This window comes from Acinetobacter tjernbergiae DSM 14971 = CIP 107465 (assembly GCF_000374425.1).
In the GTDB taxonomy this organism is placed as follows: domain Bacteria; phylum Pseudomonadota; class Gammaproteobacteria; order Pseudomonadales; family Moraxellaceae; genus Acinetobacter; species Acinetobacter tjernbergiae.
In genome coordinates this window covers 1-57,671 of record NZ_KB894360.1, presented here as the reverse complement: position 1 = coordinate 57,671, position 57,671 = coordinate 1, and the positions used below count along the sequence as shown (strand labels likewise).

Annotated in this window: 54 protein-coding genes (1 of these 54 running past the window's edge); 42 read left to right on the top strand and 12 right to left on the bottom strand. The window is 38.8% G+C overall.

Features of this window, described 5'->3' with window-relative positions; all coding sequences use genetic code 11:
• The 18 genes from dnaX to C502_RS0107415 all read left to right on the top strand — a co-directional run.
• A protein-coding gene (gene dnaX, locus C502_RS0107500) for a DNA polymerase III subunit gamma/tau (protein WP_018678218.1) crosses the window boundary here: on the top strand, positions 1-537 show its 3' end. It extends 1,476 nt beyond the left edge of the window; the window shows 537 of its 2,013 coding nt (coding positions 1,477-2,013); the start codon falls outside the window, past its left edge; it ends in the stop codon at positions 535-537.
• Between the two features lie 248 nt (positions 538-785).
• Complete coding sequence (locus C502_RS0107495; protein ID WP_018678217.1) at positions 786-1,424, top strand: TerD family protein; 639 nt, start codon at positions 786-788, stop codon at positions 1,422-1,424.
• 82 nt (positions 1,425-1,506) lie between these two features.
• Complete coding sequence (locus C502_RS0107490) at positions 1,507-2,142, top strand: vWA domain-containing protein (protein WP_018678216.1); 636 nt, start codon at positions 1,507-1,509, stop codon at positions 2,140-2,142.
• A 28-nt stretch (positions 2,143-2,170) separates the two neighbouring features.
• Entirely contained in the window at positions 2,171-3,229 is a 1,059-nt protein-coding gene (locus C502_RS0107485) for a TerY-C metal binding domain-containing protein (RefSeq protein WP_018678215.1), read from the top strand.
• A gap of 20 nt (positions 3,230-3,249) precedes the next feature.
• On the top strand, positions 3,250-4,992 hold the full coding sequence (locus C502_RS0107480; RefSeq protein WP_018678214.1) for a PP2C family serine/threonine-protein phosphatase: 1,743 nt from the start codon (positions 3,250-3,252) through the stop codon (positions 4,990-4,992).
• A gap of 2 nt (positions 4,993-4,994) precedes the next feature.
• Positions 4,995-6,524, top strand: coding sequence for a helix-hairpin-helix domain-containing protein (locus tag C502_RS0107475; RefSeq protein ID WP_018678213.1), 1,530 nt, complete (start codon positions 4,995-4,997; stop codon positions 6,522-6,524).
• The gene (locus C502_RS0107470) at positions 6,524-7,585 is read left to right on the top strand and encodes an ATP-grasp domain-containing protein (RefSeq protein ID WP_018678212.1); all 1,062 of its coding nucleotides are present in this window, start codon (positions 6,524-6,526) and stop codon (positions 7,583-7,585) included. Before C502_RS0107475 ends, C502_RS0107470 begins: the two co-directional genes overlap by 1 nt.
• 54 nt (positions 7,586-7,639) lie before the next feature.
• Positions 7,640-8,758, top strand: coding sequence for a phosphoribosyltransferase domain-containing protein (locus C502_RS0107465; RefSeq protein WP_018678211.1), 1,119 nt, complete (start codon positions 7,640-7,642; stop codon positions 8,756-8,758).
• A gap of 12 nt (positions 8,759-8,770) precedes the next feature.
• Complete coding sequence (locus tag C502_RS0107460) at positions 8,771-9,589, top strand: HAD hydrolase family protein (protein ID WP_018678210.1); 819 nt, start codon at positions 8,771-8,773, stop codon at positions 9,587-9,589.
• The gene (gene stiP / locus C502_RS0107455; protein WP_018678209.1) at positions 9,573-10,724 is read left to right on the top strand and encodes a cysteine protease StiP; all 1,152 of its coding nucleotides are present in this window, start codon (positions 9,573-9,575) and stop codon (positions 10,722-10,724) included. Before C502_RS0107460 ends, stiP begins: the two co-directional genes overlap by 17 nt.
• A gap of 1 nt (position 10,725) precedes the next feature.
• Positions 10,726-11,610: an HpcH/HpaI aldolase/citrate lyase family protein gene (locus C502_RS0107450; RefSeq protein WP_018678208.1), complete on the top strand. Its 885-nt coding sequence runs from the start codon at positions 10,726-10,728 to the stop codon at positions 11,608-11,610.
• A 72-nt stretch (positions 11,611-11,682) separates the two neighbouring features.
• A complete protein-coding gene (locus C502_RS0107445; RefSeq protein WP_018678207.1) occupies positions 11,683-12,867 on the top strand; it encodes a TerD family protein in 1,185 nt (394 codons plus the stop codon).
• Between the two features lie 114 nt (positions 12,868-12,981).
• A complete protein-coding gene (locus tag C502_RS0107440; RefSeq protein ID WP_018678206.1) occupies positions 12,982-13,560 on the top strand; it encodes a TerD family protein in 579 nt (192 codons plus the stop codon).
• Positions 13,561-13,608: 48 nt separating this feature from the next.
• Positions 13,609-14,691 (top strand): DUF475 domain-containing protein, encoded by a 1,083-nt coding sequence (locus C502_RS0107435; RefSeq protein ID WP_018678205.1) that lies wholly within the window; start codon positions 13,609-13,611, stop codon positions 14,689-14,691.
• A gap of 84 nt (positions 14,692-14,775) precedes the next feature.
• Entirely contained in the window at positions 14,776-15,351 is a 576-nt protein-coding gene (locus C502_RS0107430) for a TerD family protein (RefSeq protein ID WP_018678204.1), read from the top strand.
• Between the two features lie 87 nt (positions 15,352-15,438).
• Positions 15,439-16,731, top strand: coding sequence for a VWA domain-containing protein (locus tag C502_RS0107425; RefSeq protein ID WP_018678203.1), 1,293 nt, complete (start codon positions 15,439-15,441; stop codon positions 16,729-16,731).
• Positions 16,732-16,743: 12 nt separating this feature from the next.
• Positions 16,744-17,457, top strand: coding sequence for a TIGR00266 family protein (locus C502_RS0107420; RefSeq protein WP_018678202.1), 714 nt, complete (start codon positions 16,744-16,746; stop codon positions 17,455-17,457).
• A gap of 53 nt (positions 17,458-17,510) precedes the next feature.
• Positions 17,511-18,092 carry a TerD family protein gene (locus C502_RS0107415; RefSeq protein ID WP_026315763.1) on the top strand — a complete coding sequence of 194 codons (582 nt, stop codon included), beginning with the start codon at positions 17,511-17,513 and terminating at the stop codon, positions 18,090-18,092.
• Between the two features lie 55 nt (positions 18,093-18,147).
• On the opposite strand, the gene C502_RS0107410 is transcribed toward C502_RS0107415, so the two are convergent.
• On the bottom strand, positions 18,148-18,591 hold the full coding sequence (locus C502_RS0107410) for an acyl-CoA thioesterase (protein WP_018678200.1): 444 nt from the start codon (positions 18,589-18,591) through the stop codon (positions 18,148-18,150).
• Entirely contained in the window at positions 18,588-19,748 is a 1,161-nt protein-coding gene (locus tag C502_RS0107405) for an iron-containing alcohol dehydrogenase (RefSeq protein ID WP_018678199.1), read from the bottom strand. Before C502_RS0107405 ends, C502_RS0107410 begins: the two co-directional genes overlap by 4 nt.
• Before the next feature lie 117 nt (positions 19,749-19,865).
• Here C502_RS0107405 and C502_RS0107400 point away from each other — a divergent pair, with 117 nt between their 5' ends.
• From C502_RS0107400 to C502_RS0107370, 7 genes are all read left to right on the top strand, one after another.
• On the top strand, positions 19,866-20,378 hold the full coding sequence (locus C502_RS0107400) for a low molecular weight protein-tyrosine-phosphatase (RefSeq protein WP_018678198.1): 513 nt from the start codon (positions 19,866-19,868) through the stop codon (positions 20,376-20,378).
• Positions 20,379-20,394: 16 nt separating this feature from the next.
• Positions 20,395-21,429 (top strand): UDP-N-acetylmuramate dehydrogenase, encoded by a 1,035-nt coding sequence (gene murB, locus C502_RS0107395; protein ID WP_018678197.1) that lies wholly within the window; start codon positions 20,395-20,397, stop codon positions 21,427-21,429.
• An 8-nt stretch (positions 21,430-21,437) separates the two neighbouring features.
• Positions 21,438-22,571 (top strand): YdcF family protein, encoded by a 1,134-nt coding sequence (locus C502_RS0107390; RefSeq protein ID WP_018678196.1) that lies wholly within the window; start codon positions 21,438-21,440, stop codon positions 22,569-22,571.
• Between the two features lies 1 nt (position 22,572).
• Positions 22,573-23,601: an alpha/beta hydrolase gene (locus C502_RS0107385; protein ID WP_018678195.1), complete on the top strand. Its 1,029-nt coding sequence runs from the start codon at positions 22,573-22,575 to the stop codon at positions 23,599-23,601.
• A 74-nt stretch (positions 23,602-23,675) separates the two neighbouring features.
• A complete protein-coding gene (locus tag C502_RS0107380; RefSeq protein ID WP_018678194.1) occupies positions 23,676-24,194 on the top strand; it encodes a DUF4124 domain-containing protein in 519 nt (172 codons plus the stop codon).
• 54 nt (positions 24,195-24,248) lie between these two features.
• Entirely contained in the window at positions 24,249-24,977 is a 729-nt protein-coding gene (locus tag C502_RS0107375) for a hypothetical protein (protein WP_018678193.1), read from the top strand.
• A gap of 14 nt (positions 24,978-24,991) precedes the next feature.
• Complete coding sequence (locus tag C502_RS0107370; protein WP_018678192.1) at positions 24,992-25,630, top strand: hypothetical protein; 639 nt, start codon at positions 24,992-24,994, stop codon at positions 25,628-25,630.
• Positions 25,631-25,692: 62 nt separating this feature from the next.
• On the opposite strand, the gene C502_RS0107365 is transcribed toward C502_RS0107370, so the two are convergent.
• On the bottom strand, positions 25,693-27,363 hold the full coding sequence (locus C502_RS0107365; protein ID WP_018678191.1) for an FMN-binding glutamate synthase family protein: 1,671 nt from the start codon (positions 27,361-27,363) through the stop codon (positions 25,693-25,695).
• A gap of 180 nt (positions 27,364-27,543) precedes the next feature.
• Between C502_RS0107365 and C502_RS0107360 the strand changes: the two genes are divergently transcribed.
• Positions 27,544-28,716 carry an MFS transporter gene (locus C502_RS0107360; RefSeq protein ID WP_174428844.1) on the top strand — a complete coding sequence of 391 codons (1,173 nt, stop codon included), beginning with the start codon at positions 27,544-27,546 and terminating at the stop codon, positions 28,714-28,716.
• A 1-nt stretch (position 28,717) separates the two neighbouring features.
• Here the strand turns inward: C502_RS0107360 and C502_RS0107355 are convergent, their stop codons facing one another.
• Positions 28,718-30,208: an amidase gene (locus tag C502_RS0107355; RefSeq protein WP_018678189.1), complete on the bottom strand. Its 1,491-nt coding sequence runs from the start codon at positions 30,206-30,208 to the stop codon at positions 28,718-28,720.
• Between the two features lie 200 nt (positions 30,209-30,408).
• Here C502_RS0107355 and C502_RS0107350 point away from each other — a divergent pair, with 200 nt between their 5' ends.
• Positions 30,409-30,888 (top strand): hypothetical protein, encoded by a 480-nt coding sequence (locus C502_RS0107350; RefSeq protein WP_023274734.1) that lies wholly within the window; start codon positions 30,409-30,411, stop codon positions 30,886-30,888.
• 53 nt (positions 30,889-30,941) lie between these two features.
• Here C502_RS0107350 and accC read toward each other — a convergent pair whose 3' ends face one another.
• From accC to C502_RS0107320, 5 genes are all read right to left on the bottom strand, one after another.
• Positions 30,942-32,306, bottom strand: coding sequence for an acetyl-CoA carboxylase biotin carboxylase subunit (gene accC, locus C502_RS0107345; RefSeq protein WP_018678187.1), 1,365 nt, complete (start codon positions 32,304-32,306; stop codon positions 30,942-30,944).
• Between the two features lie 17 nt (positions 32,307-32,323).
• Positions 32,324-32,743: an acetyl-CoA carboxylase biotin carboxyl carrier protein gene (gene accB, locus C502_RS0107340; RefSeq protein ID WP_018678186.1), complete on the bottom strand. Its 420-nt coding sequence runs from the start codon at positions 32,741-32,743 to the stop codon at positions 32,324-32,326.
• A 26-nt stretch (positions 32,744-32,769) separates the two neighbouring features.
• The gene (gene aroQ, locus C502_RS0107335; protein ID WP_018678185.1) at positions 32,770-33,219 is read right to left on the bottom strand and encodes a type II 3-dehydroquinate dehydratase; all 450 of its coding nucleotides are present in this window, start codon (positions 33,217-33,219) and stop codon (positions 32,770-32,772) included.
• A 743-nt stretch (positions 33,220-33,962) separates the two neighbouring features.
• Positions 33,963-34,985 carry an ABC transporter substrate-binding protein gene (locus C502_RS0107325; RefSeq protein WP_018678183.1) on the bottom strand — a complete coding sequence of 341 codons (1,023 nt, stop codon included), beginning with the start codon at positions 34,983-34,985 and terminating at the stop codon, positions 33,963-33,965.
• On the bottom strand, positions 34,986-35,576 hold the full coding sequence (locus C502_RS0107320; protein WP_018678182.1) for an ANTAR domain-containing response regulator: 591 nt from the start codon (positions 35,574-35,576) through the stop codon (positions 34,986-34,988).
• A 525-nt stretch (positions 35,577-36,101) separates the two neighbouring features.
• Here C502_RS0107320 and C502_RS0107315 point away from each other — a divergent pair.
• The 5 genes from C502_RS0107315 (at position 36,102) to C502_RS0107295 (ending at position 45,287) form a co-directional block, all read left to right on the top strand.
• Positions 36,102-37,454 (top strand): MFS transporter, encoded by a 1,353-nt coding sequence (locus C502_RS0107315; RefSeq protein ID WP_018678181.1) that lies wholly within the window; start codon positions 36,102-36,104, stop codon positions 37,452-37,454.
• 28 nt (positions 37,455-37,482) lie between these two features.
• Positions 37,483-40,029 carry a nitrite reductase large subunit NirB gene (gene nirB, locus C502_RS0107310; protein WP_018678180.1) on the top strand — a complete coding sequence of 849 codons (2,547 nt, stop codon included), beginning with the start codon at positions 37,483-37,485 and terminating at the stop codon, positions 40,027-40,029.
• Between the two features lie 10 nt (positions 40,030-40,039).
• Positions 40,040-41,659 carry a nitrite reductase small subunit NirD gene (gene nirD / locus C502_RS0107305; protein WP_018678179.1) on the top strand — a complete coding sequence of 540 codons (1,620 nt, stop codon included), beginning with the start codon at positions 40,040-40,042 and terminating at the stop codon, positions 41,657-41,659.
• 221 nt (positions 41,660-41,880) lie between these two features.
• On the top strand, positions 41,881-44,661 hold the full coding sequence (locus tag C502_RS0107300; RefSeq protein ID WP_018678178.1) for a nitrate reductase: 2,781 nt from the start codon (positions 41,881-41,883) through the stop codon (positions 44,659-44,661).
• On the top strand, positions 44,658-45,287 hold the full coding sequence (locus C502_RS0107295) for an NTP transferase domain-containing protein (protein WP_018678177.1): 630 nt from the start codon (positions 44,658-44,660) through the stop codon (positions 45,285-45,287). The genes C502_RS0107300 and C502_RS0107295 overlap by 4 nt, the downstream gene beginning before the upstream one ends.
• Before the next feature lie 42 nt (positions 45,288-45,329).
• Here the strand turns inward: C502_RS0107295 and C502_RS0107290 are convergent, their stop codons facing one another.
• Positions 45,330-45,809 carry a winged helix-turn-helix transcriptional regulator gene (locus C502_RS0107290; protein ID WP_018678176.1) on the bottom strand — a complete coding sequence of 160 codons (480 nt, stop codon included), beginning with the start codon at positions 45,807-45,809 and terminating at the stop codon, positions 45,330-45,332.
• 552 nt (positions 45,810-46,361) lie between these two features.
• Between C502_RS0107290 and fdxA the strand changes: the two genes are divergently transcribed.
• The 9 genes from fdxA to C502_RS0107245 all read left to right on the top strand — a co-directional run bounded on the left by fdxA (position 46,362) and on the right by C502_RS0107245 (position 54,816).
• Complete coding sequence (gene fdxA / locus C502_RS0107285) at positions 46,362-46,700, top strand: ferredoxin FdxA (RefSeq protein ID WP_018678175.1); 339 nt, start codon at positions 46,362-46,364, stop codon at positions 46,698-46,700.
• A gap of 31 nt (positions 46,701-46,731) precedes the next feature.
• The gene (locus tag C502_RS0107280; RefSeq protein ID WP_018678174.1) at positions 46,732-47,505 is read left to right on the top strand and encodes a ferredoxin--NADP reductase; all 774 of its coding nucleotides are present in this window, start codon (positions 46,732-46,734) and stop codon (positions 47,503-47,505) included.
• An 85-nt stretch (positions 47,506-47,590) separates the two neighbouring features.
• On the top strand, positions 47,591-49,879 hold the full coding sequence (locus C502_RS0107275) for a molybdopterin-dependent oxidoreductase (RefSeq protein ID WP_018678173.1): 2,289 nt from the start codon (positions 47,591-47,593) through the stop codon (positions 49,877-49,879).
• A 273-nt stretch (positions 49,880-50,152) separates the two neighbouring features.
• Complete coding sequence (gene moaA / locus C502_RS0107270) at positions 50,153-51,187, top strand: GTP 3',8-cyclase MoaA (RefSeq protein WP_409360631.1); 1,035 nt, start codon at positions 50,153-50,155, stop codon at positions 51,185-51,187.
• Between the two features lie 26 nt (positions 51,188-51,213).
• On the top strand, positions 51,214-51,465 hold the full coding sequence (locus C502_RS0107265) for a MoaD/ThiS family protein (RefSeq protein ID WP_018678171.1): 252 nt from the start codon (positions 51,214-51,216) through the stop codon (positions 51,463-51,465).
• A gap of 2 nt (positions 51,466-51,467) precedes the next feature.
• Positions 51,468-51,980: a molybdenum cofactor biosynthesis protein MoaE gene (locus C502_RS0107260; protein ID WP_018678170.1), complete on the top strand. Its 513-nt coding sequence runs from the start codon at positions 51,468-51,470 to the stop codon at positions 51,978-51,980.
• Between the two features lie 17 nt (positions 51,981-51,997).
• Positions 51,998-52,921 (top strand): bifunctional molybdenum cofactor biosynthesis protein MoaC/MoaB, encoded by a 924-nt coding sequence (gene moaCB, locus C502_RS0107255; RefSeq protein WP_018678169.1) that lies wholly within the window; start codon positions 51,998-52,000, stop codon positions 52,919-52,921.
• The gene (locus tag C502_RS0107250) at positions 52,921-54,153 is read left to right on the top strand and encodes a molybdopterin molybdotransferase MoeA (RefSeq protein WP_018678168.1); all 1,233 of its coding nucleotides are present in this window, start codon (positions 52,921-52,923) and stop codon (positions 54,151-54,153) included. The genes moaCB and C502_RS0107250 overlap by 1 nt, the downstream gene beginning before the upstream one ends.
• A gap of 180 nt (positions 54,154-54,333) precedes the next feature.
• Complete coding sequence (locus tag C502_RS0107245; protein ID WP_018678167.1) at positions 54,334-54,816, top strand: winged helix-turn-helix transcriptional regulator; 483 nt, start codon at positions 54,334-54,336, stop codon at positions 54,814-54,816.
• A gap of 5 nt (positions 54,817-54,821) precedes the next feature.
• On the opposite strand, the gene C502_RS0107240 is transcribed toward C502_RS0107245, so the two are convergent.
• The gene (locus C502_RS0107240) at positions 54,822-56,216 is read right to left on the bottom strand and encodes an aminotransferase-like domain-containing protein (RefSeq protein WP_018678166.1); all 1,395 of its coding nucleotides are present in this window, start codon (positions 56,214-56,216) and stop codon (positions 54,822-54,824) included.
• Between the two features lie 121 nt (positions 56,217-56,337).
• Between C502_RS0107240 and C502_RS0107235 the strand changes: the two genes are divergently transcribed.
• Entirely contained in the window at positions 56,338-57,201 is an 864-nt protein-coding gene (locus C502_RS0107235; protein ID WP_018678165.1) for a DMT family transporter, read from the top strand.
• 207 nt (positions 57,202-57,408) lie between these two features.
• On the opposite strand, the gene C502_RS18125 is transcribed toward C502_RS0107235, so the two are convergent.
• Positions 57,409-57,671, bottom strand: a 263-nt coding sequence (locus C502_RS18125; RefSeq protein ID WP_018678164.1) for a transposase, incomplete at its 5' end; no start/stop codon positions are given.

The following is a 57,671-nucleotide window of genomic DNA, read 5'->3' as shown; positions in this document are numbered from 1 at the left end:
GCGGTTGAGGTGGAACAACATGTTCAAGTGAGGGATGAGCAGGTTGTAGAGCGTGATGTTGATATTTTCATTGAAACAACAATCGTTGCAACGCTTGAAGCAGAACAAAGCAATTTAATGCCACAAGATATTTTAAAACTGCGTGAACAAGTTTTAGAAGGTGAATGGAGTCTAGAAAAATGGGAATATTGGTTTAGAACCAGTCAGTTGTCACCTGCTGTTCAGGAGTTAGCACAACACGGTGTGATGCAAGGGCAGATTGATGGTGTATCTATCTTTCATATCCCACAAGAGTATGAAGGGATGCTAACGCAATTACGACAAGGTATTGAAGATGAATTGAAACTACAATGGGCAAATACACAATTTAATGTCCAGTATGGCGCAGTGAGTTCAGATACGCCTTTAATCATGCAAAATGCACGTAAAGAAAAAGCGTTTCATCGGGCAGTCGAGTTATTGCAACAAGAGCCAACTATTAAGAGTTTGATAGAGACTTTTGATGCAGAATTACAAAACATTCAGCTCAGTTCATAAGGGGTAGACAGCTCCGTATTTATTTCTTACTTCTTAATGATTTTTATAGATAAAAATTATCGTTTGTGTTAGAAAATGTAAGTCAGATAAACAGTTAGAATCTAAAACATTCTGCTGTTTTATTTGGCTATTTGTTAGGTAAACCTAATCAATAAAACTAGATGATATAAAAGCGACCAAATCAAAAAATATCACTAGAAATAACAGAGCTTCATAAATTTTTAAATTAAAAAAAAGGGTACATAAAAATGGCTGTTAGTTTAGGTAAGGGTCAGGGTATTAGTTTAAAGAAAACCGAAAATAATTTATCCCAAGTCACCATTGGCTTGGGTTGGGATATTCAAGCGCAGAAAAAAAGTTTTCTTGGATTATTTGGGGGTGGTACTGCGGATTATGACTTGGATGTAATCGCATTTTTAGTCGGTGAAAATGGTAAAGTGAATAATCTAGGGCGTGATGCGCAAGGGAATGTGACTTTACAGAATGGCGATGTGGTGTTTTTCAATAATCAATATCATGGTTCGGGGCATATTTGGTTAACAGGTGATAATCGTACGGGTGCGGGCGATGGAGATGATGAGCAGATTATTGTTAAGTTAAATGACTTATCTCAACAATATCATAAAGTTGTATTTGTTGTTCAAATCTATAAAGCGGTTGAAAATAAGCAGCATTTTGGTCAAGTGAACAATGCTTTTATTCGTGCTGTTGATGCCACAGGTAAAGAAATGGTGCGTTTTGATTTGTCTGGAACAGGACAATATGAGCAGCAACGTTCTTTATTGTTTGCTGAATTGGTACGAGAAACATCGGGTTGGTCATTTAATGCTGTAGGGCAAGCATCATCCTCTGATTCTTTTGTTGAATGGTTAAAACACTATGCTTAAACCATTCTGATCAACATTTTAATAAATACTAGGGCTATTTATATTTGAAAGCCCTAGTATTCTGTAGCTGAGAGATCTTTCTATGCGTCGTTTGCCTGTTTATATTTTGTTGGATACGTCTGGGTCTATGCGAGGTGAGCCGATTCACTCAGTGAATGTCGGATTGCAGTCCATGCTGAGCGCATTGCGTCAAGATCCTTATGCATTAGAAAGTGTTTATTTAAGTATTATTACTTTTGATTTAGAAGCAAAAATTTATTTGCCTTTAACCCCTTTGGAGCAAGTGCAACTTGCCGAAATTCAGGCGCCAAGTGCAGGGGCAACCTTTATGGGAGCTGCTTTGGAGCTTCTTGCTGAATGTGTTAATCAACAAGTACAAACGAATACAACGGATGAGAAAGGCGATTGGCGACCTTTACTCTTCATCATGACAGATGGTTCACCCTCAGATATTTATGCCTATCAACAGGTCATTCCTGTGATTCAACAATTCAATTTTGCCAGTATTGTGGCATGTGCGGCTGGCCCGAAAGCAAAGCAAGAGTACTTATTGCAACTCACGGATAAGGTTGTGGTATTGGACACTATGGACGCAGCTTCATTTTCTGGATTTTTTAAATGGGTCTCAGCCAGTGTGGTCGCAGGAAGTAGTAGTGCAGGTATTTCAGGTTCGATTTCATTGCCGCCACCTCCGCCAGAAGTACAGTTAGTTTTGTAATTCGATCATCAATCATTAAGGATAAAAGATGCGCCGTTTACCTGTTTTTTTTGTATTGGATTGTTCTGAGTCGATGGCTGGACAGAATATCCAACAGATGCAGCAAGGCATCCAGTTAATCATGCAGCAATTGCGCAAAGATCCTTATGCTTTAGAAACGGTTTATGTTTCTGTGATTGCATTTGCTGGGTTGGTTCGAACACTGGTTCCGTTGGTTGAAGTATTTGCCTATTATCCTGTGAAATTACCTTTAGGTGGTGGTACACATTTAGGCAAGGCTTTAGAGCATTTAATGAATGAATTTGATCGCCATTTAATAAAAACCACTGAGGACACCAAAGGTGATTGGAAACCTGTGGTGTATTTATTTACAGATGGTCGTCCAACAGATGAATGTAAAGATGCAATTTATCGTTGGCAGAAAAAATATGCTCGACGCTGCACTTTAATTGCCTTAGGCATGGGCAAAAATGTGGATTATCAAACTTTAAAACAATTAACAGAGCATTGTATTGCCTTTGATGAGCTGAATGAGCATGATTTTAAAAAGTTTTTCCAATGGATTAGTGCTTCGGTATTAGCACAAAGTAAGAGTATTGGTGATGGGCAGGAACATAATCACTTACCAAGTTTAGATGAAAGCTATATGCGATTGGTGAAAGACCTTCCTGCTAAAAATACGTTGGTGGATGAAAAATGTGTCACTTTTGTCGGGCGTTGTGCGAAGCTCAATCGTCCTTATCTGATGAAATATGAGCGAGAAATTCAGTACAAAGCCCCACAAGATTTAAATATCGAACTTAATTTGTATCATTTTCAATTAACTGAATGTTGCAAAATAGATGAAGATTATTTTACGTGGTCTGATCAGAGCCAACATCAGCAACAAGTCAATACAACCTTATTAAAAGGCGCACCTGAATGTCCACATTGTTTGGCTGATACCGCATTTGCAATGTGTGGTTGTGGTCAATTGATGTGTTATGACGGGTTCAGTGAAGAAGCAACCTGTCCGTGGTGTCGTCGCCAAATTCGCTTTGGTTATGGTGGAATTGATGGTTTTGATGTACAACGAGGGCGTGGTTAAAATAGCCATAAGGAATAAGCATGTCTCAAGTTTTACATCCAGAGATACAAAGCGCTTTCACTGGTTTATTAACGCAATTATTACAAGATAAAACTAAATCAACTGACTTGAGCGAAAATGCAGAATGGATCAGTCAGTTGCTCAAAAACAAACGTATTTATAATGCTTATTATGATTTGGCTGAAGAGATTTATGATGCGAGTGCTTTTCAATGTGAGCAACTCCCATATTTTCACCAAACTCAGCTATACCATATTTTGCAACAAGGACGACGTGCCATTTATTTACCTTGTCAAAATAGTTTAAGCAGCTTCGATCAACAGTGTGATCGTGAAATAGTACCTGAAAATGGGGGAATTCATGCACATGCTGAAAGCTTGCGATCAGAGCGATATACGAAGAATCGTAATGAATTTAATTCAACAATTGATACCCAATTCGAGATGATTCCCCCTTATCGATTGAGTGCAGATGCCACTTCAGTCGATATTGTAAAAACGGTGAAAAAAATGCCTTATTTTCAGATTCCAAATGCACGTGTTGGGCAAATTTATCAAGCCAAGATTCAAATGCAACATCCGATACAACAACTGGTTTATATCTGTGCCGATCGTATTGAAATCTCAGATGAGTTAGGTCTCTTTTTTAATCAGGATATGCAGCAGTTGCAAGGAACGCCATTGCAGGCGGGCGAGTTTAAGTTAAATTTTCAATATAAAATCAATCCAGAACAAGCCGATTGGCAGCAAGGTGAAGTTACCTTTATTGTCACGCCTGATCCACGCAGTTTATGGCAAATCAATGAACCCGACTTAAATGAACCTTATCAGAAAAGTCATAGCGATTCTGATTACATTCAAGCAGAGACTTTTAAGATTGCTGCTTGTAGTCAAAGAGGGCGTTCACATGAGCATGCAGGAACTTTTCGTGATGATGATTTTCTGATAAGGCAAATAGACAACAGTGATTGGGCTATTTTAATCGTGGCGGATGGTGCGGGGAGTGCTGATTTTTCTCGGCGTGGTTCGCAACTGGCAGTGCAGTCTATGGGACAGGTATTGCATGATCATTTAAAGCAACAACGAGAGCAGTTAGATCAACTGATAGCAGGTTGGCAGGTTGGAGAAGTGGATCAGCAGTTACAAGCTTTAGGTCAGCAGTTGCAGGATTTATTTTATCAAGCAGCCTTGAGCGCAGTTGAAGCGATTGAACACGAAGCACATCAGCAGCAAGTGGATGTAAAAAAATTCTCTACGACATTACTGGCTGCAATCGTAAAACAACAACCAGAACGTACACTGATCAGTAGTTTTTGGATTGGGGATGGTGCAATCGCCGTTTATAGCCCTGATAAAATACGATTGATGGGCAAACCTGATGGTGGAGAGTTTGCAGGTCAAACTCGATTTTTATCTCGGCAAGTGGTCAATCAATTTAGTGCACAGGTGAATATTGGTTATTTCCAAGACTGCCAAGCGGTATTTCTGATGACCGATGGTATTTCAGACCCATGTTTTGAAACAGATGCAGGCTTGAATAATCTGCAAAAATGGCAACAGTTGTGGCAAGAGATTCAGCCAAAATTGCAGCATGAAAAACCAGATCAAGCCTTATTGGAATGGTCAAAATTCTTTAGTGCAGGGCATCATGATGATCGTACTTTGGCGGTTTTATGGCAAGATTTATTGCAAAAAAGGGCTGATGAGAACGATGATCAAAAAAACTCAGAACTGAATGCACACGATAAGCCGCTTAGAGGTTAAAGATGAATAAAATCATTCAATGTCAAACTCTAGATGGTCGGTCGATTGCATTTGTGGATGAAGTGATTGGCTCAGGTGCGATGAAAGATGTGTATTTTTCACCTGATAAATCTTATGTCGTCTGTTTTTTTACGAAAGAGAAAAACAGTTTTTATCAATCACAAGCAGAATTAGAGCGTCAAAAAGATCGTTTAAAAGAAATTGTCGGCAATAAATGGCAAGGAATTTTTAATAGTGCTGGTGGTGACTATTGGAAGAATGTGTTTTGTTGGCCTGATGGTTTGGTGGAATATAATGGTTTACTTGGAATCACAGCTCCGACCTATCAACAGGCATTTTTCTTTGAATTTGGTTCAAAGAATGATGATTTTTTGGGAATTAAAGGCAAAGAAAAAGAAGGCAAGTGGTTTGCAAGTGCCAATAACCAAACTCGTTTCCTTGACGAACGAGAAAAAGGCACATGGCTGAATTATTTAAAAATTTGCATCCTGATTGCGCGTGCAGTACGGCGTATGCATGCAGCAGGCTTAGCACATTCTGATTTATCGTATAAGAATATTCTCATTGATCCTGTGACGGGTCGTGCTTGTGTAATTGATGTGGATGGTTTGGTTGTCCCAGGTAAATATCCGCCTGATGTTGTGGGAACGCCTGATTTTATTGCGCCTGAAGTGATACAGACCAATCATTTGAAAAAAGATGACCCAAAACGCCATTTACCGAATATCATGACCGATCGGCATGCCTTAGCTGTATTAATTTATATGTATTTGTTATATCGGCATCCATTACGTGGTGGGTTAGTGCATGATCTCAATGATCCTCAACGAGATGAAAATCTTGCAATGGGTGAACAAGCTTTATTTATTGAACATCCAACGGATCATCGTAATCGAGTCAAAGTAAGTCAAGTTCGTCCGAGTGCTTTACCTTGGGCTGATCCAGAAAAAATTCCTTTTGATGTGACAGGCCCTTATCTTAAAGATTTATTTTTAAAAAGTTTTGTGACAGGTTTACATCAACCGCAACAGCGTCCCTCAGCAAATGACTGGGAAACTGCTTTGGTGAAAACAGTTGATTTAATTCAACCTTGTCTAAATACGAATTGCAGTCAAAAATGGTATATTTTTGATAATACGACACAACCTATATGTCCTTTCTGTGGTACTCAATTTAAAGGGCAATTACCTGTTTTAAATTTATATTCAGCGCGTCAAGAAGGGAGTTTTAGACCTGATAACCATCGGTTAATGGTCTGGACAGGGCAGTCAATTTATCAGTGGCATGCGAATAGTTTAATTGCACCCAATGAGCGTTTGACTGCTGAGCAAACTAAACGTGTGGGTTATTTTATTTTTCATCAAGGGCAATGGTGGTTGGTCAATGAAAATTTACCTGATTTGATGGATGTAGCAACGAAGACAGTCGTGCCGATTGGTACAAAAATTGAATTAACAGATGGCAAGCAAATTTTATTATCCCGTCAGGATGGCGGGCGTTTAGTGGTGGTTCAGATGGTAGTGTGTCCTTAATGATAAAGTTAAATTTAAATGCTCCACAAATTGATGAAACAAAGGTGATTTCTCCGCATTCAATTGGAATTTGGTTTACTCAAGCACATTCTTGTCAAAGAGATTTGGTCTTAGCTGCAAAGCAAATGCGCTCAGATTTTCCGATTCATATCATCGCATCTCATCAGGATTTGCGCCCTGAAATTACATCTGCTGCGGATATTGCTTTACAAGAGCCTATTTTGTCAGAACGAGTAGAATGGGTGTTGGAGCAAGCACAGCGCTTACAGGTTAAATTGATTGTTGCTGGACGATTTGGACGTATTTATTTAGAGCAAAAGCATCGTTTTGATGCGCTTGGTATTCGTCTAATGGCAGGCTGTGATACCGCAGAAAATGTAGGGCAGCTACATGATAAATCAGCATTTACACAAATTTGTACAGAGCATGATATTCCTGTTGTGCCTGCAACGACTGTTGAAACAGCGGATCAATTACAAACTGCTTATGATGAATGGTCAGCGCAAGGTGATGTCTGTGTGAAGCCTGTGACAGGAGTATTTGCTTCTGGATTTTGGCGTTTAGACCCAAATGCTACACCGTTCGATATGTTTCATAACAGCCAAAATTTTAAAGCTCATCCACAGACCTTTATTGAAAGTTATCGTCAGCTCACACAAACCCCTGCCTATTTGGTGATGCCATTTTTATCTGGGCATGAATGTTCTGTCGATATGTTGTGTGTTCATGGTGAAGTGCGTTATGCCGTGGCTCGTTATAAACATCGTGGTGATTATCAAACCTTAACCTTGGATGATCCTGCAATTGATCTTGGGCGACGCGTAGCACGTTTATTTCATTGTGATGGTTTAGTGAATATGCAAGCGCGTTATAACCATGTCGGTGAACTCTATATTTTAGAAGTCAATCCACGACCTTCAGGTGGAATTAGTCATACCTTCCATAGTGGTGTTAATTTAGTGGTTGCTCTTATTTCAGAGTTTCTTGAGCATGAGTACCAAGCGGAAGTTATGCCTAGCAATATAACAGTTCGAAATATTAGTCAAAGTCTGCAAGTTTAACTTCCAGATTTGATCGCTAAATATACCTTTTACTGATTTGAATGATAAAGCTTTATGATTAAGATTGAATTGCAGCGCGGCACATTAACCTTACAACCTAGCAAAGATAATGTATGGCAATGGCAAGATTTATTAGGCTTTGCCGAACGTATTAACCCAAAACGTGCTTTTTTATTTGTATCAAAAGTATTGGGTCGGCATATTCCAGTGAGTCCTGTGATTATTCGCCAAGCTTTTACTGATTTAGCACAACAAGTTCCTGCAAATTTACCTGAACCTGTTCTGGTGATTGGGATGGCAGAAACCGCCGTTGGTTTGGGGGCAGGTGTCCATCAGGTGTTACAACGACAATATCCTGATGCTTTGTATGTCACAACGACTCGACATCCTGTGGCAGACGCGCCATTACTCGTTCGTTTTTTAGAAGAACACAGTCATGCGCAAGATCAACTGTTATATAGCTCAGCTGATCCAGAAATTCATGCTCAGATCTTAGCGAGTAAAAGTATTGTTCTGGTTGATGATGAAGCTTCGACAGGGAAAACCTTTATTAATCTGATCTCAGCTTTGCGGAATGCAAGTTTAAATGAGATTTCGCATGTGGTGACTGCAACTTTAGCGGATTGGTCATCAGGGATTCATATTTCAGGTCTAGAGTGTCAATCTGTGGCGTTGATGACAGGCACATGGCAATGGCAAGATGCTGAAAATCCTAAAAAAATTGAGATGCCAAAAGTCGATACGATTGCATTTGGTGAATTTGAAGCTTTAGCGCAACCGACATGGGGACGCTTACCCGTAAAGGATACAACTGCACATATTCGACTCTCTGCTCAAGCACAAGAACGAATCTTGGTTTTAGGCAGTGGTGAATATGTTTGGTCTTCTTTTTTATTGGCGGAACATTTACAGCAACAAGGTGCGGATGTGAAATTCAGTGCGATTACACGTTCTCCGATCGCAGAGGGACATGCGATTCAGTCGGGATTGGCATTTTCGGATAACTATGGTCTAGGTATTCAAAACTTTGTCTACAATATCAATCCAGTAGATTATGATCGGATCCTTATTACGGTTGAAACGACGAAAGATTCAGTGGCGACCGAATTATTAGCTGCGTTACCAAATGCCGAAGTAATTAGTGCTGTAGATTACCCTCACCATATTTCTTAATTGTATGTTTTTATGACTGATTTTTTATTAAGTTCAACTCCCGTTTTAGCTCCAATTATGTTAGTTGATTTGGATGATACTTTATTTCAAACACATCGACGAATTACGCCTCAACCCGACTTTAAAATGGCAACGACCGATAAACAGGGACAGGCTTTGGCGTATATGAACCCTGTACAACAACATTTTGTGCAATGGTTATTACAAAGTACGCATGTGATTCCTGTGACTGCTCGTAGTGCGGAAGCACTGTCTCGTGTCCATTTGCCATTTCAGTATGGCGCGGTATGTTCTCATGGTGGAACTGTTTTAAATGCTGATCTGTCAATTAACCAAGATTGGCATTCACAGATGCAACAGGTTTTACTGCCTTATAAAGCGCGGTTGCAGGCTTTAATGCAAGTTATACAACAAGCAGTTGACTTCGGCTCAATTCGGACATGGATCGTTGAAGAACAAGGTTTGGGTTTATATCTTGTTGCCAAGCAAAATACTGAAAATGACAATCCATATGCGCCGAATTTTTTACCTGAATTATTGAATAGTTTGAGTGATGAATTATTAGATGGATTTTATTTCCATTTGAATGGTAATAATTTGGCGTTTATCCCCAAACCTGTCAGTAAAGCCAATGCTGCAAAATTCTTATTACAGCAACTTGATGTGCCACAACGTAGCGTTTTAGGTTTTGGTGATAGTTTGTCTGATGTTGAATTTTTAAATTTATGCGATTGGTGGGGCATGCCAAATCATAGCCAATTGAATCGTTGGGTCAAACATAACTTGGCGCAACAATATGTACAAGAAGGGTATTATGGCGATTATCAATAAGCAACAAGCCGATGCACTGATTTCAAAACAAGGGTTTAGTGGCAGTTATTTACCTGAACAAGTGATCTTTTTATTGCGCCGCACTCATATTCAGGCGACGGATACCGTAGAGAAAGAACATTTAATTCAGTCTGGGCAAAAGCACTATTCTCAGATGATTAGTCAGGAACATGCACCCTCTGAACGTCATTTAGCGCTGTATGAAAATGCTTTGCAACAAGGGCAGCAACGTTTGGCGGAGAATGTACAACAGTTAGCGCAAAGCTTAGCAATGCAATTTGTTGAGCCAATCGTGTTGGTGAGTTTTGTGCGTGCAGGTGTACCCTTAGGTGTGTTGCTTTACCATGCTTTACAAGATTTAGATCGTCCTTGTATCCATTATGGGGTGAGTATTCTTCGTGATCGCGGGATTGATTTTGCAGCCTTAGAAACCATTATTGCCAAACATGGACATCAATCGATTGTTTTTGTGGATGGTTGGACAGGCAAAGGCGCAATTCGACAAGAATTACAGCGGAGTTTGGGAGATGACCCTCGTTTTGCCAATCGACCACTGCCTTTGGTTGTATTGTCTGATATTGGGGGCTGTGCATGGTTGGCTGCAAGTGGTGATGATTGGTTGATTCCGTCAGGAGTGTTGGGTTCAACAATTTCAGGTTTAATTTCGCGAACGATTTGTGAAGGTGAACCACTTAAAGCCGAAGAGATTAATGCGCAAAATATTGACCAATGGCATAGTTGTATTGAATATACTCAGCTAGAAAAATTTGATCAATCACAACAGTTTATTGAGAAAATTAATCAAATCCGCCGTCAATGTTCGGTTCAGCCAAATGCAGTTTGGACAGAGACACAACGGCAACAACAGCACCAACAAAGCCAGCAAGTGATTCAAGATTTGGCACAGCAATATCAGATCACCAATTTAAATCGAATTAAGCCGAGTATTGCAGAAGCAACACGTGCAATTTTGCGCCGTGTGCCTGATTTGGTGTTATTACGAGATGCCGATGATGCTGATACTGCTTTATTACGTCATCTTACGGATATTACCCAGACACCGACCAAAGTCGTTGGTGATCAAATTGCACCCTATCGTGCCATTACATTAATTCAAAAATTAGGGAAAAACTAATATGTTATCTGCATTGTCATTGGGGGCAACATTATATATGCCCGCCACGCGACCAGATTTATGGCAAGTGGTGAAAGGTGAAAAATATCCTGAATTACGTTCAGTGGTATTATGTTTAGAAGATGCCGTGGTCGAGCATGATGTTGAGTTTGCGAAAGAGAATTTAAAAAAATTATTGCAACATCTACAACAGAATCAAAGAAACTCACAGCATCCACAGTTATTTATTCGTCCTCGCCATTTAGAAATGGCAGAAGAACTGATGCAATGGGCAGAGATTCAGTTATTAGATGGTATGGTTTTACCTAAATTTGGCTTATCTAATTTGAATCAATGGCATGCGATTTTATCATCTGATTTAAAACTGATGCCGACCCTAGAAACACCTGACACATTTGATATGGGGGAAATGAAGGAATTAAGACAAGCTTTACAACAACAATTCCATCCTGTATTGGTATTGAGAATAGGTGGTAATGATTTATTAAACTGTTTGGCATTACGTCGTCCAAATGATATGACGTTATATCAAACGCCAATCGGGGCTTTAATCTCGAATTTAGCTGGGCAGTTTTTGCCGTATGGTTTTTCTTTAAGTGCGCCAGTCTGTGAACACTTTAGCCAAGTTAAATTATTACAAGATGAATTGTACTTAGATATTCAACATGGTTTATCTGGCAAAACCATTATTCATCCAGCACAAATTCCAATTGTGCATCAAGCATTTCAAGTTAATGAAATTGAATTGAAACAAGCACAAGATATTTTAAATCACGATGCACAGGCAGTTTTTGCATGTCATGGTTCAATGCTTGAACCTGCCACACATAAACATTGGGCAGAGCGAATTTTAGAGCGAGCTAAAGTTTTTGGTTTAAAAATCTAATTGTCGCTATGATGTAAAAATAATTAAATTTCATTTAAAACAAATCCAAATAATATAAACGAGGGTATCGCAATGCAACAACTCATTACTGGGGCGAATTTAGCTTTAACACAGTCCCAGTTTCAAATAAAAATAAAGACGGCGATGCCCGAACAAATAAGTTTGGATATGAGTGCATATATTCTTAATGCCCAAGCTAAAGTGCGCGGCGATGCGGACATGATTTTTTATGGACAAAAGCAAACGCCAAATCGTAGTGTGGAATTGCTAGAATCCACGCATAAGACGCCTTACTTAGCCCAATTTAATGTCAATACCCAATTGTTGGGAGCTGAAATCAGCAAAGTTTCATTTTGCGCTGCAATTGATGGTAACCTGACGATCAATGCAGTTCAGGATATACAGATTGAGTTGTGGGAAAATGGTCAGTTGTCTGCCACAGCAATGATTAAAAGTGCAGAGAAAACGGAGAAAGCCTTAATCTTGGCAGAAGTTTATCGTTACAAAGAATTATGGAAATTCCGTTTTGTGAATCAAGGTTTTAATGGTGGATTAAAGCCATTGTCAGAATACTTTGGTGTAGAGATTAGTGATACACCGCCTGCTGTTCAAACTGCTCCAGTACCGCCAAAACCTGAGAAATTAAGTTTAAGTAAGATTAGTCTAGATAAACAAAACAATAAAATTAATCTAACAAAAAAAGATCAGGCTTTTGGTGAAATTAAAATTAATCTGAATTGGAATCAAAAAACAGCGACAAAACAAAACAGTTTTTTTGACAAAATGCGCAATCATGGCAAAAGTGTTGATCTTGATTTGGGGTGTCTGTTTGAGATGCAAGATGGAACGAGGTCTGTGATACAGGCTTTAGGAGACTGTTTTGGAAACTTCCATACCTTTCCATTCATTGAATTGTCTGGTGATGATCGTACAGGAGCATTGCAAGGTGGGGAATGGTTGAGAATCAATGGGAAAAACTGGGATCAGATTCATCGGGTTGTGATTTTCGCATTTATTTATCAAGGTGTTCCAAATTGGGCTGAAACAGATGCGGTTGTGACCATTTATGTACCTGAACAGCCACCGATTGAGATTCGTTTGATTGAAGGGCAACCATTAGGTATGTGTGGAATTGTTGAATTAGTGAATCAAAAAGGTAATATTGAAGTGCGGCGACATGTTGAGTATGTTAAAGGGCATAAAGAACTTGATCGGGCATTTAATTTTGGATTGCGCTGGGTTGCTGGCAGTAAATAAAAGTAAGATCTAACTTGAATATTGGGTAAAAATGCTTTTATAGAAATTAATCTTATATTTATGTTTAAGTAATGAAGACATTAATTATAAATTTTATCGAGGAGAACATACAAAATGGCAATTAGTTTAAATAAAGGGGGAAATCTTTCCCTTAGTAAAACAGATCCTAACTTAGTCCGTATTTTAATTGGCTTGGGCTGGGACGAACGCGCAACGGATGGAGCAGCATTCGATTTGGATGCAAGTGCATTCTTATTAACTGCGACAGGTAAAGTTCGTGGTGATCATGACTTTATTTTTTATAATCAACTTAAATCACAAGATCATTCGGTTGAACACACAGGTGATAACCGTTCTGGTCAAGGGGATGGTGATGATGAAACATTATTGGTTGATTTATCGAAAGTGTCACCTGAGATTGAAAAAGTCGCAATTACCGTAACGATTCATGATGCACAAGCACGTGGACAAAACTTTGGTCAAATTGCGAATGCTTTTATTCGTGTCGTAAACCAAGATACCAATGTTGAAGTGGTTCGTTTTGATTTAGCAGAAGATTATTCAACTGAAACGGCAATGGTTTTTGGCGAAGTTTATCGCCATAACGGTGAGTGGAAGTTCAAGGCTGTGGGTCAAGGCTATACTGGCGGATTGGCTGCAATGTGCCAACAATATGGTATTCAAGTCGGTTAAGTTTAATTTTTAAATCATGACGATAAGATTTTTATCAAAAGGGACACAATGAAACATTTTCGTTTCTCAATTATTTTCACGATAATCTGCTTAGCGTTATCCGCTTGGTGGGGATTCAGCCATGGACCAGAGGCAGGTATTCAAACCATGCTTCGCGTTTTATTAATTACTGCCATTTTAGCAGTGATGGAGATTTCTCTATCTTTTGATAATGCAGTGGTGAATGCTTCGATCTTACGTCATTGGGATGAGTTCTGGAAAAAGATATTTTTAACGGTCGGTATTCTGATTGCTGTATTTGGGATGCGTTTGATTTTCCCAATTGTGATTGTTGCAATCACAGCAGATATGGGAATGATTGATGTTGTTAAAATGGCGCTCAATGACCCAGTCCATTATTCAGAAAAACTGCTTGCGCACCATGCTGAAATTGCAGCTTTTGGCGGAATGTTCTTATTGCTTGTCTTCTTGAATTTCTTATTTGATGATGGAAAAGATACGCACTGGTTTCACTGGTTGGAATCACGATTAGCGAATCTTGCCAATGTTCCTGCAATGTCTGTATTTGTTGCCATGATTGCATTGCTGATTATGGTGAGTTTAGTAGATATGGAAACTAAACTTGTGGTGACTTTAGCTGGTATTTGGGGGATTGTGGTATATGTCGGTGTTCAGGCATTAGGACATTTACTTGAAAGTAGTCAGACAGAAGAAAGTGATGAAAGTCAGGATGAATCAAAAGCATCAGGCGCATCTAGTACGATTGTAAAAGCAGGTATTGGCGGATTCCTTTACTTAGAAGTACTGGATGCATCATTTAGTTTTGATGGTGTTATTGGTGCATTCGCAATTACCACAGATGTTGTGGTGATTATGCTTGGTTTGGCAATCGGAGCAATGTTTGTCCGTTCGATGACGATTTATTTGGTTGAGAAAGGTACATTAGAAGCATTTGTATTCTTAGAGCATGGCGCAATGTATGCGATTGGTATTCTTGCTGCAATCATGCTTTATACGGGTACAGGCGGTCATGTTCCTGAAGTTGTGACTGGATTGATTGGTGTCGCTTTCATTATCTGGGCAATTTTTTCATCGATTGCTTATGAGAAGCGACAAGCAAAATCTTCATAAAATATATAGATATAGTAGAGAAAATCTGTTATATCAAATGAGAATCAATATTTATTTGAACAGTAGAATAAGGAGTACACTTCAATGGCAATTAGTCTAACCAAAGGCGGAAATGTTAGTTTAACAAAAGAAGCCCCTGGAATTACCAAAACGACAGTAGGTTTGGGTTGGAATCCTCGTGTAACTGATGGTCAAGCATTTGACTTAGATGCGATTGCATTTCTTGTCACTGAAAGCGGTAAAGTACGTGCTGATAATGATTTTATTTTCTTTAATAACTTAAAATCATCTGATGGTTCAGTCGTACACAATGGTGACAACCGTACTGGCGAAGGCGCAGGCGATGATGAGACACTGAGCGTTGATTTAAGTAAAGTCCCAGCGGATGTTGCTAAAGTGATTTTTGCAGTGACTATTTATGATGGTCAAGGGCGTAACCAAAACTTTGGTCAAGTTGCAAATGCTTATATCCGTGTCTGTAATGATGCAGGTGGTAGTGAAATCGCACGTTATGACTTATCTGAAGATAGCAGCACAGAAACAGCAATGATTTTTGGTGAACTATATAAAAATGGTAGCGAATGGAAATTCCGTGCCATTGGTCAAGGTTTTGCAGGTGGTTTAGGACCTTTAGCAGCATCTTTTGGTGTAGCTGTATAATTGATCCCATATCAGAGGATGATACTTCGGTATTGTCTTCTGATCATTACTATAAAATATAAATGAAAAAATAGGCAATTGTGTCATATGCTGAGTTTAATTCGTGGGCAAAAAATTAAATTAGATGATCTTTTACAAGGACAAAGTTCTTTTTATATTCACATTCAATATCAAGCCAATTTTACTTTAGATATCGCCAATTTTGGATTAGATCCAGCGTATAAATTAAGCGATGAACGTTATATGACGTTCTATAATCAGCCTAAAACGCCATGCCAAGCAGTGCAATTAACGGATAATCAAGCTCAGTCTAGTCGTTTTTCGGTTGATTTAACACAATTACCGTCGACGATTCAGCATTTAGTGATGACCATTGCTATTGATGGTCAGGCAGTGATGTCACAGGCTCAACAGATCTTAGTCCACGTCCTGAATTTACAGCAGCAAGTCGTTGCTGAATTTAGGCTTGATGGTCATATGTTTGATCAGGAACGTGCTGCAATGCTGATCGAAATTTATCGCAAAGATAATATTTGGCGATTAGCTGCTAATGGGCAAGGTTTTAGTGCGGGTTTGGCTGCATTGATTCAACATTTTGGTGGGGAAGTTGCAGAAGAAACTGCTCCTCAAGTCACCCTACCACCATTAACCAATATTGATTTAAAGAAAAAATTGTCTTTAGAAAAAGCAGAAAAAACAGGCAATGCTTCGATTATTGACTTGACCAAAAAATCATTGGTTCAGTTAGAAAAGAAAAATTTACTTGGAATAACGGCTCGTGTTGCCCTCGTTTTAGATGCATCTGGTTCGATGGATGGACAATATCGCCGTGGTGATGTTCAGAAAGTGGTGAATCGTTTAATGCCTTTAGCGATTCATTTTGATAATGATGGAAGCTTTGAGTGTTGGGCATTTGCAGCTAAAACAACACAGCTAGATGAAGTCACACTAAGCAATGTAAATGACTTTATTAATACGACCCAACAAGGCTGGAAAAATTGGCAAGTTGGCGCTCGCTTCAATCAAGAGATTCCAGCCATTGAGGCAGTCATTGATTATTATCAAAAATTCACAGATAAAATTCCCACTTTTGTACTCTTTGTTTCGGATGGTGGTGTAGGCAGTCGAAGAGAAATGCAAAAAATCTTAACCCAAGCTGCAAAATTGCCAATTTTTTGGCAGTTTGTTGGTATTGGTGGGCGAGATTACGGCGCATTAGAAAAAATAGATGATCTGAAAGGGCGAGTGGTTGATAACTGTAATTTTTTTAGTTTAGATCGAATTGATAGTGTTTCAGATGAACGTCTATATGAATTGTTGTTAGAAGAATTTCCTGATTGGTTGAAAGCTGCAAAACAACATCAGATTATTGAGAATTAAGGATTAGATAATATGGCTCAATTTAGTTTAGTCGGTTCGCCAGAACCTTTCTTACATGTTGCGATGCGCCGTGGCGATAAGATTTATTGTGAAAGTAATGCCATGGTGATGATGGAAGATTCATTGGAACTCAAAGGACGTTTACAAGGAGGTTTAATGCAATCCTTATTGCGCCGTTTTGCTAATGATGAATCATTATTTCAACAACATATTGAAGCGGTACGCGGAGATGGGGATTGTTTACTTTCTGCTGCACTCGATGGTGATATGCAAATCTTAGATGTCGGTGCAACACAGTACTTGCTGAGTGACGGAGCATTTGTCGCGGCACATGATTCTGTCGAAGTTAAAGCAAGGCTCAATAGTAGTATTGGTGGTGCATTTTTCGGAAACACAGGTGGTTTTTTGGTGATGGAAACCAGTGGACAGGGGCAAGTTGTCGTCTCGGGGTGTGGGACTTTATTTGAGCTAGAAGTTGAGCCGAATAAAGATGTAATTATTGATAACGGTCATGTCGTGTGTTGGGATTCACGCCTAAATTACAGTTTATCTGTTTCTACCTCACAGAGTAGTGGACTCTTAGGTAATTTGATGAATAGTGTCATGAGTGGTGAGGGTATGGTGTTACGTTTTTCAGGTAAAGGCAAAGTTGTTATTTGTTCGCGTAATCGCCAAAATCTTCTTGCATGGTTACAAAGCAAATTGAGTCCACGTTCAAATCAGTAATTTTTACAACGAAAAATCATTTAAAACATTCATTTAACAAAGAGGACTTAATGATGGCGATTAATTTAGAAAAAGGGCAAAAAATCAATTTGCAAAAAGCAGATGGTAGCAGCTTACAACAAATTTTTCTTGGTGTTGGTTGGGATGTTGCCAAGAGTAAAGGCTTTTTAGGTTTTGGTGGTGGTAGTGCAGATATTGACCTTGATGCCTCAGTGATTTTGTTTGATGAGAATAAACAAGTTGTCGATGTTGTTTATTTTGGGCAATTACGCAGTAAGGATGGCAGTATTACCCATTCTGGCGATAATCTCACAGGTGCGGGTGATGGCGATGATGAAGTTATTCGTGTGAATCTGACGCAAGTGCCAAGTCAAGTGAAATCATTGGTTTTTACGGTGAGTAGTTTCCGTGGTCAAACTTTTGAAAAAGTAGAAAATGCATTCTGTCGTTTGGTTGATCAAGCAAGTAATCAACAAATTGCGAGTTACAAATTGTCTTCACAAGGCGGTCATACAGGTCTAATTATTGCGAAAATCTATCGCCATAATGACGCGTGGAAAATGCATGCGATTGGTGAGAATGTACATGGTCGTACTTTCCAAGATATCGTGCCATATGTATTGCCACATATCTAAAAAGTAATGTTAAAACCTGCCGACATGGTTATAGCAATCATGTCGGCAGGTTTATTTAAGAAATAGATAAAAGATATTCTTGTAAAATATTTCGCATGTTTTCAGGAATTGCTGTACTTTTTCGATTTTCACGATCTACAAACACATGCACGAAATGTCCTTGTGCTGCCGCTTCAAATTGATCTTGTTTAAAAATGGCCAATTCATATCTAAGCGAGGAGTTGCCGATTTTTCCAATCGCAACGCCAACTTCAACTGTTTCAGGAAATGACAACTCTTGTAAGAAACTACATGCAGAGTCAACAACTAGTCCTATAATTTTACTATTGTGAATATCAAAACCCGTTTTTTGAATCAGTAATGAGTTTGCCGCAGTATCGAAATAGCTATAGTAGGTCACGTTATTCACATGACCATAAATATCATTATCTGCCCAACGAGTTTGGATCGGGAAGAAAAACTTAAATTGCTCTCGTGTTTTTAAAATAGGTTTGGTCATGCATAAATCGCCTGATAAATCTGTAACGCATCTTGTTCGGTTAGTTCTCTTGGATTATTTTGCAAGAGTCTGGTTTGTAGCAAAGCATCCTTTGCGAGTTGAGGAAGTTTTGCCTCAGGAATATCTAAGTTCTTTAATTTTAAGGTTAAACCACTCTGATCTAAATGGTTTTGCATATGATCAATAAATAGATCACACAAACCATCCGTACAGCCTGTACTACGTGGATCTAACAGTTGCATGAGTTCTGCATAATATTGCTTAGCTTTAGGGGCATTAAATTTTAACACCTCCACAAGCACCAAAGCATTGCTATGTCCATGTGAAAGATGGAAGTGCCCACCTAGTGGATAAGCGAGTGCATGAACAGCACCCACGGGCGCATTCGCAAATGCTTGACCCGCTAACATGGAACCGACCAACATATTTTGCCGTGCTTCTAGATCAGCTCCATTTTTTAATACTTTTGTTAAATTGTGATTCAATAATTTCAGTGCATTTTTAGCCAATATATCTGCATAAAAGTTCTTTTTGATATTGGAGGTATAGGCTTCTATAGCATGAACCATTGCATCAATACCTGTTGCCGCTGTGATATGAGCAGGTAAGCCTTGCGTAAATGTTGCATCTAAAATTGCGACATCTGCATATAGAATTGGAGAAACCACGCCCATTTTTGTGGTTGCGCCAGTGGTTACGATCGAGATCGGGGTGACTTCCGAGCCTGTTCCAGCAGTTGTTGGGATTAGTATGAGGGGCAAACGAGGTGCTTGGGCTTGATTAACGCCATATATTTCACTCAGATGTTGCTGCTGTTCGGGATGAGCAAGTAAGGCAATGATCTTAGCAACATCCATCGAGCTGCCACCACCGAAACCAATGATGACATCAATTTTCTCTTGTTTTGCAAAATCAACCGCTTCTAACACAATGTGTTCAGCTGGGTCAGCTTGGATATCCGAATAAATAATATGTTTAAGCTTGATTTGTTCTAAAATCTTTAAGATTGGTAGGTGCAGTTGATGTTGAATCATACCTGTATCAGTAACCAATAAGGCTTTATGATAGTCTTTCTGAGTTAAAACATTTTTAAGTTCTTGTATAGAACCTAGCCCCGCGATGATGTTGGGAACGGTTTGAAACTGAAATGAGTTCATACATACATCCTTATTTTTCATAATAAATACAACATTTTTATATCATGTGGCTATAGGTTTCATTGTCCAAATAAATTAACATAAGACTCTCTTAAAAAGTGTAATTTTGAGGTGATTATGCTGTCCAAAACGCCGTATAAGGTGTTATGTGTCTGTTTAGGAAATATTTGCCGTTCTCCAACAGCAGAGGCAATTCTCAGACATTATTGTGATGCGCATAGTCTTGATATTGTTGTCGATTCAGCAGGGACAAGTAATTATCACCCAAACAAAGCACCTGATTTACGTAGTCAGAAGCATGCCATAAAGCGTGGCTATGATTTATCTACTTTACGAGCAAGACAAATTAGCTTAAATGATTTTGTTGAGTTTGACCTGATGCTTGCGATGGATCATGAAAATTTTGAGAATATTCAGGTACTCATGTCTAAAGCTGTCCGTCAATTTGGTGTTGGGCGGATAAGAGCCAAAATTGCTTTGATGAGTGAACATGATCCTCGTTTTACACAGCAAGCAGTTCCAGACCCTTATTATGGTGGGGCAGATGGTTTTGATCGAGTGCTTGATCAATGTGAATCAAGTAGCCAAGCATGGGTCAATATTTTTAAAAAGCAGATGAAAGCAGGGTAATCGGGTTTAATTTAATATGCGTGTACACGAACAGGTTCAGCTTAAAAACTTAAATACCTTAAATCTGAATGCGATGACTTCGCATTATGTGCAGATCAATCAGCCAAGTGATGTAATTGATGCTTTAGCATTTGCTGAACAACAACATTTGAATGTATTGATTTTATCTGGTGGCAGTAATGTGCTGTTGTCACAACATATTCAAGCTTTAGTTTTGCATTTAAACATTCAAGGTATTGATGTAGTTGCTGAAGACGAAAATACGATTACGGTCAAAGTAGGTGCGGGTCAAGTTTGGCATGATTTTGTTTTGTATAGTACACAGCAGCAGTGGTTTGGTTTACAAAATCTTGCTTTGATTCCTGGTTTAGTCGGCGCATCTCCTGTACAAAATATTGGTGCTTACGGCGTTGAAGTGGGTGAGTTTATCGAATCTGTACAAGTCTATGATCGTGAACTCAAACAGTTTAACTCGATTTCACCACAGGATTGCCATTTTGCTTATCGACATAGTATTTTTAAAGATCATCCAAATCGCTATATCATCGTTAGTGTCACCTTCAAACTATTAAGAAAAGCGGATTTGAAGCTGAGTTATGGCGATCTTAAACAAGCTGTTGGTGATGATCAAACGGCAGAAAACTTACAAAATCAAGTGATTCATATTCGTCAAAGTAAATTGCCAAATCCCAAAGAATACCCGAATGTTGGAAGCTTTTTTAAAAACCCAATTTTGACAGCCGCAGAATTTGACAAAATTTCTCAACAATTTCCAAATATTCCCCATTATTTACAAGCAAATAGCAATGTTAAAGTGGCTGCGGGTTGGTTGATTGATCAAACAGGCTGGAAAGGTAAACAATTGGGTTCAGTTGGAATGTTTCATAAACAGGCATTGGTTTTGGTGAATTATGCAGATGCTACACTGGCGGATGTAAAAAACACCTACCAAACTGTACAAAGTGATGTAAAACAAAAGTTTAATATTCAGTTAGAACCTGAACCTGTGTTATATAGTGAACAAGGTTTGATCCAAGCTCATCATGCATGAGGAATTTTATGGCTAAAGTACGTTGGATAGTTGGTTTGGTACGCATAATAACCATATTATTTGTACCATTAGGCTGCTTTGTACTTTTTTTATATTCGCCATTTTATTCCCAATTGGTTGTTAAAGGTTTAAATCACTTTGTTCCTGTAGATGTGAATGAAGTTGCTGCCCAAAGTCAGAAAGCAGGGGCATTGAGTGAACATGAAACTTTAGAGCCTGGCTCTAATTTGTGGATTGCTCGACAAGCGTATCTAAAATTAATGGAAAAAACCTTTCAATCTGAAAAACCTGAAGATTTAAGGTTAATCCAAGCGCGTTATAAATTGCTACAGCAACTCATTATCAAAGAGCAAGAGCGTGAAAATGCAGAGGAAAATAAGCCAACAAGTATTCCATTAATGACTGAGAAATCAGAACAGGATCAAGAGCGTTCTGCTGTAGCAGCAAGTACACCGATGGAGTTCTTACAGTGGAATACGCCTGATAATCAGGCATTAATGGGGAAGTATGTTGCTTTTTTAGAAACTTATCCGGTTGAATTGCCAATTGATCAGGATGAAAAAGATGAAACCAATAAAGATTTGGTGGAGTTGAAAAAAAATAAAGATGGTGTGAATGAATCTCAAGGCGTTGCCCAGCCCTATGCAATTGTGGTTTTAGGTGGTGGTTTGACGCTTGGTGCAAATGGCAAAGATATTGTGGTGAATAACTATACACGCTTACGTTTGGAAAAAACTTTACAGGTTGAAAAGCAATATCCGCTACCTATTGTATTGAGTGGTGTAGAAGCACCTTATATGCAAGCTTGGCTCAAAAAGCGAGGTATTGAAGCAAAACTTCTTGAAAATAGAAGTATGAATACCTGCGAAAACTCTCGGTTTAGTTCATTATTACTGCAAAAGAAAGGCGGGGCGCCAACAATCATCTTGATCACGGATGAATATCATATGCCACGCACGCGACGTTTATTCGCACTTAATGGAATTGAAACAGTGCCTGTAAATGCGCCGATGCCAACAACCTTGACCGATTGGCAGCCAAGTGCACAAAACTATGATCATAGTCGTCGTGCTAACTATGAAATGCTTGCAACGATTCGTGATACGCTGTTTGGCTCAAGTGATTGTCGAGAGATACCATAATATGTCTAATATTCCCTTTTTAAATCCGACAATTTTAAAACAACTTGATTTACCGATTCCGAATCGAGAAACAACGCCTCAACTGTTAGAGCCTCTTGATTTATCAACACTAACAGAACCTTCAAAAGCCTTACAAGCATATCGAAAACTTTACGGTTTACATTTACTTGATTGTGAGCATTGGCAAGGCTATGTAGAAATGCCTTTATTCCGTTTGCATGTACAAGTTTTTCAGCCGACACAAGCAAAAGTTCAGGGTACTGTGTGTTTGTTGCATGGGTATTTGGAACATAGTGGGATTTATCAGCCCATTATTAAAGAAATTCTTGAGCAAGGATTTAGTGTTGTTACTTACGATCTTCCAGGACATGGTTTAAGTAATGGTTCTCCTGCCAGTATTCAAAATTTTGATCATTATCAGCAAGTATTACATGCGGTTTATGATGTGGTTCGTAGTGCAAAACAATTACCAAGACCATGGTTGGGGATAGGGCAAAGTACAGGCGGTGCAATTTGGATGCATCATTTACTTGAGTTCGCTGAACGTCGAGAAGATCCAATCGTAGATCGTGTATTGTTATTATCTCCCTTGATTCGTCCAGCAAAAACAGCTTGGTGGCACAACTCTGTTGGTTTAGGAATTATTCGCCGTATTAAAAGCCAAGTGCCACGACATTTCCGTCGGAACAATCATAATCCTGAATTTTTGAGATTTATTCGTTTAACTGATCCACTTCAACCTCGAATGATGGGAATGGATTGGATTCTTGCGATGTCAAAATGGATGTTGGAGATGGAGCAACGACCAGCATGTCGGATTCCTGTTTGGTTAGCTCAAGGCGCACTCGACCAAACGGTTGATTGGCGTTATAACATTGAATATATTCGCCGTAAGTTTAGATTGCAGACGTTATTGATGTTAGAAGAAGGTTCACATCAATTGATTAATGAGCGTGCAGATATTCGCGCTGCACTCACAGGTCTAATCCCTGCATTTTTGCATGCAAAACCTAATCACTATTACTATTAATGTGATAACCGAAGTGAATACCTAAATTTTAATATCATAGAAAAATATTGATAAATTAAATATGCGGAGGGGATATGAAAGAGATCATACTTAAGTTCTTTTATATTTTAGGCTTGTTAACTGTTTGTACACCTGTATTTGCAGAGGAATTATACAAGTGTGTAACGAGTCAGGGAACAACTTATCAAAGTCGACCATGTTCAGCAAAAGCAACCCAAAGAACAGCATGCACTGGCTCTGTGGCTGATGGCTTTACGGGGAATTGTCGTTCAATAGAGCAGCAACGTGAACAGGCGAGAGTGTCTGAAAAAAATGCTTATACTCAAGATTTAGTCAGTAATAAAACAATGGTTGTCGCACAGAAATCTGAGTACCAAAGAGCAATGATTGCCTTTGCGGAGTGTAAACAACGACTTGTGGCTTTACAAAGAATGGCGCGTTATGCTGATAGACCTACACAACTAGTTGAAAATAATAGTCAATTCTATGCAGCAAGAATTTGTGCAGAAGATGGAAGTATTTATTTGAGTTGTAATGCAGCCACAAATATGTTGCTTACTCAGACAACTCCAAGCTGTCCGTTAAAGCGTTAAGTAAAAGCTTTGCGTCTCAAGTTTAGTTATTAAAAGTAAAAATGGTAGAGACTAATGAAAGCAGCATTAATTGTTATTGGGGTCATCTTCGCAACTTTTTTTTTATTAAATCGTTGCTCAAAACACGATATTGAGCCAACTAGTTCTACGCAGAATACACCAATTCAGCAGCGACAGGGCGCATTGGATCAGATTGTTTTATTACAACCATTGAAGCAACATGCTGTGAAAGAATACGAAAGTATTCAGCAGACTGCAAATTCATCCATTCAATCACAAGAAATGGTCGCTGCCGTAAGTAGCACCCTGTGGTGGAAGCTTCGTGAGATTGTAGAAAAACAAGCGGACGATGAAGGACAAAGATTATGGGCAAATGCGTATTTACAACAATTGTATGATGCCAAACGTAAAGGGAATTGCTTTCCTATTTCATTTCCCTTGTATAGCAAAACAAGCCCAGATGAGCGTAGGGCTTTGTTGAGTCAATCGACCCAACAACAAACAGCAGCAGCTTTGACTTACATCTTGACTCATCAGGGCACACGCTCGATCGTGGAACGGATGCAAGCACCCGAGGCATGGTCAAAGATCGCTGAAAAATTACGACAGGACTACGTAGCGGATGTAGATCTATTGAATGCAGGAGAAACTGCCAAAGATAAGAATAAGCAATGCGAAGTAGTGGCACGGACTTTTGAATATATTTTGTCATTACCGATGGAACAGCAGGGGCCAGTCATTCGTTGGATGCTGAATAACCATATCACAGTCGGTGTTTTTTAAAATAAGATGAAAAAATGAAGCAATTTCTAAATTTGAAACATCGAACGTTTGCAATCGGCTTGTTACTGATAGCAGTTGTAGGCTTGCCCGCTTGTGGACAGTCGAAGCATGAACCTCGTATAGGAGAGTATGGTGAGAATTTAGTCAACTCCGTTATACTAACACCAACTGAAATTCAAGCATTAAACCAAGCGATCATCACAAAACCGAAAGATACATTTGATCGACCAAGTGTGGGTATTAGCTTTGAAGGTGATCATGCTAGAAATCCTTATCGTTTCGTGATCGTTGCAAAAGGCACGGCAACGCAAGAAGGTCAGGTGGAATTAAAATGGATTGGTGGTGTGCAAAGCGAATCGTCAAATGGTTATCATCCTGAAGTCTTTCAAGAAGATGATGGGCATAATTATGATGTCAATGAGCCTGTCTTATTGGTGATTGGTTCAGATCCATTTTCTGTCAGTGAGAAAAGCAATGGTATGGTTTATAATGTCCATGCTGAGCTGATGGAAGCGGCAAATTTTCAGTTTCAATCTGTTGAAGTGCAAATTTGGCAAGGGAAAGCAATAATATACAATTGGATATATTATTTAAAATTCCTATTAATTTTTATGGTTGTCATTTTCGGCATTTATCGTTTGATTAGTCGTTAAATAGTCTAAGATTCATTCATGTGAATAAAAAGCCACCTTGTCCGTGGCTTTTTATAGATGTCTTAAAAGGTCTCGGCATTCGCCATTTTCCACATACGGTAGTAGAAGTTTTCATCATCTTGTAAATCACTTTGCAGTAATTCTTTTTCCTTCAAGAAAAAATGAATTTGCGCATAGTTTTTGATTTCACGATCATTCATACGCTGAGCTAAGTGATGTGCCTTAATATCAGATGGATGATTTAAACCTGCGGCAGCGATCATTTCTGATAAGGTGTGAAGTGTATTTTTATGGAAATTAAAAACACGTTCTGCTTTGCTTGGGACATCAATTGCTTTTTGGCGATCTTTGTCTTGAGTCGCAACACCCACTGGGCATTGATTGGTATGGCAGCTTTGTGCTTGGATACAGCCCACAGCAAACATAAATCCGCGGGCTGAATTGACCCAATCGGCCCCTAATGCAAAAGTACTGGCAATATCAAAAGCACTGATAATTTTTCCACTCGCACCAATTTTAACTTGGCTGCGTAGACCTGCACCGATAAGTGTATTGTGGACAAAACGCAAACCTTCTCGTAAGGGAGTCCCAATATAGTCACTAAATTCAATTGGTGCAGCACCCGTACCACCCTCAGAACCATCGACGACAATAAAATCAGGAATAATTTTAGTTTCTAGCATTGCTTTTACAATACTCATGAACTGCCACGGTTGACCAATACAAAGCTTAAAGCCAACGGGTTTCCCTCCTGAAAGTTCCCTGAGCTTTTGAATGAAATACATCATTTCAATGGGTGTATTAAAACTTGGGTGTTTAGACGGTGAAATACAATCATAATCACGTGAGACACCTCGAATTCTAGAAATTTCTTCAGTGATCTTATGTTTTGGTAAAATCCCTCCATGACCAGGCTTTGCACCTTGAGAAAGTTTTAATTCAATCATTTTTATTTGAGGATTCTTTGCTTGTAAGGCAAATTTCTCAGGATCAAATAAACCTTCGGGTGTTCGGCATCCGAAATAACCACTGGCAATTTGCCAGACAATATCACCACCATTTTCTAAGTGATAAGGGCTTAAACTTCCTTCACCAGTATCATGATAAAAGTGACCTAACTGTGCACCTTTATTTAAAGCCCGAATCGCATTGGCACTCAGACTGCCAAAACTCATGGCTGAGATGTTCATGATTGAAGCGCTATAAGGTTGGCTACATTGGGTATTACCGATTTGAACGCGGAAAGAAGCTGGATCTGCAGGTGGACATGGGGTAATCGAATGAACGATAAAGCGATAGTTCGGCTCATATACATCTATGATTGAGCCAAAGGGTTTATCTGCATTTTCATTCTTGGCACGTTGATAAACTAAGCTGCGCTGCATACGTGAAAATGGCAAAGCATCTTGATCGGCTTCAATGAAATATTGACGAATCTCAGGACGGACATCTTCAAAGATAAAACGAAAATGACCTAAGATTGGATAATTTCTGAGAATTGCATGTTTCTTTTGAAGCAAATCATATAAACCAACAAAGCTCAGTAGACTCGTGGTTAGCCAAACTCCATTTAACAAAGTGTCGGAAATGAAATAATAAATAGTATGTGGCGTATAAATTGTTTTAAACCAAGTAATACTTAAAGCAATAAAAATACAAAGAAGCCAGACGGAATGTCTTGAAAAGAAAGTGTTCAATAATTTATGTCGTATAGCTTGCGCTGGACTCGCCATAGGCAAGGGATTCCTATAATTTAACAATCAACAAACCATGCCAAGAACAGTCATTAATCACAAGTAATGAATTGTTAGACTTGAGAATTATTCTCTTAAATCAGCTAAAATCAACATCAATTGATCTGGGCTGATTTCTCACTTTCCATCCGATACACATGAATTAATAAGGCTTTTGAATTGTTACAATCCCTCAATATCCAAACACGCTTGGGTGGTTTTTACCTGTTCTACTATTCAATCGTTGGAACATTTATGCCTTATTGGAACTTGTATCTTCAAGATCAGGGTTTCAATTATCAAGAGATAGGTATTCTATCTTCTATTGCGATTATCACTCGTTTTTTTGCACCTTTGATTTGGGGTTGGATTGCAGATAAATCGGGTAAGCGAATGCTACTTGTCCGTATTGCGACATGGATGGAAGCTTGTATTTGGTTTGCAATTTTTGTGATTCCGAATAGTTTCCAGTCAGTTGCATTATTGATGCTGATTTTTAGTTTTTTCCAAAATGCGATCTTGGCACAATTTGAAGGTGTAACTTTATTTTGGCTAGGTGAAAAACGGGCTGAACACTATGGAAAAGTAAGAAAGTGGGGGTCGGTTGGTTTTATATTAGGTGTCTTTATCATTGGTACTTTATTAGAAGTCATTCCTATTTCTATGCTACCCATCTTATTATTATCAGTTTCATTTCTTGCATTTTTATGGTCATTCACGATTAAAGAGCCTGAACATGCACCAAGTTCGCAGAAAAAATTGCAACCTTTGTTACCTATTCTAAAACGACCTGCTGTGGCAGCATTTTTCGCAATTGAATTTATCTTATTGTTTTCACAAGCTCCATTTTATAGCTTTTATAGTAATTTTCTAAAAGAAATCGGATTTAGTACCACTCAAATTGGGAGTTTATGGGCAACAGGTGTCATTGCAGAAATTGCAATGTTCGCCATAGCACAAAAAGTTTTTTTTACACGTTTCTCGTGGCGAACTTTAGTCGCCGTTTGTTTGATACTCACGAGTTTACGTTGGTTCTTGGTTGGTATCTTAAATACACATCTTCTAGGGCAGTTGTTTGCTCAATGTTTACATGCTTTTAGTTTTGGTTTGTTTCATTTAATCGCAATGAAAGTGATTTTTCAGAATTTTTCTGCGGAGCAACAAGGTCGGGGGCAAGCGCTTTATAGTACGATGTGGGGTTTGGGTGTGGCATCTGGTAGTTTGTTAGCAGGGCGTTATTGGCAAGATTTGTCTGGAGCAACAATTTTTTTATGTGCAAGTGTGGTTGTTCTTTTGGGCTTAGTTTTAGTGGCATGGCTGCCGAATCAGGTGGAAACGGCAGTCAGAAACTAGATTAGAGTTGAATGTTTTTATACTGTGGCATCCATGGCTGGGTTTGCTCTAATTGCGTAGCTAGTTGCAGCAATCGATCTTCACGCCCAAATGGTGCAATAAATTGACTGCCTAAAGGTAAGCCATTTTTATTCCAGTATAAAGGTACAGACATGGCAGGTAAGCCTGTGACATTCGCTAATTGCGTAAAAGGCACCCAGCTTAAATTTTCTTGTACCATTTTTTCAACCAATTTGCCTTGTGCTAAATAATGCGCTTTACCGACCTTTAATAATCCTTTTAAGATTGGTTTTTGCCAAGCTGGCGTTGCAATTTCCCCATTCTTAGGAGCAACTGAAGCTGTTGTTGGAGTCAAATATAGATCATACTTTTCAAAGAAGATATTCATCTGAGTGCTATAAAGTCCCCAATTATTGAGTGTGTGAATATATTCTGTCGCTGTTGTTTTTGAGCCAAAAGCAGCTAATGCGACCGAATCAAGTTCGAAATCACGATCTGTTGCACCTTGAATCTGTTTGATTTGCGCTTGCATATACGAGAACTGACTAAACCAAGTTGTCACGAAATCTTTTGCCAATGCCAAGCCGTTTATTTGTGGCTGGTCTTCAATCACAATATGTCCCAAAGACTCCAACAATTTAGCGGTTTGTTGGACTGCTTGAATGGCGTCTTTTGAAACTTTTGTGCCAATTGGTGATTGGGTATTAAATGCGATTCTTAGTTTTTTAGGAGGGTGTTGAATCACATCCAGATACGTTTGCTGAGGTGCTTCTATTCTAAAAAGTGAAGTTTGTTCAGAGCCTTGGACAGCATCAAGCATGGCAGCACTATCGCGAACTGTTTTGGATAGAACATGTTGCATTGCAGCGCCGTGCATTGCTTCACTATATTGTGGGCCCCATGGCGTACGCCCTCGACTTGGCTTTAATCCAAATAAACCACAATATGAAGCTGGGATACGAATAGATCCACCGCCATCACCTGCACCTGCAATTGGCACCAAACCAGCGGCAACAGCTGAGCCTGAACCACCTGAAGAACCTCCACTATTGTGCTTTAAATTCCAAGGGTTATGACATGAGCCCCAAGCCTCGGGTTCGGTAATTCCTTTTATTCCAAATTCAGGGACATTGGTACGACCAAAAGTGATGATTCCTGTTTTTTCCCAGCGATTAACAATTTCAGCATTGAAGTTAGGCGTATAATTGATTTTTTTTAGCGCATGGCTTCCATAAGAGGTGGGTATACCTTGATATTCTTGGAATAAGTCTTTTACTAAGAAAGGAACGCCAGCAAACAATCCAGATGACTGCTGCTGTGTACGTTGCTTTGCTTGTTCATACATAGGAATAATAATGGCATTCAGTTTTGTATTGACTTTATCTGTTCGTTCTAATGCGATCTGCAATAATTCTGATGCATGAACCTCTTTGTTCTTGACTAACTGTGCTAAACCTAAACCATCATATTGAATGTATTCAGAAAATTTCATTGCTTTCATCCTTGAAGCTGAATTGTTATAAAGTAAAAATAAGTATAAGTTAAAAAATAGGATACCTGAAAAAAGGAAGAACGATTAAATAAATTACATGCTAAAAATATTGTGTTTATATGGTTATGAAAGCATGTTTTTCTCAAAAAATATGCTAAGTTAAAGCCTTGCACAGTTTAGATTACGACTTAATTAAATCTATGAAAAATATTTATATTATTGGATTATTATGGGCTTGCTCAACATGGACTATGGCAAATACAGTAGAAAATGCACAACAAGTAGACACTGCGGAACAATTTGCTAAAGCAAATGCAATTCGCGTTACAACCCGCCCAGAAATCATGGGGTTATGGGGAATGGAAATTGTGAATAATAAAAAGTGTGTCGAGTATTATAATTTTCGTGGGATAAATGAGGTTGTTATCAAAAGTGGGCAAGAGTGGTCTTATGGTTTATATGAATATCAACCATCTGAAGATCATAAGCAACGTTTACCTGCTCTTGTTTTACAAATTAAACATGACAATAATCAGATGGATTGTTCAGGACAAATGCAAGATCAAACGGGTGAGGTTTCTCAATACTTTGTGAAATGGGCAGATGACCATACGATTGATTTTTGCGCTAATGAAAAAGGTGATAAGTGCTTCGCAACTTTGCGCCGCGTTTTACCTTAAAGTAAGTTTAGATACAAAAAAACCTCTTATAATTTATAAGAGGTTTTTGGGATTTAAACTTTTTCAGTTTGTGATTCTAACTGTTTAAGTAAATGTTTCTCAAGATAATGGATATCCATTGCTTGTTCGCAGAAATTTTTATCCTGCAAAATAAGATCTTTATGTAATGGGATATTGGTTTTAATACCCGTTAGGATCATCTCGTCTAAAGCTTGACGCATACGAGCTAAAGAAGTCTCACGATCTTTACCATGTGAAATCAACTTTGCAATCATTGAATCATAATAAGGAGGGATACTATAGCCTTGATAAATATGAGAGTCTAGACGAATACCAGCACCGCCTGGCGCATAGAAATTTTCGATTTTTCCTGGTGATGGTAAGAATGTGGTTGGGTCTTCAGCATTAATACGACATTCAATCGCATGACCTTTGACTTCAACCTGATGTTGTTCGATATCTAGACCCAAACCAGCAGCAATGCGTAGTTGTTGCTCAATAATATCAACCCCAGTCACCATTTCAGTGACAGGGTGTTCAACTTGAACTCGCGTATTCATTTCAATAAAGAAGAATTCGCCTTCTTCAAAGAGGAACTCAAATGTGCCAGCACCTCGATATTGCATAAGCTTACATGCATTGACACATGCTTCTAGAATATCAGCACGTGCTTGCTCTGGTAAATTTGGTGCAGGTGCTTCTTCTAAGACTTTTTGGTGGCGACGTTGTAAAGAACAATCACGATCGTATAAATGAATCGCGTGGCCATTGCCATCACCTAAAATTTGAACTTCTACGTGACGAGGTTTCTGTAAGAAACGCTCCATATAGACAGTATCATCACCAAACCACATTTCAGCATCACGTTGAGCTGCTTGAACAGATTCTAGTAAAGTATCGACACGTTCTACAATACGCATACCACGACCACCACCACCAGATGCTGCTTTAACAATCAAAGGAAAGCCAATTTCTTTGGCTTCCGCAAGAGCATTATTGGTTGTAACAGCATGAGCAGAGCCGGGTACAGTTGGTACACCAGATTTTTTCATTGCCATGATCGCTGAAACTTTATTTCCCATAAGGCGAATGTGTTCAGGGCGAGGGCCAATGAAAATAAAACCAGAGCTTTCGATAATCTCAGCAAACTCAGCATTCTCGGATAAGAAGCCATATCCTGGGTGAATGGCATCTGCACCTGTAATTTCTGCCGCAGTAATAATTGCAGGAATATTCAAATAGCTCTCACTACTCGTGCCTGGCCCAATACATACAGCCTCATCAACAAAGCGTAGGTGCATTAAATCTTTGTCAGCATCTGAATAAATACCGACCGTTTTAATGCCAAGAGTTTTACAAGCCCGAGTAATTCGTAAAGCGATTTCACCACGGTTTGCAATTAATACTTTTTGCAACATTGGAATCCCCAAACTCATTAAGCGCGATAGCGGAAAAGTGGTTGACCAAACTGGATCACTTCACCATTTTTCACCAAAATTTCTTCAATCACACCACTCTTGGTTGCTTCAATTGGGTTCATGATTTTCATTGCTTCAATGATGCCTAAAGTTTCACCAGCAGAAATTGTTTGACCTACATTCACAAATGGTGCTTCACCAGGGCTTTGTGCAGAATAGAAGACACCAACCATAGGTGATGTTTCTACAGCACCACGAGGGGTTTTTGCTGTTGGAGCACTTGGAGCAGTTATAGTTGGTGCTGTTGCAACTGCAGTCGCATACACTGGTGTCGGACGAGTTAATGAGATGGATTGATCACCTTCCTTAACTTCAATCGCCTGTAAGTCAGATTCAATCATCAAGTCGATGAGCTTCTTGATTTTACGGATATCCATGAGTGAGCATTCCTGAAATGTTTAAATTAGTTAGAAGATTGAATTTTTTCGATTGCAAAATCGAGAGCAAAAGTATAACCCTTTGCGCCTAAGCCACAGATCACGCCAATGGCTTTGTCGGATAAATATGAATGATGGCGGAATGCTTCACGAGCGTGAACATTCGACAAATGAACTTCAATAAACGGAATAGCGACACCAAGAAGCGCATCGCGTAAAGCAACAGAAGTATGGGTTAAAGCAGCAGGGTTGATAATGATAAATTTCACGCCCTCAATTTGTGCTTGATGAATGCGATCAACAATCGCACCTTCCCAATTACTCTGAAAAGTATCTAATATGACTGACTCTTTTTGAGCTTGAGCGATGAGCTGTTGGTTAATATCATCTAAAGTGAGATAACCATATACCTCTGGTTCACGCTTTCCTAGCAAGTTTAAATTCGGTCCATGAATTACCAAAATGGTTGAGCTCATTCGGCTTGCTCCAATTCTAAAACTGCAAATGTTTTTTGCAAGATACTTGCAAAGTTTGCTTATTATGGCACAAAATTCTGCATTTTTTCTTATGATTTCTTTTAATGAATGAAGAAATTTGCATACCAAGCATGCTGCATATAATGAAAACTTTGCAAGGAATTGGCAATGTTAAAATATGACAAATTTTCCGATAATTTATTTTTTCACTATTCTAAACTGAATTACCTCATTTCGTTCATGTAATTTATGTAACTCTAAAGTCATCGACCAAAAATACTCAAATTTTTATAAAACGTATGTTGAGGAACTTTTTACTGCTATTAGATGCGTATTATTCATTTTTATCTATTTTTGTTGGTTGTTTTAATTTTAAATTATTGTTTTTAAATGTTTTATATTTTTTTGTATGGGTGGGAGATTGTTGGTTGGTATTTGTAATATTGACAAATACTCATAACGTGCAGAGTATCTTGATTTTTGTGGAACGAACCGAATTATGATGAGTTCAAGGGTAGGTTTAAACTAGCTGAAACGTATTTAATCCATTCGGTAATCCATTGTATTGGCAAAAAAGATGAATTGTGAAGTTTTGTATGGCAGCTAATGACATGAAAATGTCCGAAAAAGATAAACCGTATTTCGATAAGATAATAGTCACTTAAGAGACTTCTTTCGATTGGTATAATCTCTTATGGGTCTTTTCAAAGCTGTCTTTTTTATTAAAGACAGCTTTTTTTTCTTTAAATTTTGTTCTGTTTAGATGCAGCTAAATACGTTGCTGATAAAAGACAACTTTGTGCTTCATTTGTATATTGTATTGAACTGATAGGGGAATTATTCCATTTTTGCATCTGTTGAAATAACCACTCAAAATCAGTGACTTTAGGCATTGCACTATTTTGTACAAAATTGCGAATGATATTTTGAATGGTAAAGTATTTTTCAACATGAATATTGGGTGAACAATTAAACTGGATTACTTCAAATTCAACCAAAAGTTCCCATACTGGTGCAAAATCTTCGAGTATACGAAGCTCTTGTTGCGCTTTGATAATGGCACTCGTTAATGCAATAAGTGTATTAGGGTGTTGTTGTGCCCATTCTTGAGTCACTGCCAATACTTTGTCTGCAACATTCGGGATAATGTCTTGACTAGAACAGACGATCTGACTTAAGCCTTGCAGTTCAGCTTGGGTATTCCATGGCTCACCGACACAGAAACCATCAATCAGATGATTGCTGAGTGCTTCGACCATATAAGGAGGCGGTAAGGTTTTGACATGGATTGAATGTGCTAATTCAGGGTCAGCTAATGCTAACCACTCTCTTAAACAATAATGATGAATCGAATCTTTAAAGACATGCCCTAAAGAAACATGGTTGCTTAGTTTGATATATTCAATTAATTTCTTCGCTGATACATCTACTGGGTCTTGTTGCTTTATACCTAATTGATAGCAGAGCTTTTGGCTTAAGCTAATAAAAGCTCGATTTTCACTGAGCACTAAAGGTGTTTGTAACTGAATCCCGATCTGATCAGCACCAATGGCAGCGGCAGGGAGCATTGCGGATAGACAATGTGCGGTATCTAAAAGACCAAAAGCAAGACGATCGCGTAAGCTTGCCCAAGATGCCTCTTTTGTTAATGTAACGTTTAAACCTACTTCATCAAAAAAGCCACGTTGCTTTGCCCATAATAAGGCGATGCAATCAAGCAAAGGGATGTAGCCTAGTTGCAATTCGGTTTTTTCTAAACTGCTCATCTATTCATCCTTTAATTGGTTATTTAAAAGTTGTTGTGCATCCAATAAACGGCGCGCCATTTCTCCAATCGTCATGCGATGACTCATGGCATTTTTTCGGAGTAATTGAAAAGCAGTATCTTCTGTTAAACCATGTAATTGCATAAGTAGAACTTTGGCTTTTTCGACATCTTTCCTGTCAGCAAGTTTGGTTTTAGCATCTTTTAGATCGCCTTCTAACTTTTTATGTTTTTTATACTGTTCAATAGAAATATCTAAAATCGTGTGTAAACGAGTCGGGTCGATACCATCGACAATATATGCCGTGATCCCAGCATCAATTGCCTGCTTAATCGTGTCTCGGTCAGTATTTTTGGTAAAAAGAACGGTTGGTAGATCAAAGTTGCTGACACAACTTTCGATCACATCGCGATGAGGGTGATCCATATCAAGCAAAATAACATCCGCTTGAAGGTGCTCTAATTTAAAAATATTAAGATGATCGAGAGTGAAACAAGCTACTACATCAAAGTCATGTTCAATTAAACAGGTTTTTATGTATTCAGCCCGAGCCTGGTCGTCATCAATAAGTGCGATCTTGAGTTTCGGCATAAGTATAAAAGTCAAACTGTAGGTATATGCACATTTAGCATAACGTGCTGAGGGTGTTTTTTTGAAGCAAAATTAGTGCCATAAGGAAATTTCTTATTCGGTGCAAACGCTCCATAGGCGTATTATTTCTGCGCTTTATTGTATCGCTGCTTACTTGATAGCGAAATAAAAATTTAGATTAAGTTGATTGAATAGCAAATGTGTTCTCTTTTGGTGCGTAAAAAGAGTTGTTTTGAAGCACGCCGAATTGTGCTTTAAAACAGGTCATACGTCTGTTTCGTCTATATATATGGTGTGTGTAGATGCTGTAACCAAGGGTTTTTCTGTTAAAAAACAATATAAAACAATAATTAAGCTTATTTTTTTGATTTATTTTATTTGTTTGGCACAGCATTTGCTTATTAGGTGTTAAGTCAAAGAAGACTTTTAAATTTGTAAGACGGCCAACGATGTCCGATCTGATCGGTTTGTTTACACAATGATTCGTGTCAACAAAGCAGTATACGTTCAGTATAGGAGATGGCAATGTCTTTGAATCTATCGGCGAAAAAAGCCACATCAATAAAGTTATTTAACTTTTCCGCACCAGCAATGCGAGCATTCCACATGAGTTGGCTTGCTTTCTTTGTTTGTTTCTTTGCTTGGTTCGCATGTGCACCATTGATGCCAGTTATCGCAGGTGAATTTCATTTAACCAAAGATCAAATCGCCAATATCAATATTGCAGCAGTCGCAATCACGATTTTAGTTCGTTTGGTTGTGGGGCCATTGTGTGACAAATATGGACCGCGTAAGACGTATACCGCTTTGTTGTTACTTGGCAGTATCCCCGTATTTGGTGTCGCATCAGCAAATAGCTATGAATCTTTCCTTTTCTTCCGCTTGCTGATTGGTGCAATTGGTGCGAGTTTTGTTATCACTCAATACCACACGAGCATCATGTTTGCACCTAATGTTGTTGGTACTGCAAATGCAACCTCAGCAGGTTGGGGAAATGCAGGTGGTGGCGTAACTCAAGCATTGATGCCATTACTTCTTTCAGCATTGGTGATGTTCGGTGTTGAGCAAGCGATGGGATGGAGAATTGCACTGATTGTTCCTGGTGTAATGATGGTAATTGTTGGTTTTCTTTACTGGAAATTTACTCAAGATTGCCCACAAGGTGATTTTAAAGAGCTTCGTGCACAAGGTGTTGCTGCGGGTAGTGAAAAGAAAGGTGGTCTTGCAATTTTGATGCATGCGGCACGTAACTATCGTGTGTGGATCTTATTTTTCTCGTATGCAGCATGTTTCGGTATCGAAATCTTTATGCACAATATTATTGCAATGTATTACGTAGAAAACTTTGATTTTGGTTTAAAAGAAGCGGGAATGGCTGCCGGAATCTTTGGTTTGTTAGCGTTATTCGCTCGTGCTTTTGGTGGCATTCTTTCAGATAAAGTTGCACTTAAAAAAGGTTTGGATGGTCGTACTAAGATCTTGTTTGTATTGATTTTGGGTGAAGGTTTATTCCTTATGGTGTTTTCTCATATGAACAGCGCAACACTCGCAATTCTTAGCATGACAGTCTTTGCGTTGTTTACCCATATGGCATGTGGCGCAACTTATGCATTAGTTCCATTTATTGATCGTGAAGCGCTTGGTGGTGTGGCTGGCATTATTGGAGCAGGTGGAAACGTGGGTGCAGTTGCAGCAGGTTTCTTACTTAAAGGTATGGTTGATATTCAAACTTGTTTAATGGTTTTAGGTGGTTTGGTCGTCATCTCAGCAAGTTCAGTTATGTTGATCCGGTTCTCGGTAGAGCATAAAGAAAAAGAACAACGCTTATTTGAACAAGCAATTTTAGAACGTAGCTCAGAACAAAACAGCGCAGCTTAATCCCAGATTAGATTTTAGGAGAAACACAATGAAATTAGTGATGATTGGTCACGGTATGGTGGGTCATAAATTCATCGAAGCCATCTTAGAGAAAGCTGATGATGAATTAGAAATTACGATTCTTGCTGAAGAACCACGCATTGCATACGATCGTGTACATTTGACTGAATACTTCTCAGGAAAAACAGCAAAAGACTTATCACTTGCTCGTTTTGACTTTGCAGATGCGTATGGTATCGATTTAAGACTGAATACCAAAGCAATCGCAATTGATACCGCAGAAAAAACGGTGACAACAAGCTTTGGTGATGTGATTAGTTACGACAAACTGGTATTGGCAACAGGTTCATATGCCTTTGTTCCACCAATTTCAGGTAATGATCGTGAGAACTGTTTTGTTTATCGTACCATTGAAGATTTAGATGCGATTCGAGCAGCAAGCTTAAATTCAAAATCGGGTGTGGTGATTGGTGGTGGTTTATTAGGCCTAGAAGCTGCAAAAGCTTTACGTGATTTAAACCTAGAAACACATGTTGTTGAATTTGCACCACGCTTAATGGCAGTTCAAATTGATGACTTGGGTGGTAAAGTTTTACGCCGTAAAATCGAAAACCTTGGTGTAAAAGTACATACTCAAAAAGCAACTTCATCTATTGAAGCGGGTGAAAGTGCAACGCATGTAATGAAGTTTGCGGATGGTAGCGAGCTTGAAACAGATATTATCTTATTCTCAGCGGGTATTCGTCCACGTGATGAGCTTGCACGTACAAGTGGTTTAGCACTTGGTGAGCGTGGTGGTATTAAAATCAATGATTATTGCCAAACGTCAAATGAAGATATTTATGCAATTGGTGAATGTGCGCTTTGGGACAATAAGATCTATGGTCTAGTTGCTCCAGGCTATGACATGGCACGTATTGCGGCGAAACATATTTTGGTTGAAGAAACTCATAGTTTTGCTGGTGCAGATATGAGTACTAAACTCAAACTTATGGGCGTGGATGTTGCATCAGTTGGTGATGCACATGGTATGACACCAAACTCTCTCAGCTATTTCTATGCTGACGAAGATGCATTGGTTTATAAGAAAATTGTTGTTGATGCAGATAAAACCAAATTACTGGGTGCAGTTCTTGTTGGTGATGCGAAAGAGTATAGCGACCTTCTACAAATGATGTTGAATGGTATCGCATTACCTGAAGTGCCTGAAAGCTTGATCATGCCAGGTTTTGCAGATTCAGGTGCAAAAGCAGGCGGTAGCGGTGTTGATTTACTACCTGATAGTGCAACCATCTGTTCATGTAATAACGTGTCTAAAGCGGATATTTGCCAAGCAATCTGTGATGGTTCAACTTCACTTGGCGCATTGAAAAAATGTACAAAAGCTGCAACTGCTTGTGGTGGTTGTGCACCACTTGTAACTCAAGTCTTAAAGTCAGAGTTACAACGTCAAGGTGTTACGGTGAATAACCATCTTTGTGAACACTTCCCGTACTCACGCCAAGAGTTGTATCACTTGGTACGTGTCAATGAAATCAAAACATTTGATGATTTGATTCATCAACATGGTCATGGTTTAGGTTGTGATATTTGTAAGCCGACTGCTGCAAATATCTTGGCATCTTGTTGGAATGATTTCGTTCTTGAACCAAGTCATGCAGGTTTACAAGATAGTAACGATTACTACTTGGGTAACATTCAAAAAGATGGTTCTTACTCAGTTGTACCTCGTATGGCAGGCGGTGAAGTTACACCAGATGGTTTGATTGCTGTTGGTCAAATTGCCAAAAAATATAATCTGTATACTAAAATCACAGGCGGTCAACGTGTTGACTTGTTTGGTGCGCAAATCCACGAACTTCCATTCATTTGGGAAGAGTTGAATGCGGCTGGTTTTGAATCGGGTCATGCTTACGGTAAATCATTACGTACAGTGAAATCATGTGTCGGTAGCACGTGGTGTCGTTATGGTGTTGATGATTCGGTTGGCTTATCGATTGTGCTTGAAAACCGTTATAAAGGTTTACGTTCACCACATAAACTTAAAATGGCAGTTTCAGGTTGTACGCGTGAGTGTGCTGAAGCACAAGGTAAAGACGTTGGTGTTATCGCGACAGAGAAAGGTTGGAACTTATATGTTTGTGGTAATGGTGGGATGAAACCTCGTCATGCTGAGCTACTTGCATCTGACTTAGATACACAAACATTGATTCGTTATATTGACCGATTCTTTATGTTCTACATCCAAACAGCTGACCGTTTACAACGTACTAGCGTATGGCGTGACAACATGGAAGGCGGTTTAGATTATCTGAAATCAGTGATTGTTGATGATTCTCTTGGTCTTGCTGAAGAACTTGAACGTCGTATGACACATGTCATTGGTACATACCAAGATGAATGGCGTACTGCGGTAGAAAATCCAGAAATCCGTAAACGTTTCCAAACTTATATCAACGCAAGTGCTGACGAACAAGCTGATCCGTACATTCAATTTACTCAAGTACGTGATCAAATCCGTCCTTTGAACGATGCAGAACGTTCAGAAGATCGTATCCCAATGGTTGAAGCATAAGGAGAGAAAAATGACAAATTTAAAAGATGTGAATATGCTTCCAGAAAATCAATGGGTTGATGTATGTAATTTAGATGACATCACACCAAACACAGGTGTAGGTGCATTAGTTGATGGTCAATCCATTGCATTGTTTCGTGTGGGTCATGAAAAGCGTATTTATGCGTTAAGCAATAAAGATCCGTTTAGCCAAGCAAATGTCATGTGTCGTGGCATTATTGGTGACTTACAAGGCGAGCGTGTCGTCGCATCACCAATTTATAAACAGCATTTTAGTTTAGCGACTGGTCGTTGTTTAGAAGATAAAGATCAAAAACTTCTTGTTTACCCAACTAAAATCGCAGATGGCCGTGTTTGGGTTGGTTCGGTTGCTCAAAAAACTTACATTACCAATAATGGTGTTTCACAAGATAAGTTGAAACTTGTCTTGATTGGTAATGGTTTGGCTGGTATGCGTTGTTTGGAAGACTTGCTTGATATGGCGCCAGACCGTTACGAAGTGACGGTGATTGGTGAAGAGCCTTGGGGTAACTACAACCGTATTATGTTGTCACCAGTGCTTTCAGGTGAGAAAACGATTGATGACATTATGTTGCACCCGCACGCATGGTATAGCGATAAAGGGATCAAATTTATTGCAGATGATCCTGCGGTAAAAATTGACCGTACTCGCAAAGTGGTGCATACCGAAAAAGGCGAAAGTGTTGATTATGATCGTTTAATCATTGCAACAGGTTCTAAACCATTTATTCCACCAGTTCAAGGCGTGGGCTTGAAAGGTGTGATTAGTTTCCGCGATATTTATGATGTGAATACCATGATTAAATATTGTGAAACGAAGAAGAATGCCGTTGTGATTGGTGGCGGTTTGCTTGGTTTAGAGGCTGCTTATGGTCTTAAGCAACGTGGCATGAATGTCACGGTTCTTCATTTGATGGATCGTATCATGGAGCGTCAGCTTGATGGTCGTGCAAGCCGTATGTTACGCAATAGTATTGAAGAGAAAGGTATCAATATTATTACTGAAGCAAATACCGAAGCTTTGATTGGTAAAGATGGTCATGTGAACCAAGTCCGTTTAAAAGATGGTACTGTGCTTGATGCTGATTTGGTGATCTTTGCGGTGGGTATTCGTCCAAATATTACTTTGGCGCAAAGTGCAGGCTTACGCTGTAATCGCGGTATCTTGGTCAATGATACGATGCAAACCTTTGACCCAAGTATTTATGCTGTGGGCGAATGTATCGAACACCGTAGTCAAACTTTTGGTTTGGTTGAACCACTATGGGGACAAGCATTTATCTGTGCAACGCATTTGGCTGAACATGGTAGCTTGACTTTTAAATCACCGACTGTTCCAACTCAGTTAAAAGTCAGTGGTGTTGATGTATTCTCTGCGGGTAATTTCGAGCCTAAAGAAGATTATGAAGACATCATCTTAAATGATGAAAAACGCCAAATTTATAAACGCATTATTATCCAAAAAGATAAAGTTATTGGTGCAGTTTTATTTGGTGATACTGAAGATGGTATGTGGTATGCGGAACTTATTGCTGATCAAACACCAGTATCAACATTTAGAAATAAATTGTTATTTGGTAAAGATTTTGCAATGAAGAAAGCAGGTTAATTGTATTTGGGTTTAGGGGAAATTTTTCCTAGACCCAAACATGAAAGAAATGTAGCAATACACTGAATATTTTACTACTTTGATAAAGTAGAACAGCGGTTCACAATAAAGATCAAGGTTTAAAATTAGAGTCGTATGCTGTTGATCAATGGTCATCATATAGCATCGTTAGGGTTAAACTTTGGTCAGGGCATAGATGAAATAGGTAACAAGGGGCAGTCATGAACAGTATTCAAAATTTAGAACACAGTCGCTCCGATCATGCACAAACAATTATTACAAAAACAACTTGTCCATATTGTGGAGTTGGATGTGGCGTTAATGTTGAAGTTCAACACAAAACACAAGGTGTAGCAGTTCAAGTTGCAGGGGATACTGAACATCCAGCAAATTTTGGACGACTTTGTATTAAGGGCAGTAATTTAGCGGATACTTTAGGTTTAGATACACGTGTTTTAAACCCAATGCTGGGACGTAAAAATCATCGTAGCGTAACGACATGGGACGTTGCAATTGAGAAAATTGCAGATCAATTTCAATCATGTATTGATCAATATGGGCCAGAGAGTGTTGCATTCTATGTTTCAGGACAATTGTTGACTGAAGATTATTATGTGGTCAATAAATTCGTTAAAGGTTATCTAGGCACAGCAAATATTGATACCAATTCACGCTTATGTATGTCGTCTGCCGTTGCAGCGCATAAACGTAGCTTCGGTGAAGATATTGTTCCTGCAAGTTATGAAGACTTTGAACATGCGGATATGGTTGTATTGGTTGGTTCGAATACTGCATGGTGTCATCCAGTTTTATACCAACGCATCATGCAAGCCAAGAGTCAAAACCCAGATTTATTTGTCGTGGTCGTTGACCCACGCTTTACCAGTACGTGTGAGCAAGCAGATTTACATTTACCAATTTTACCTGGTCAAGATGTCGCCTTGTTCAAAGGATTATTACAATATTTGTATCAACATGGTTATGCGGATCATGAGTTTGTCGAGTCTTATACAGAAGGTTTGCAAGCACTTTTAGAAGCGAATCGAACTGAACAAGATTTTAAAGCTGTCGTAAAACGTACAGGCATTTCAGCAGAAAAATTACAATTATTCTTTGATAAATTTGCGACTACTGAAAAAGTTGTTACTTTATTCTCGATGGGTGTAAACCAATCATCTCAAGGGGTGAATAAAGCCAATAGTATTATTAACTGTCATTTACTTACAGGTAAAATTGGTAAGTTAGGCGCTGCACCATTTTCAATGACAGGACAACCCAATGCAATGGGTGGACGTGAAGTGGGTGGACTGGCGAATATGTTGGCAGCACACTTGGATATTGATAACCCAACACATCAAAATTTGGTGCAAAGTTTTTGGAATAGTCCAGCTATTGCAACAAAAGCGGGTCTTAAAGCGGTTGATTTATTCCAAGCAGTTGAAAGTGGAAAAATTAAAGCGATTTGGATTATGGCAACCAATCCTGTCGTCAGCCTTCCTGATGCTGATCAAGTCAAACGTGCTTTAGAGAAATGTGAGTTTGTCGTCGTTTCAGATATTTGTGTGGATACAGATACGACAGCTTATGCCGATGTTTTGCTACCCGCATTAGGTTGGGGCGAAAAGGATGGAACTGTAACCAATTCAGAACGCCGAATTTCACGCCAACGTGCATTTTTAGCACCACCAAAACAAGCTAAAGCCGATTGGTGGGCAATTGCTGAAGTTGCAAAAAAACTTGGTTTTTCTGGTTTTGAGTTTAATAGTGCATGTGACATTTTTAATGAGCATGCTGCATTATCAGCTTATCAAAATGCGAGTTTAGCTGAGCGTGGTCAGGTTGAGAACTTTCGTTATTTCAATCTAAAAGGTTTAATGAATTTGAGTCTTGAAGAATATAACGAGTTAAAACCAACACAATGGCCTGTGTGGGAAAAAGGTCAAACCACATCGGTTAAGCAGCTTTTTGGTCAGGGTGAGTTTAGCTATGCTTCTCGAAAAGCAAAACTGATTCCAACGATTGCAATTGATCCAGTGCATGCGATTTCTGAAGATTATCCTTTGATTCTGAATACAGGTCGTATTCGTGATCAATGGCATACGATGACACGTACAGGTCTATCAGCAAATCTTACGACACATCGCGCTGAACCATTCTGTGAGATTCATCCGAACGATGCGCTCAAATTTGGTATTCGTGATAAAGGATTGGTTGAAATCCGTTCAGCATGGGGAAGTTGTGTATTACGCGTAACACTTGCTCAAGGCGTTCGTCGTGGACAAATTTTTGCACCAATTCATTGGACTGAACAGGTTGCTTCGGATGCGCGAATTGGTAAAGTCGTGAATCCTGTTGTGGATGCAATTTCGGGTGAGCCTGAATTTAAGCATACACCAGTTTCGATTCAACCGTTCCATACCACTTGGCAAGGTGTTTTATATGTTCGAGAGGGTTTTGAATATCAAATCAAAACATCTTTACAAACATGTGCTTGGTGGACAAAGATTAAAACGGCTAAGGCAATGCGTTATGAGATTGCAGATCGACATAGTATTGACCAAACTCAGAAAAATCTAAAAAGCTTTTTACCGTTTGTCGATGAAACTTATGAATGGTTAAGTATTGAAGATATTTCATCACAATTGAGCCATAGTATTGTACTCAAAGATGGAATTTTGATTGCAAGCCTATACATTGCGCCTGCTGATTTGTTACCAGACCGTGATTGGGTTGCAACTTTATTTAAGCGTGAACGCTTAAGTGCCTTGCACCGTAAAGCATTGTTGGCAGGTATGCCGATGGCTGCTGCAAATAACGATGGCCCATTGGTGTGTAGCTGTTTTAAAGTCGGCAAGAACAAAATTATTGAAGCGATTAAAACGCAAAATATTACCCATGAAAAACAAGTGACTGCATGTTTAAAAGCAGGTGGGAATTGTGGTTCTTGTTTACCAGAAATTCGTGGTCTGATTAAAACGTGTCAGTTGGAGGCAGAAGCATGAATATAGAAATTCCCGCTACAGATCTTGTGATCTTGGCGGGAGGTCAAGCACGCCGCATGAACGGCATGAATAAGCTATTACAGCAGTTTGATGATCAAATTCAACTTTCTAAAATTTGCCAAAGATTTAAACCAGAAGTGCAAAATATTTGGGTAAATAGTCATCGTGATAGCTCGATCTATAAACAAATTGAACCAGATATTCAGTGTTATTCAGATGAGCAAACAGGCTTTTTAGGACCATTAATGGGAATGAAAAGTGCTTGGTCATATTTACAATCGGATTATGCTTTGTTTATCCCTTGTGATGTGACCTATATTCCAAATCAGGTATTGGCGAAGTTGCATCGTGCGCTACAAAAGAACCCACAAGCACAAGTTGCCTATGTTGCCATTAATGGAGATGCGCTATATCCATTTTGTTTGTTGAAGCGGGAAAGTTTGCCTATTTTACAACAGCAAATACAGGCAGATAAATTGAGTTTGCGTGAGTGTTTTAAGCAATTGTACGCACAAAGTGCTGCATTCCAAAAACAAAGCTTATTTTGTCATAGTATTAATTCTTTAGATGAATTGCAGCAATATAAACAAATGAAAGCTTTTAGGCAGATGTTTGTTACCAATTAAAACACCAAGTTCTAATTTACGTTTAGATAAATGATTTAACGATTAAACTGTTTTGGTTTGAGAGTGATAAGCATATAAGCCTTTTCCAACCTTTACATTCACTTGCTTAGGCGAAAGCGGTTCGGAACATTCAGAACAAACCATGACTGGATGGAATGCATGTCCGCAAGTTTCATGCACATAATCGAGAGGTGCGCCAAGTCCTTTATCCATAAAAGTATCCCCCCAGTGAACAATACTCATAATAATTGGATAAAGTGCTAAACCTTTCTCTGTTAAACGATATTCAAAGCGTTTTTGGGTCTCGGTATAAGGTACTTTATGCAAAATGCCTTCATTGACCAATGTATTCAGTCGATCTGTCAAAACATGGCGAGTTACGCCAAGATTTTTATGAAAATCATCAAATCGACGAATGCCTAAGAACGCATTACGAATAATCATCATTGACCAAGTATCACCGATCACTGATAAAGTTCGTGCAACAGAACAAGGTTGATTGCCAACATCAGAGATTTTCATGTAACTCACAAATCCTGTATCAAAATAGAATGAATATTATAAAAATATTAATTGAAAAGGGTATGAATGTATAGTTTTCATCGTAAATTTTGTAACAATTTAGTTCTTAATTGGAATTAATATTTTGTTTTTGTATGCGCTAGCATATTTTCTACTGATTTTAGATCAAGATGCGATTCACTCACTTTGAGCGTTGACCTTATTTCAAATTTTGCTTTTATTTAGGTAAATAGTATTAGGCAGTTCTTTAGAAATATATTAATGTTGATAATGGTGTTTTAATTTTTTGATTAATAAAAAATATTTTATGTTTTTCTATATTTGAAATTTAACCGCTCGCATTTTTTGATTGACGTGTTTTTTGTATCATTGATCAGAACTCAGTTCTACTGATATTTAAATCAGCAATAGTATCTTTGAATTTTGTTCATTTTTTGTCTGATGTAAATAAAGTAAAATGAATAATAAGTCATAAAATAAATTTTGTAGTGCTATCCAAAAATTGAAAAATAAGTTCTAATTAGGAACTAATTTATATTGAGGGGGCATGTGATGACTTTTGTTGTACTTGAAGATTGTATCCAATGTAAGCACACAGATTGTGTTTCTGTTTGTCCTGTAGATTGTTTTTATGAAGGTCCTAATTTTTTAGTGATTAATCCAGATGAATGTATCGACTGTGCATTATGTGAACCTGAATGTCCTGTGGATGCAATTCGTGCTGAAGATGAAGTGCCTGTGGATCAAAAAGAATTCATTGAATTAAATGCAGAACTTGCAGCAAATGAAAATTGGAAAAGAATCACAGTCAAACAAGATGCCTTAGCAGACCATCAACAATGGCAAGGAATTAAAGGCAAAATTAGCCAATTAGACAGAAATGGCGCTTAAGCGAATAAGTGGAATTTAGGGGAGTTAGAACATGTCAGCATTTCAGGTCGAAACAGTTCAGAGTGTTCATCATTGGAATGATACTTTATTTAGTTTCAAGACGAGCAGATCTGATAGTTTACGGTTCAAGTCAGGTCAATTTGTGATGATTGGCTTAGAAATAGAGGGCAAACCTCTAATGCGTGCTTATTCTGTGGTGAGTGCAAATTATGAAGACCACCTCGAATTTTATAGTATTAAAGTTCCTGATGGACCACTGACTTCACATTTGCAGCATCTGAAAATTGGTGATCAGTTGTTAGTGAGCAAAAAGCCGACAGGATCATTGATCTTGGATCATCTAAAACCAGGTAAGAATCTATATTTACTTTCAACGGGGACAGGCTTAGCACCTTTTATGAGTGTTATTCGAGATCCTGAGTTTTATGATCATTTTGAAAAGATTATTTTAACGCATGGTGTGCGTTGGGTGAGTGAGCTGGGCTATAAGGATTATATTGATCAAGGTTTACCATCACATGAATATTTAGGTGAGATGGTACAAAATCAGTTAATTTATTATCCAACCGTGACACGAGAAGAATTTCACCAAATGGGGCGATTGACGGATTTGATTCGGTCTAAAAAGATGTTTAGAGATATTGATTTGAAAGAATTAAATCCTGAGACAGACCGTGTGATGATTTGTGGTAGTCCGAGTATGCTCAAGGATCTAGTCGAAATTTTAAAAGAAAAAGGTTTTGTGGAAGGTACGAGCCATGCGCCTGGTGATTATGTGATTGAACGTGCCTTTGTGGAAAAATAGTACATTAATTGATTCATATTTAAACGGATTGAACCTCAGCGATAGACCGCTGGTAAAACGAACCTCGCTAAAAGGGTAAGAGAAAATGAGTAAACAAGAAATCTCTTTCAGTAATCGAAATGACGTCACAGCTTGTATTTTATGTTCACGGAATTGTGGCTTAAGTGTTGAAATTGAAGATAATCAATTCAAGAAAATTAAGGGGGATGATCAGCATCCATTTTCTCAAGGTTATATTTGCCAAAAAGCAGCACGTTTGCAACATTATCAAAAGCATGCAGATCGTTTGACTGCACCGTTAAAACGTCAAGCAGATGGTTCATTTAAAGAAATCAGTTGGGCGCAAGCCATTCAGGAAATTGCAGATCAACTGGTACATATTCGTGATACTTTTGGTGGAACGGCATTTGCTTCGGTAGGTGGCGGTGGTCAGGGTAATCATTTAGGCGCAGCCTATGGGCGTCAGCTCCTGTATGCCATGAAAAGTTTTTATGCTTATAACTCGCTGGCTCAAGAAAAAACAGGTGATTTTTGGGTCAATGGGCGCTTGTTTGGTAGTCAAGCCTGTCATACCACAGAAGATGTTGAGTATGCTGATTATGTCTTATTTATTGGAACTAACCCATTTCAAGCTCATGGTATTCCCAATGCACGAGATACGCTAAAACACATCAAAAAAGACCCAAATCGTACCATGGTGGTTTTTGATCCGCGTGTAACGGAAACTGCGAAACAGGCGGATATTCATGTGCAATTGAAACCTGGAACGGATGCTTATCTCATGTCGGCAATGATTGCGATCATGTTACGTGAGAACCTCTATGATCAGCAGTTTATCCAAAAGCATACACATGGTTTTGATGAGGTTAAGCAGGCTTTTCTCGCTATTCCTATAGAAGAATATATCCAAAAAGCAGACGTTTCGGTTGAACAAATCTATCAAATTGTACGTGACTTTGCTAAAGCAAAGCGGGGCTGTGTTCGTATTGATTTGGGTATTCAACATACTTTAAATACAACTTTAAATGGTTATTTAGAGAAGCTTCTATATTTATTGGCAGGGCACTTCGGTCAGCAAGGCACTAATAATTTACATACCATGTTTATTCCGATTTTGACTCATACGGATGAGCGCAATCCTAAATATCGCCGTACTGTTCATCATAAAATGTTCCCAATTTCAGGCTTCTTTCCACCTAATATTTTGCCCGATGAGATTCTCAAAGCTGGAGAAAAACGAGTTCGTGCCGTTTTTGTGGATAGTTGTAACCCTTTATTGACCTATCCAGACACGGCTGCGTATGAGCAAGCATTCAAATCATTGGATCTATTGGTCGTTGTTGATGTGGCAATGACCGAGACAGCTCGTTTTGCTGATTATATTTTGCCTGCGCATAGTCAGTTTGAAAAATGGGAATTTACGGGTTTCAATTTAGAGTTCCCTAAAAATGGTTTCCATTTACGTCACCCATTATTTAAAGCTCAGGGCAATACCTTGAGTGAAGCAGAAATTTATACGCGCTTGCTTGAAGCAATGAACGTGATACCTCAACAATTTCCTATTTTGAGTAAAATTGCAGAAAAAGATTCAGCTAAGACTGCTTATCTTGCTTATTTCGGTGCGCTTGGTGTCAGTTTTGCTAAAAATAAAAAGTTAATTCCTTTTGCTGCATCAATTGTATATCGCACATTAGGAAAGACTTTGCCGAATGATGCGGCTGCGACAGCCTTGTTATTACCATTATGTATGCAATATGCCGCTCAGCATTATCAGGCAGTTAAGCAAGCTGGATACCAAGGCAATCGTTTGAATCTAGGCGTTAAATTATTTCAAGCAATCTTGCAACAACGTTCAGGTGTGGTGTTATCGCAGCATGAATATGCGGATGTATGGCAGTTGATTGCATATAAAGATAAAAAAATCCGTTTGGCGATTCCAGAAATGTTTGTTGAATTATCTCAACTCAAACAACAACCCTTAGTACCAACAGATGATTATCCATTTATATTATTTGCTGGTGAGCGCCGTAGCTATAATGCCAACCAAATTTATCGTGATCCTGCTTGGCGTAAAGTTGATGCAGAAGGGCGTTTAAGAATGAATCCAGAAGATGCATCTGAATTTGCTGTGGAAACGGGGCAGACCTTACAATGTATTTCTGAGCATGGGAAAATTTTGGTTGTCGTTGAGCTTGATGAAGGAATGCGTAAGGGGGTTGTATCATTGCCACATGGTTATGGCTTGCGTTATCGTGGTGGTGAACCGATTGGTCCAGAATTAAACCGATTAACGTCAACTCAGCATTGTGATCCTTTGTCTAAGACACCATATCATAAGTATGTACCTGTGCGTTTAGAACGCTTGGATGCTTAAATGATTTAATTGAGAAATGCACTGAATTGCATCATTTTTGATTAAATTGATTGAAAATGGTGCATTGTTTCTTTGGTGAAAATAAGGGAGCTATACGGTATTCTAGTTTAATGGTTGAAATCATATCTTGTTTGAATAAATAATTCACATTGCAATCAAATATGGTCGAAGATTGGAATAGATATTGCTGTAGTAAAAATAATTCACTGTAGATTAGTTCAACAAGGATGCACAAAACTTGTGCTAAGTGCAGTGAGAAGTTTCACAATATGAGTGCAAATGATGAAGCATGATATATCTACGAACAGCCCGATCTTGCAGGATCAGTATGGTCGTATTAAACGTAAGTTACGGATTTCCGTAACAGATCGTTGCAATTTCAAATGCACGTATTGTATGCCTGAACATCCTGAATGGATGAAAAAGCAAGATTTACTTAGTTTTGAAGCTTTGTTGATTTTTTGCCGTTATATGGTTCAACAAGGGATCGAAAATATTCGCATTACGGGGGGAGAACCTTTAATGCGTCAGGGCGTGGTTCATTTTATTAGAGATTTGCAAAGTCTACGTGCGATAGGATTAAAGCGGATTTCGATGACCACCAATGGACATTATTTGGCAAAGTATGCTGAACAACTTAAACATGCAGGCTTGGATGATTTAAATATTAGCCTTGATAGTCTAGATGCTGATCAGTTCAAAAAGCTCACTAAAAAAGATCTTGCGCCTGTCTTAAAAGGCATCGAAGCAGCCCAAAAAGTTAGTCTTCCATTCAAAATTAATTGTGTGTTGATGAAAGATCAAAATGACGACCAAATTGTACCGATGGTGAAATGGGCTAAGCAACAGCAGATCCCATTGCGTTTCATTGAGTTTATGCCTTTGGATGGTGATCAACATTGGACAGATCAGGCGGTTGTCAGTGAGGCTGAAATCTTGGCACAGCTAAAAGCGCATTATCAAATTCAGGTCTTACAACAACAGCATGAGCCTGCGCGGCAGTATCAGCTCGATGGGCAATATTGTATTGGTATTATTTCAACGATAACACATTCATTTTGTGGGGATTGTGATCGAATTCGACTCACTGCACAGGGTGAATTATATAATTGTCTATTTGCACAACAAGGTTTGAATATAAAGCCTTATTTGCACGCTGTGGTCAAACAAAAAGCAGAATGTGGACAGTTTGAATTTCAACAGCTTGAACAACACATTAAACCGTATATTTGGCATAAAGCTAAAGGTTATCATGCAATACAACATCAGCAAGCACGTAAAATCAGTATGCATATGCTGGGTGGTTAGTTTTGGAAAAGTGGTCTGGAGAAGATATGCAAACCCTTGAAATAAAAATAGAAGCTTTTGGTGCTATAGAAAGATTGTTACCCAAAGGGCTTACTTTTGAGTTTGCAGAAGATCGAGTGGTCGCAGATGTATTGACACATATTGTGGCACTGTATCCAGAGGCAACAAAAGCCATGGAAAAATGTGCTTGTGCCATTGGTGAGGACATTGTGACGCGTCAAAGCCCCTTAAATTGTTCATGTACTTTGGTACTGCTATCACCTGTCGCTGGAGGATAAGTATGCGTGAATTTGCGAGAGTTCAAGATCAGGCTTTAAGCCTAGATTGTTTTGATCCGATACAATCTTTTCCTGAATGCGGTGGTATTGATATTTTTATTGGTACAGTCCGCAATCATCATGAAGGCAAAGCGGTGAAGGCTTTAAAATACACCTCGTATACGCCTGTTGCTGAAAAAATGATTCGTGAAATCGAACAGCAAATTAAGGATAAGTATCAAGTCTCTTATGTGCGTGTGATGCATCGGATTGGATATTTAGATGTCAGTGAAACGGCAATTATTGCAATTGCGTATGCTGCCCACCGCCGTGAAGCTTTTCAAGCCTGTGAAGAAGCCGTTGAGCGTGTAAAACATGAAGTACCGATTTGGAAAGAAGAGTTCTTTATGGATGGTACTAGTCAATATGTGGAAGGTTGCTGTATTCGTAAGGATACTGCCGAAACTGAAATTCATGTCCATAAACATGAGCATCATCATCACGAACATTGTGCACATGAACATACACACGAATAAAGTCTTAGGAAGTTAAAATGAAAAATGTTGGGATGAAACCCGAAAGTTATCGTGTTGCAGAAGCACAAGCAATTTTGTATGCACCACCACATTGTATTCAGTTACTCCGTGATGGAAATACCGAAAAAGGTGATGCCTTAAAAACTGCACGTATTGCAGGTATTTTGGCAGCAAAACGCACAGATGAACTGATTCCTCTTTGCCATCCTTTACCGATTTACCGTGCTGATGTTGAATATGATTTACAGCATGATCATGTTGTGATCCTGACGACTGTTGAGACCATTGGGCCAACGGGCGTAGAAATGGAAGCCTTAACAGCTGCAAGTCTTGCAGGTCTAACCATTTACGATATGTTGAAGCCACATTGTGAACCTGATGAATTGTGCTTAGACCAATGTAAATTGCTCAAGAAAAAGGGCGGTAAGTCACATTTCAAACGGACTTTACGTCAGCCTGTTTCTGCGGCAGTGATTGTACTCTCGGATACCGTTGCAGCAGGACGTAAACCTGATACCGCAGGTAAGTCCGTGGTTGAGACTTTAACTGAAGCTGGTTTTGATCCAATTCACTATCAAATTTTGCCAGATGAATCTGATCAGTTGAAAGATTTGGTTTTAGAGTTAACTAAATCTTATGCATGTATCATGACGGTTGGGGGTACGGGCATTGGTAAGCGTGATATTACAGTAGATACACTTGAACCACTTCTTGAACGAAAACTCGATGGTTTAATGGAAGCAGCACGTGCTTTTGGTCAAAAACGCACACCGTATGCTGCGATGTCTCGTGGCGTAGCTGGTTTTATTGATCGTTCCTTAGTGGTCACACTGCCGGGTAGCCGTGGTGGTGCGAGCGAATCAATGGCGGCTCTTTTGCCTGCTTTAGTCCATATCTTTGATGTGTGTCGTGACTTACCTCATCCAGGAGGATATGAATAATGTCAGGATGTGGTGCTGAAAAAGGCTTAATGAGTATTGATGAGGCACTCGAACTCATTCGAACTCAGCCCAAAGCATTGAAGACTGAAGTCTTGGCTTTAGCGCAAGGTTTGAATCGTTATCTAGCCACAGCGATCTATTCTGAGGTCAATCTACCGAGCTTTTCTCAAAGTGCGGTAGATGGTTATGCGATTAAGCGCTCACTTACACAGCTTCAAGATGTTTGTTTTGAAGTGATCGGTGAGATCAAAGCAGGCAGTGAACTCGATTATCAATTGGCTGATGGGCAGGCGATTCGTATTTTTACGGGTGGCAAAATTCCTGAAGGCACCACACATGTTGCTCGACAAGAGATCGTTCAGGTTGAGTCTGACAAAATTCGATTGCTTGAACAAATCAAGCCACATGCTGATATTCGATTTACAGGCGAAGAAGTACAACAAGGTCAACAGCTTGCTGATGTTGGTCAGAGCATCAATATTGGTGCGCTTGCTGCTTTAAGTATGGCCGGTGTACAACGTATAGAGGTGTTCCAACAACCCAAAGTTGCAGTTGTGATTACGGGTGATGAGGTTGCTGAAAGCCCAGAAGATTTGCAAGCAGGCAAAGTATTCGATGCCAATGGACCCTTGTTAAAAGCATGGTTCAAAGATTATGGCATAGATGTTGAAATCCTACATATTGTAGATGAGGCAGCACAGGTCACGGCATGCTTTGAGCTATTAAAGTATACATATGATGTGATTATTACGACTGGCGGTGTTTCAGTGGGTGATTATGACTTTGTTCGCCCATGTGCCTTTGAAACTGGTTTTGAGCAAGTTTTCTGGAAAGTGAAACAAAAACCGGGTAAGCCATTATTCTTTGCAGCATACCAATCACCAGAACAAGATCATCACTGTTATTTACTTGGTTTGCCGGGAAATCCTGCTGCTGTTTATGTGTCGATGCAGATTTATGGCAAAGTTTTGTTGGATGCTTTGCAAAATCAACGTCAAGCGGTGCAATGGTTTAGTGCCATACTCACGCATGAACTTAAATCTGATGCACGCGAACGTTTTTTAAGAATGCATGCTTATTTTGAGCAAGGTCAGCTCAAGTTACAAAGTCTAGCAAAGCAACAATCGCATATGTTGAGTAATTTAATGCAAGCTAACTGCTTAGTTCGTATTCCTGCGAATATTCCGCTAAATGCAGGACAAGAAGTTTCTGGTATCTTTATTAACAATTAAATTATTGATTGCATTTATGTAAAATTAGTTATTTTTGTCACATTTAGCCAAGTGCCAATATTGCATCTTATTGATCAGGTAGTTTAGTGTATATTTTATATTGTTTAGTTTCTAAACATAACGGTTCAAGGCATGGAAGACATGCCTTTTTAAGTTCTAAAAAATGATCAGGTGATAATAATGAAATGGGAAGAAATTGGCGATCAGCCATGTTCAGTTGCGAGAACACTTTCTGTACTTGGTGATCGTTGGACAATGCTAATTTTACGTAACGCCTTTATGGGAATACGCCGTTTTGATGATTTTCAGCGTAGCTTGGGGCTAACACGTCATGTACTTTCAGAGCGTTTAAAACGATTGGTTGAACATGGTATTTTAATTAAAGTACCTTATGTGGAACGTCAAGAACGGTTTGAATATCAACTCACAGATAAAGGTTTAGATCTTTATCCACTTATTTTGACTATGGTACAGTGGGCTGATAAATGGATGGATAAGGGACTTGGAAAACCCCTTGAATTTACCCATAAAACTTGTGGTAATAAACTGAGTCCTAAAGTTGTTTGCTCCGAATGTGATGAGCCGATTAAGGTAAAAGATGTTCGTGTAACAGCAGGCATTGGTTACTTCGCATTCATTGAGCAAAAACAAAAAAGTGCATGATTTAATCAATTCTGCCGTTCTTGTTCTTGTTGAATAGCATGAGATAGAACGGCAAAAACTTGAGGGTTGATGCATTGTGCGACATTAAACCGAATAAAATTCTTAAAATTTTGACTTTGGCTGAATGAGTTTCCTGGTGCTAAAATCACACCATTTTCCAGACAAGTTTGAGCAATAGAAGCGGTATCTAAATGTTTAGGTAATTCGCCCCATAGAAATAATCCTGCTTGGGGCTTAAGCCAAGGTTTTATATTGAGTTGCTCTAATTGTTTTATGGTTGAATCCATTGCTTTAGCTAGGCGAATTTTTAATTCTTCTAAATGTTTACGATAGTTTCCATCCGTTAATGTTGAAAATAAAATTTCAGCAGATAAGTGATTACCACCAAAACTGGTCGCAATTTTTATGTCAGTTAAGTCTTCAATCCATTCATGTTTTGTTGCGATGTAACCTGTTCGAACTGAACCCGATAGGGTTTTAGAAAAACTCCCAATATGAATCACTCGTGATAAACCATCAAGTGCAGCAAGTCGTGGGGCAGTGTGTAACTCTAAATCGGCAAAAATATCATCTTCAATCACAATTAAATTAGATTGCTCAACAAGTTTAAGAACTTGATAAGCTGTTGCTGCTGTTAATATGGCTCCTGTTGGATTATGGATACCTGAATTGGTAATGTATAAACGTGGGTTATGATTTTGAATGGCAGTAGAAAATGCGGCTAGATCAGGTCCATTTTGTGTATAAGGGATGCCAATAATTTGAACTTGATGGACTTTAAGCAAAGCGTGAAAGTTAAAATAACATGGGTCATCCACCAATACGACATCATTTGGTTTTAAAAAATAGCGGCAGATGAGATCAATTGCTTGCGTACCAGAATCAGTCAGCAAGATTTGATTGGGAATAGTTTCAATACCTTTGCTTAGAATTCTACGAGAAAGTAACTCACGCAAGGCTAGAAGACCAAGTGGTGTAGCGTAATCGGTCAAAATATTGGAGTTGACTTTGGAAATTTTTCGAATTGCTTTACGTATATTTTCATGTGGCATCCAATCGGCAGGTAACCAACCACATCCAGGCTTTAAAACATCGGATTTTGCTTCCAATCCTTGTCTTGATATCCATAAAGGATCAATGTTTCGATTAATTTTAGGATGAATTTCTGAGATGGATAAAGGTGCAATAGGGCCCGCAATAAAAAAACCTGAACCTGTTTTTGCTTCAATTAAACCTTGTGCTGCAAGCCGTTCATAGGCTTCGACAATGGTGGAAATAGATAAGTTTAGTTGCCTAGCCAAAGCACGTACAGAAGGGAGTCGAGAACCGGGCAGCAATGAACGAGTTTTAATTTGAGCATTAATGTGTTGTATAACAAAATCAATTTTGGTTGTTTTCATTTGTTTACCTTAACTGTAATGTTATTTATACCAGTACGGTTATTTGAAATTGTACTGTACTGTGTATGGTTTATGTACCATATCACAGATTAGATTCTCCAGATAGATTTGGAGAAAATAAATGAAACCTTTAAACAGTGGTTGGGCAAATGGGCTGATTGGTGTTGTAATTTTTGCGGGTTCTTTGCCAGCAACACGAGTGGCGGTGATTGATTTTAGCCCTACTTTTTTAACTGCTGCAAGAGCTGCAATTGCAGGGCTATTAGGTTTGGTTCTCATTTTATTATCTCGACAAAAATTACCCGAAAGAAAAGATTGGTTGCCATTATTTTATGTCGCAATCGGTGTAGTGGTTGGATTTCCGCTATTCACCGCTTTAGCACTGCAATATGTTAGTGCTGCCCATACGATTGTTTTTGTTGGTTTATTACCCTTATCAACGGCACTTTTTAGTGTGTTGCGTGGTGAGGAAAGACCAAATTTATTGTTCTGGTTATTTGCGATCTTGGGTGCTTCGTTAGTTTTTGGTTATATGTTAATTCAAACCGAAACTTGGCTATTTAACTATGGTGATATTTTTATGCTAATTGCAATATCACTTTGTGGTTTTGGTTATGCTGAAGGTGGAAAATTATCTAAGCATCTCGGCGGATGGCAAGTCATTTGTTGGGCGCTTATTTTAACTTTACCAGTCATGCTTCCGCTTTCATATGTTTATATGCCTGCGAATTTTGATCAAATTTCAGTCTCTGCAAAACTTGGATTAGCCTATGTTTCTATATTTAGTATGCTCATAGGTTTCTTTTTTTGGTACAAAGGTCTAGCACAAGGGGGGATCGCGGCAGTAGGGCAATTACAACTATTACAACCGCTATTTGGATTAATGATTGCTGCTGTTTTCCTACAAGAACAAGTGAGTCTTGCCATGTTTGGAGTTACGATCACTGTAATCGCTTGTGTTGCTTGTGCCAAGAGACTTTCATAGACCAGAATTATTTGAAACTTATCCAGAGTGGCTAGATTGCGTAGAGTTTCTAAACCACAAATCAACTTAGCTATATCTGAGAAAATTATTTACTATGCATCACAGGAAATTGTCAGCTCCTGTTAGGTTAGAGGAGATTTTTAATAAGTTTGTATATTACAGCTGATCTTTGGTTGCGATATATTTATTACATAACCCGAATCCTGTTTAAGCCACTGATTCCATAATTTGAATTTTTGGCTTATTTCGTTGGGTTAATCGATATGCACATAACGATGCGTAAATCCCACTTAGAAATCCATGAATACTACGTGCCTTACTCGTCACTAAATTGTATTGTCCTTTCAATAAGCTAAATAACGTTTCTATCTTATTACGTTGTTTTAAGTGATATTCATCTTGTGTACAGAGTTGAGCAGTCCGCATGTTCTTTCGATGATACGTAATTAAATCAATACCTTGATTCTTTA

Excerpts from the sequence above, each read along its gene's own strand:
- C502_RS0107430 (WP_018678204.1), top strand. The coding sequence starts at position 14,776 with ATGGCAATTAGTCTAACCAAAGGCGGAAATGTTAGTTTAACAAAAGAA.
- C502_RS0107375 (WP_018678193.1), top strand. The coding sequence starts at position 24,249 with ATGAAAGCAGCATTAATTGTTATTGGGGTCATCTTCGCAACTTTTTTT.
- C502_RS0107400 (WP_018678198.1), top strand. The coding sequence starts at position 19,866 with ATGCTGTCCAAAACGCCGTATAAGGTGTTATGTGTCTGTTTAGGAAAT.
- C502_RS0107370 (WP_018678192.1), top strand. The coding sequence starts at position 24,992 with ATGAAGCAATTTCTAAATTTGAAACATCGAACGTTTGCAATCGGCTTG.
- C502_RS0107435 (WP_018678205.1), top strand. The coding sequence starts at position 13,609 with ATGAAACATTTTCGTTTCTCAATTATTTTCACGATAATCTGCTTAGCG.
- aroQ (WP_018678185.1), bottom strand. The coding sequence starts at position 33,219 with ATGAGCTCAACCATTTTGGTAATTCATGGACCGAATTTAAACTTGCTA.
- C502_RS0107410 (WP_018678200.1), bottom strand. The coding sequence starts at position 18,591 with ATGACCAAACCTATTTTAAAAACACGAGAGCAATTTAAGTTTTTCTTC.
- C502_RS0107280 (WP_018678174.1), top strand. The coding sequence starts at position 46,732 with ATGTCAGCATTTCAGGTCGAAACAGTTCAGAGTGTTCATCATTGGAAT.
- C502_RS0107390 (WP_018678196.1), top strand. The coding sequence starts at position 21,438 with ATGGCTAAAGTACGTTGGATAGTTGGTTTGGTACGCATAATAACCATA.
- C502_RS0107245 (WP_018678167.1), top strand. The coding sequence starts at position 54,334 with ATGAAATGGGAAGAAATTGGCGATCAGCCATGTTCAGTTGCGAGAACA.
- moaCB (WP_018678169.1), top strand. The coding sequence starts at position 51,998 with ATGAAAAATGTTGGGATGAAACCCGAAAGTTATCGTGTTGCAGAAGCA.
- murB (WP_018678197.1), top strand. The coding sequence starts at position 20,395 with ATGCGTGTACACGAACAGGTTCAGCTTAAAAACTTAAATACCTTAAAT.
- C502_RS0107460 (WP_018678210.1), top strand. The coding sequence starts at position 8,771 with ATGACTGATTTTTTATTAAGTTCAACTCCCGTTTTAGCTCCAATTATG.
- accB (WP_018678186.1), bottom strand. The coding sequence starts at position 32,743 with ATGGATATCCGTAAAATCAAGAAGCTCATCGACTTGATGATTGAATCT.
- C502_RS0107445 (WP_018678207.1), top strand. The coding sequence starts at position 11,683 with ATGCAACAACTCATTACTGGGGCGAATTTAGCTTTAACACAGTCCCAG.
- C502_RS0107480 (WP_018678214.1), top strand. The coding sequence starts at position 3,250 with ATGTCTCAAGTTTTACATCCAGAGATACAAAGCGCTTTCACTGGTTTA.
- C502_RS0107405 (WP_018678199.1), bottom strand. The coding sequence starts at position 19,748 with ATGAACTCATTTCAGTTTCAAACCGTTCCCAACATCATCGCGGGGCTA.
- C502_RS0107415 (WP_026315763.1), top strand. The coding sequence starts at position 17,511 with ATGGCGATTAATTTAGAAAAAGGGCAAAAAATCAATTTGCAAAAAGCA.
- accC (WP_018678187.1), bottom strand. The coding sequence starts at position 32,306 with ATGTTGCAAAAAGTATTAATTGCAAACCGTGGTGAAATCGCTTTACGA.
- C502_RS0107240 (WP_018678166.1), bottom strand. The coding sequence starts at position 56,216 with ATGAAAACAACCAAAATTGATTTTGTTATACAACACATTAATGCTCAA.
- C502_RS0107320 (WP_018678182.1), bottom strand. The coding sequence starts at position 35,576 with ATGCCGAAACTCAAGATCGCACTTATTGATGACGACCAGGCTCGGGCT.
- C502_RS0107250 (WP_018678168.1), top strand. The coding sequence starts at position 52,921 with ATGTCAGGATGTGGTGCTGAAAAAGGCTTAATGAGTATTGATGAGGCA.
- C502_RS0107350 (WP_023274734.1), top strand. The coding sequence starts at position 30,409 with ATGAAAAATATTTATATTATTGGATTATTATGGGCTTGCTCAACATGG.
- C502_RS0107235 (WP_018678165.1), top strand. The coding sequence starts at position 56,338 with ATGAAACCTTTAAACAGTGGTTGGGCAAATGGGCTGATTGGTGTTGTA.
- C502_RS0107380 (WP_018678194.1), top strand. The coding sequence starts at position 23,676 with ATGAAAGAGATCATACTTAAGTTCTTTTATATTTTAGGCTTGTTAACT.
- fdxA (WP_018678175.1), top strand. The coding sequence starts at position 46,362 with ATGACTTTTGTTGTACTTGAAGATTGTATCCAATGTAAGCACACAGAT.
- C502_RS0107325 (WP_018678183.1), bottom strand. The coding sequence starts at position 34,985 with ATGAGCAGTTTAGAAAAAACCGAATTGCAACTAGGCTACATCCCTTTG.
- C502_RS0107440 (WP_018678206.1), top strand. The coding sequence starts at position 12,982 with ATGGCAATTAGTTTAAATAAAGGGGGAAATCTTTCCCTTAGTAAAACA.
- C502_RS0107450 (WP_018678208.1), top strand. The coding sequence starts at position 10,726 with ATGTTATCTGCATTGTCATTGGGGGCAACATTATATATGCCCGCCACG.
- C502_RS0107490 (WP_018678216.1), top strand. The coding sequence starts at position 1,507 with ATGCGTCGTTTGCCTGTTTATATTTTGTTGGATACGTCTGGGTCTATG.
- C502_RS0107465 (WP_018678211.1), top strand. The coding sequence starts at position 7,640 with ATGATTAAGATTGAATTGCAGCGCGGCACATTAACCTTACAACCTAGC.
- C502_RS0107485 (WP_018678215.1), top strand. The coding sequence starts at position 2,171 with ATGCGCCGTTTACCTGTTTTTTTTGTATTGGATTGTTCTGAGTCGATG.
- stiP (WP_018678209.1), top strand. The coding sequence starts at position 9,573 with ATGGCGATTATCAATAAGCAACAAGCCGATGCACTGATTTCAAAACAA.
- C502_RS0107385 (WP_018678195.1), top strand. The coding sequence starts at position 22,573 with ATGTCTAATATTCCCTTTTTAAATCCGACAATTTTAAAACAACTTGAT.
- C502_RS0107475 (WP_018678213.1), top strand. The coding sequence starts at position 4,995 with ATGAATAAAATCATTCAATGTCAAACTCTAGATGGTCGGTCGATTGCA.
- C502_RS0107425 (WP_018678203.1), top strand. The coding sequence starts at position 15,439 with ATGCTGAGTTTAATTCGTGGGCAAAAAATTAAATTAGATGATCTTTTA.
- C502_RS0107275 (WP_018678173.1), top strand. The coding sequence starts at position 47,591 with ATGAGTAAACAAGAAATCTCTTTCAGTAATCGAAATGACGTCACAGCT.
- C502_RS0107265 (WP_018678171.1), top strand. The coding sequence starts at position 51,214 with ATGCAAACCCTTGAAATAAAAATAGAAGCTTTTGGTGCTATAGAAAGA.
- nirD (WP_018678179.1), top strand. The coding sequence starts at position 40,040 with ATGACAAATTTAAAAGATGTGAATATGCTTCCAGAAAATCAATGGGTT.
- C502_RS0107300 (WP_018678178.1), top strand. The coding sequence starts at position 41,881 with ATGAACAGTATTCAAAATTTAGAACACAGTCGCTCCGATCATGCACAA.
- C502_RS0107315 (WP_018678181.1), top strand. The coding sequence starts at position 36,102 with ATGTCTTTGAATCTATCGGCGAAAAAAGCCACATCAATAAAGTTATTT.
- C502_RS0107290 (WP_018678176.1), bottom strand. The coding sequence starts at position 45,809 with ATGAAAATCTCTGATGTTGGCAATCAACCTTGTTCTGTTGCACGAACT.
- C502_RS0107260 (WP_018678170.1), top strand. The coding sequence starts at position 51,468 with ATGCGTGAATTTGCGAGAGTTCAAGATCAGGCTTTAAGCCTAGATTGT.
- C502_RS0107355 (WP_018678189.1), bottom strand. The coding sequence starts at position 30,208 with ATGAAATTTTCTGAATACATTCAATATGATGGTTTAGGTTTAGCACAG.
- C502_RS0107365 (WP_018678191.1), bottom strand. The coding sequence starts at position 27,363 with ATGGCGAGTCCAGCGCAAGCTATACGACATAAATTATTGAACACTTTC.
- C502_RS0107295 (WP_018678177.1), top strand. The coding sequence starts at position 44,658 with ATGAATATAGAAATTCCCGCTACAGATCTTGTGATCTTGGCGGGAGGT.
- C502_RS0107495 (WP_018678217.1), top strand. The coding sequence starts at position 786 with ATGGCTGTTAGTTTAGGTAAGGGTCAGGGTATTAGTTTAAAGAAAACC.
- C502_RS0107470 (WP_018678212.1), top strand. The coding sequence starts at position 6,524 with ATGATAAAGTTAAATTTAAATGCTCCACAAATTGATGAAACAAAGGTG.
- C502_RS0107420 (WP_018678202.1), top strand. The coding sequence starts at position 16,744 with ATGGCTCAATTTAGTTTAGTCGGTTCGCCAGAACCTTTCTTACATGTT.
- nirB (WP_018678180.1), top strand. The coding sequence starts at position 37,483 with ATGAAATTAGTGATGATTGGTCACGGTATGGTGGGTCATAAATTCATC.